This is a genomic window from Paenibacillus sp. JJ-223 (assembly GCF_927798175.1).
Classification (GTDB): domain Bacteria; phylum Bacillota; class Bacilli; order Paenibacillales; family Paenibacillaceae; genus Paenibacillus; species Paenibacillus hubeiensis.
This window is the reverse complement of the sequence record NZ_CAKMMP010000005.1, coordinates 115344-171913: the sequence shown is the minus strand read 5'-3', so window position 1 is coordinate 171913 and position 56570 is coordinate 115344. Positions and strand designations below refer to the sequence as shown.

The 56570-nt window shown below is 52.9% G+C and carries 57 protein-coding genes, 1 tRNA gene, 1 pseudogene and 2 riboswitches (2 of these 61 cut by a window edge); of the genes and pseudogenes, 46 read left to right on the top strand and 13 right to left on the bottom strand.

Features of this window, described 5'->3' with window-relative positions:
* Together L6H98_RS11195 and L6H98_RS11190 are read right to left on the bottom strand one after the other, a co-directional pair.
* On the bottom strand, positions 1 to 81 hold the beginning of the coding sequence (locus tag L6H98_RS11195) for an XRE family transcriptional regulator (RefSeq protein WP_236415107.1). 123 nt of this gene lie to the left of the window's left edge; the window shows 81 of its 204 coding nt (coding positions 1–81); it begins with the start codon at positions 79 to 81; the stop codon falls past the left edge of the window.
* A 263-nt stretch (positions 82 to 344) separates the two neighbouring features.
* A complete protein-coding gene (locus tag L6H98_RS11190; RefSeq protein ID WP_236415105.1) occupies positions 345 to 1046 on the bottom strand; it encodes an urease accessory UreF family protein in 702 nt (233 codons plus the stop codon).
* Between the two features lie 389 nt (positions 1047 to 1435).
* Here L6H98_RS11190 and L6H98_RS11185 point away from each other — a divergent pair.
* Positions 1436 to 1518: transfer RNA gene (locus tag L6H98_RS11185), tRNA-Leu, on the top strand.
* Between the two features lie 200 nt (positions 1519 to 1718).
* Here L6H98_RS11185 and L6H98_RS11180 read toward each other — a convergent pair.
* Complete coding sequence (locus L6H98_RS11180; protein ID WP_236415104.1) at positions 1719 to 2198, bottom strand: glutathione peroxidase; 480 nt, start codon at positions 2196 to 2198, stop codon at positions 1719 to 1721.
* 313 nt (positions 2199 to 2511) lie between these two features.
* A riboswitch (cyclic di-AMP (ydaO/yuaA leader) is annotated at positions 2512 to 2672 on the top strand.
* Positions 2673 to 2792: 120 nt separating this feature from the next.
* Between L6H98_RS11180 and L6H98_RS11175 the strand changes: the two genes are divergently transcribed.
* Together L6H98_RS11175 and L6H98_RS11170 are read left to right on the top strand one after the other, a co-directional pair.
* The gene (locus L6H98_RS11175; protein WP_236415101.1) at positions 2793 to 3188 is read left to right on the top strand and encodes a hypothetical protein; all 396 of its coding nucleotides are present in this window, start codon (positions 2793 to 2795) and stop codon (positions 3186 to 3188) included.
* Positions 3189 to 3410: 222 nt separating this feature from the next.
* Complete coding sequence (locus tag L6H98_RS11170; protein ID WP_236415099.1) at positions 3411 to 4094, top strand: HAD family hydrolase; 684 nt, start codon at positions 3411 to 3413, stop codon at positions 4092 to 4094.
* A gap of 106 nt (positions 4095 to 4200) precedes the next feature.
* Here L6H98_RS11170 and L6H98_RS11165 read toward each other — a convergent pair whose 3' ends face one another.
* A complete protein-coding gene (locus tag L6H98_RS11165) occupies positions 4201 to 5493 on the bottom strand; it encodes an Nramp family divalent metal transporter (RefSeq protein WP_236415392.1) in 1293 nt (430 codons plus the stop codon).
* Between the two features lie 427 nt (positions 5494 to 5920).
* On the opposite strand from L6H98_RS11165, the gene L6H98_RS11160 reads away from it, so the two are divergent.
* From L6H98_RS11160 to L6H98_RS11140, 5 genes are all read left to right on the top strand, one after another.
* Positions 5921 to 6340, top strand: a complete 420-nt coding sequence (locus L6H98_RS11160; protein ID WP_236415097.1) for an organic hydroperoxide resistance protein — start codon at positions 5921 to 5923, stop codon at positions 6338 to 6340.
* Between the two features lie 177 nt (positions 6341 to 6517).
* Positions 6518 to 6763, top strand: coding sequence for a zinc ribbon domain-containing protein (locus tag L6H98_RS11155; protein ID WP_236415095.1), 246 nt, complete (start codon positions 6518 to 6520; stop codon positions 6761 to 6763).
* A 162-nt stretch (positions 6764 to 6925) separates the two neighbouring features.
* A complete protein-coding gene (locus tag L6H98_RS11150; protein ID WP_236415093.1) occupies positions 6926 to 7204 on the top strand; it encodes a hypothetical protein in 279 nt (92 codons plus the stop codon).
* A gap of 126 nt (positions 7205 to 7330) precedes the next feature.
* Positions 7331 to 7753, top strand: a complete 423-nt coding sequence (locus L6H98_RS11145; protein WP_236415091.1) for a thiol-disulfide oxidoreductase DCC family protein — start codon at positions 7331 to 7333, stop codon at positions 7751 to 7753.
* A gap of 68 nt (positions 7754 to 7821) precedes the next feature.
* Entirely contained in the window at positions 7822 to 8688 is an 867-nt protein-coding gene (locus L6H98_RS11140) for a DUF6612 family protein (protein WP_236415089.1), read from the top strand.
* A 352-nt stretch (positions 8689 to 9040) separates the two neighbouring features.
* On the opposite strand, the pseudogene L6H98_RS11135 reads toward L6H98_RS11140, so the two are convergent.
* Positions 9041 to 9160 (bottom strand): annotated as a pseudogene (locus tag L6H98_RS11135) (excalibur calcium-binding domain-containing protein); the annotation flags it as partial.
* 351 nt (positions 9161 to 9511) lie between these two features.
* On the opposite strand from L6H98_RS11135, the gene L6H98_RS11130 reads away from it, so the two are divergent.
* The 11 genes from L6H98_RS11130 to L6H98_RS11080 all read left to right on the top strand — a co-directional run bounded on the left by L6H98_RS11130 (position 9512) and on the right by L6H98_RS11080 (position 20787).
* Positions 9512 to 9895, top strand: a complete 384-nt coding sequence (locus L6H98_RS11130) for a VOC family protein (protein ID WP_236415087.1) — start codon at positions 9512 to 9514, stop codon at positions 9893 to 9895.
* A 170-nt stretch (positions 9896 to 10065) separates the two neighbouring features.
* Complete coding sequence (locus L6H98_RS11125) at positions 10066 to 11304, top strand: ParA family protein (protein ID WP_236415085.1); 1239 nt, start codon at positions 10066 to 10068, stop codon at positions 11302 to 11304.
* 1 nt (position 11305) lies between these two features.
* On the top strand, positions 11306 to 12571 hold the full coding sequence (locus tag L6H98_RS11120) for an ATPase, T2SS/T4P/T4SS family (RefSeq protein WP_236415390.1): 1266 nt from the start codon (positions 11306 to 11308) through the stop codon (positions 12569 to 12571).
* A gap of 48 nt (positions 12572 to 12619) precedes the next feature.
* Positions 12620 to 13381, top strand: coding sequence for a type II secretion system F family protein (locus L6H98_RS11115; protein ID WP_236415083.1), 762 nt, complete (start codon positions 12620 to 12622; stop codon positions 13379 to 13381).
* Between the two features lie 13 nt (positions 13382 to 13394).
* On the top strand, positions 13395 to 14264 hold the full coding sequence (locus tag L6H98_RS11110) for a type II secretion system F family protein (RefSeq protein ID WP_236415081.1): 870 nt from the start codon (positions 13395 to 13397) through the stop codon (positions 14262 to 14264).
* 11 nt (positions 14265 to 14275) lie between these two features.
* Positions 14276 to 14464, top strand: coding sequence for a Flp1 family type IVb pilin (locus L6H98_RS11105; RefSeq protein ID WP_236415079.1), 189 nt, complete (start codon positions 14276 to 14278; stop codon positions 14462 to 14464).
* The gene (locus L6H98_RS11100) at positions 14448 to 15122 is read left to right on the top strand and encodes a TadE family protein (protein WP_236415077.1); all 675 of its coding nucleotides are present in this window, start codon (positions 14448 to 14450) and stop codon (positions 15120 to 15122) included. Before L6H98_RS11105 ends, L6H98_RS11100 begins: the two co-directional genes overlap by 17 nt.
* A 96-nt stretch (positions 15123 to 15218) precedes the next feature.
* Positions 15219 to 17330 carry a hypothetical protein gene (locus L6H98_RS11095; RefSeq protein ID WP_236415075.1) on the top strand — a complete coding sequence of 704 codons (2112 nt, stop codon included), beginning with the start codon at positions 15219 to 15221 and terminating at the stop codon, positions 17328 to 17330.
* Positions 17331 to 17357: 27 nt separating this feature from the next.
* Entirely contained in the window at positions 17358 to 18431 is a 1074-nt protein-coding gene (locus L6H98_RS11090; protein WP_236415073.1) for a TadE family protein, read from the top strand.
* A gap of 18 nt (positions 18432 to 18449) precedes the next feature.
* Positions 18450 to 18953: an A24 family peptidase gene (locus L6H98_RS11085; protein ID WP_236415072.1), complete on the top strand. Its 504-nt coding sequence runs from the start codon at positions 18450 to 18452 to the stop codon at positions 18951 to 18953.
* A 31-nt stretch (positions 18954 to 18984) separates the two neighbouring features.
* On the top strand, positions 18985 to 20787 hold the full coding sequence (locus tag L6H98_RS11080) for a DUF6382 domain-containing protein (protein WP_236415069.1): 1803 nt from the start codon (positions 18985 to 18987) through the stop codon (positions 20785 to 20787).
* Here the strand turns inward: L6H98_RS11080 and L6H98_RS11075 are convergent.
* A complete protein-coding gene (locus tag L6H98_RS11075) occupies positions 20779 to 21678 on the bottom strand; it encodes a TIGR01777 family oxidoreductase (protein WP_236415067.1) in 900 nt (299 codons plus the stop codon). The two genes, L6H98_RS11080 and L6H98_RS11075, sit on opposite strands and share 9 nt — an antisense overlap.
* A gap of 174 nt (positions 21679 to 21852) precedes the next feature.
* A complete protein-coding gene (locus L6H98_RS11070) occupies positions 21853 to 22320 on the bottom strand; it encodes a DUF2621 domain-containing protein (RefSeq protein WP_236415388.1) in 468 nt (155 codons plus the stop codon).
* Positions 22321 to 22490: 170 nt separating this feature from the next.
* Here L6H98_RS11070 and L6H98_RS11065 point away from each other — a divergent pair, with 170 nt between their 5' ends.
* The 7 genes from L6H98_RS11065 to L6H98_RS11035 all read left to right on the top strand — a co-directional run bounded on the left by L6H98_RS11065 (position 22491) and on the right by L6H98_RS11035 (position 30363).
* Positions 22491 to 23618, top strand: coding sequence for a deoxyribonuclease IV (locus L6H98_RS11065; protein WP_236415386.1), 1128 nt, complete (start codon positions 22491 to 22493; stop codon positions 23616 to 23618).
* A gap of 21 nt (positions 23619 to 23639) precedes the next feature.
* On the top strand, positions 23640 to 24533 hold the full coding sequence (gene purU / locus L6H98_RS11060) for a formyltetrahydrofolate deformylase (protein WP_236415065.1): 894 nt from the start codon (positions 23640 to 23642) through the stop codon (positions 24531 to 24533).
* Positions 24534 to 25009: 476 nt separating this feature from the next.
* Positions 25010 to 27052, top strand: coding sequence for a transketolase (gene tkt / locus L6H98_RS11055; RefSeq protein WP_236415063.1), 2043 nt, complete (start codon positions 25010 to 25012; stop codon positions 27050 to 27052).
* 53 nt (positions 27053 to 27105) lie between these two features.
* Positions 27106 to 27423 carry a pyrimidine/purine nucleoside phosphorylase gene (locus L6H98_RS11050; RefSeq protein WP_236415061.1) on the top strand — a complete coding sequence of 106 codons (318 nt, stop codon included), beginning with the start codon at positions 27106 to 27108 and terminating at the stop codon, positions 27421 to 27423.
* Between the two features lie 176 nt (positions 27424 to 27599).
* Positions 27600 to 28955, top strand: a complete 1356-nt coding sequence (locus tag L6H98_RS11045) for a glucose-6-phosphate isomerase (RefSeq protein WP_236415059.1) — start codon at positions 27600 to 27602, stop codon at positions 28953 to 28955.
* 167 nt (positions 28956 to 29122) lie between these two features.
* Entirely contained in the window at positions 29123 to 29755 is a 633-nt protein-coding gene (locus L6H98_RS11040; RefSeq protein ID WP_236415057.1) for a YigZ family protein, read from the top strand.
* 5 nt (positions 29756 to 29760) lie between these two features.
* Complete coding sequence (locus L6H98_RS11035; RefSeq protein ID WP_236415056.1) at positions 29761 to 30363, top strand: TetR/AcrR family transcriptional regulator; 603 nt, start codon at positions 29761 to 29763, stop codon at positions 30361 to 30363.
* A gap of 150 nt (positions 30364 to 30513) precedes the next feature.
* On the opposite strand, the gene L6H98_RS11030 is transcribed toward L6H98_RS11035, so the two are convergent.
* Positions 30514 to 30915, bottom strand: a complete 402-nt coding sequence (locus L6H98_RS11030; RefSeq protein WP_236415055.1) for a secondary thiamine-phosphate synthase enzyme YjbQ — start codon at positions 30913 to 30915, stop codon at positions 30514 to 30516.
* A gap of 311 nt (positions 30916 to 31226) precedes the next feature.
* Between L6H98_RS11030 and cysT the strand changes: the two genes are divergently transcribed.
* From cysT to clpP, 8 genes are all read left to right on the top strand, one after another.
* Positions 31227 to 32042: a sulfate ABC transporter permease subunit CysT gene (cysT, locus tag L6H98_RS11025; RefSeq protein WP_236415054.1), complete on the top strand. Its 816-nt coding sequence runs from the start codon at positions 31227 to 31229 to the stop codon at positions 32040 to 32042.
* The gene (locus L6H98_RS11020) at positions 32039 to 32836 is read left to right on the top strand and encodes a sulfate ABC transporter permease subunit (protein ID WP_236415053.1); all 798 of its coding nucleotides are present in this window, start codon (positions 32039 to 32041) and stop codon (positions 32834 to 32836) included. Before cysT ends, L6H98_RS11020 begins: the two co-directional genes overlap by 4 nt.
* A 1-nt stretch (position 32837) precedes the next feature.
* A complete protein-coding gene (cysA, locus tag L6H98_RS11015; protein ID WP_236415052.1) occupies positions 32838 to 33902 on the top strand; it encodes a sulfate ABC transporter ATP-binding protein in 1065 nt (354 codons plus the stop codon).
* 93 nt (positions 33903 to 33995) lie between these two features.
* Complete coding sequence (locus tag L6H98_RS11010) at positions 33996 to 35063, top strand: sulfate ABC transporter substrate-binding protein (RefSeq protein WP_236415051.1); 1068 nt, start codon at positions 33996 to 33998, stop codon at positions 35061 to 35063.
* A gap of 164 nt (positions 35064 to 35227) precedes the next feature.
* The gene (locus L6H98_RS11005) at positions 35228 to 35674 is read left to right on the top strand and encodes a hypothetical protein (protein WP_236415050.1); all 447 of its coding nucleotides are present in this window, start codon (positions 35228 to 35230) and stop codon (positions 35672 to 35674) included.
* Between the two features lie 176 nt (positions 35675 to 35850).
* A complete protein-coding gene (locus L6H98_RS11000; protein ID WP_236415384.1) occupies positions 35851 to 36645 on the top strand; it encodes an MBL fold metallo-hydrolase in 795 nt (264 codons plus the stop codon).
* 91 nt (positions 36646 to 36736) lie between these two features.
* Positions 36737 to 37666 (top strand): RNA polymerase sigma factor, encoded by a 930-nt coding sequence (locus tag L6H98_RS10995; RefSeq protein WP_236415049.1) that lies wholly within the window; start codon positions 36737 to 36739, stop codon positions 37664 to 37666.
* An 18-nt stretch (positions 37667 to 37684) separates the two neighbouring features.
* Positions 37685 to 38266 (top strand): ATP-dependent Clp endopeptidase proteolytic subunit ClpP, encoded by a 582-nt coding sequence (gene clpP, locus L6H98_RS10990; protein ID WP_236415048.1) that lies wholly within the window; start codon positions 37685 to 37687, stop codon positions 38264 to 38266.
* A 100-nt stretch (positions 38267 to 38366) separates the two neighbouring features.
* Here clpP and L6H98_RS10985 read toward each other — a convergent pair whose 3' ends face one another.
* Positions 38367 to 39788 (bottom strand): PLP-dependent aminotransferase family protein, encoded by a 1422-nt coding sequence (locus tag L6H98_RS10985; protein ID WP_236415046.1) that lies wholly within the window; start codon positions 39786 to 39788, stop codon positions 38367 to 38369.
* Between the two features lie 121 nt (positions 39789 to 39909).
* On the opposite strand from L6H98_RS10985, the gene L6H98_RS10980 reads away from it, so the two are divergent.
* Positions 39910 to 40842 carry an EamA family transporter gene (locus L6H98_RS10980; RefSeq protein ID WP_236415044.1) on the top strand — a complete coding sequence of 311 codons (933 nt, stop codon included), beginning with the start codon at positions 39910 to 39912 and terminating at the stop codon, positions 40840 to 40842.
* A gap of 99 nt (positions 40843 to 40941) precedes the next feature.
* Here L6H98_RS10980 and L6H98_RS10975 read toward each other — a convergent pair whose 3' ends face one another.
* From L6H98_RS10975 to L6H98_RS10965, 3 genes are all read right to left on the bottom strand, one after another.
* Positions 40942 to 41277, bottom strand: coding sequence for a DUF3139 domain-containing protein (locus L6H98_RS10975; protein ID WP_236415042.1), 336 nt, complete (start codon positions 41275 to 41277; stop codon positions 40942 to 40944).
* 295 nt (positions 41278 to 41572) lie between these two features.
* A complete protein-coding gene (locus L6H98_RS10970; protein WP_236415040.1) occupies positions 41573 to 42376 on the bottom strand; it encodes a Cof-type HAD-IIB family hydrolase in 804 nt (267 codons plus the stop codon).
* A gap of 87 nt (positions 42377 to 42463) precedes the next feature.
* On the bottom strand, positions 42464 to 43465 hold the full coding sequence (locus tag L6H98_RS10965; RefSeq protein WP_236415038.1) for a lipoate--protein ligase: 1002 nt from the start codon (positions 43463 to 43465) through the stop codon (positions 42464 to 42466).
* Positions 43466 to 43805: 340 nt separating this feature from the next.
* Here L6H98_RS10965 and cobD point away from each other — a divergent pair, with 340 nt between their 5' ends.
* The 11 genes from cobD (at position 43806) to L6H98_RS10910 (ending at position 55059) form a co-directional block, all read left to right on the top strand.
* On the top strand, positions 43806 to 45002 hold the full coding sequence (gene cobD, locus L6H98_RS10960) for a threonine-phosphate decarboxylase CobD (RefSeq protein ID WP_236415036.1): 1197 nt from the start codon (positions 43806 to 43808) through the stop codon (positions 45000 to 45002).
* Positions 44999 to 45799 carry an adenosylcobinamide amidohydrolase gene (locus L6H98_RS10955; protein ID WP_236415034.1) on the top strand — a complete coding sequence of 267 codons (801 nt, stop codon included), beginning with the start codon at positions 44999 to 45001 and terminating at the stop codon, positions 45797 to 45799. Before cobD ends, L6H98_RS10955 begins: the two co-directional genes overlap by 4 nt.
* A 41-nt stretch (positions 45800 to 45840) precedes the next feature.
* A complete protein-coding gene (gene cbiB, locus L6H98_RS10950; protein ID WP_236415382.1) occupies positions 45841 to 46821 on the top strand; it encodes an adenosylcobinamide-phosphate synthase CbiB in 981 nt (326 codons plus the stop codon).
* A complete protein-coding gene (locus L6H98_RS10945; RefSeq protein ID WP_236415032.1) occupies positions 46812 to 47504 on the top strand; it encodes a histidine phosphatase family protein in 693 nt (230 codons plus the stop codon). The genes cbiB and L6H98_RS10945 overlap by 10 nt, the downstream gene beginning before the upstream one ends.
* Before the next feature lie 136 nt (positions 47505 to 47640).
* Positions 47641 to 47797, top strand: a riboswitch (cobalamin riboswitch).
* 261 nt (positions 47798 to 48058) lie between these two features.
* On the top strand, positions 48059 to 49009 hold the full coding sequence (locus tag L6H98_RS10940; protein ID WP_236415380.1) for an ABC transporter substrate-binding protein: 951 nt from the start codon (positions 48059 to 48061) through the stop codon (positions 49007 to 49009).
* The gene (locus L6H98_RS10935) at positions 49006 to 50052 is read left to right on the top strand and encodes an iron chelate uptake ABC transporter family permease subunit (RefSeq protein ID WP_236415029.1); all 1047 of its coding nucleotides are present in this window, start codon (positions 49006 to 49008) and stop codon (positions 50050 to 50052) included. The genes L6H98_RS10940 and L6H98_RS10935 overlap by 4 nt, the downstream gene beginning before the upstream one ends.
* Positions 50049 to 50846: an ABC transporter ATP-binding protein gene (locus L6H98_RS10930; protein WP_236415027.1), complete on the top strand. Its 798-nt coding sequence runs from the start codon at positions 50049 to 50051 to the stop codon at positions 50844 to 50846. The genes L6H98_RS10935 and L6H98_RS10930 overlap by 4 nt, the downstream gene beginning before the upstream one ends.
* 66 nt (positions 50847 to 50912) lie before the next feature.
* Complete coding sequence (gene cobT, locus L6H98_RS10925; RefSeq protein WP_236415025.1) at positions 50913 to 51998, top strand: nicotinate-nucleotide--dimethylbenzimidazole phosphoribosyltransferase; 1086 nt, start codon at positions 50913 to 50915, stop codon at positions 51996 to 51998.
* On the top strand, positions 51995 to 52555 hold the full coding sequence (gene cobU, locus L6H98_RS10920; RefSeq protein WP_236415024.1) for a bifunctional adenosylcobinamide kinase/adenosylcobinamide-phosphate guanylyltransferase: 561 nt from the start codon (positions 51995 to 51997) through the stop codon (positions 52553 to 52555). Before cobT ends, cobU begins: the two co-directional genes overlap by 4 nt.
* On the top strand, positions 52552 to 53451 hold the full coding sequence (gene cobS / locus L6H98_RS10915) for an adenosylcobinamide-GDP ribazoletransferase (RefSeq protein ID WP_236415023.1): 900 nt from the start codon (positions 52552 to 52554) through the stop codon (positions 53449 to 53451). Before cobU ends, cobS begins: the two co-directional genes overlap by 4 nt.
* Positions 53452 to 53481: 30 nt before the next feature.
* Entirely contained in the window at positions 53482 to 55059 is a 1578-nt protein-coding gene (locus L6H98_RS10910) for a cobyric acid synthase (protein ID WP_236415022.1), read from the top strand.
* Positions 55060 to 55273: 214 nt separating this feature from the next.
* Here L6H98_RS10910 and L6H98_RS10905 read toward each other — a convergent pair whose 3' ends face one another.
* Positions 55274 to 56570, bottom strand: partial view of a methyl-accepting chemotaxis protein gene (locus tag L6H98_RS10905; protein WP_236415021.1) — the 3' portion only. 404 nt of this gene lie beyond the right edge of the window; 1297 of the gene's 1701 nt are visible here — the last part of the coding sequence; the start codon falls outside the window, past its right edge; the stop codon is at positions 55274 to 55276.

Below are 56570 nucleotides of genomic sequence, written 5' to 3'. Positions count from 1 at the left end.
TGTTTTCTGATCCATTTGCAGTTCGGTCAGCCTTCGTTTAATTGCCCAACCAAACGGCGTCACCGGTTTCTTTTTGTTCAAAAGGGTTCACCTTCAGTTCAACATAGTTTTCAGCAGGCTTGTTGTGTTGTAGAATGGATGTAAATGCGAGCTGTATGGATAATTATATACGTATTTGCGTCATGTAACAATTAAAAAAGACGTAAAACAGTTCTATTTTTAGTGTTTTATGACGAACTTGCGTATTTTTTAGTCTTTATGAAAGAAAGGTAAAAGCACGCCGGCTGGGGACGGCGTGCTTTTTTTGGCATGTGGATGAAGTTGGAGGAGAAAAGAAGGCGAGTTTATGCCCTGAAAGCGTGGAGGCCTGCTCCAAGCATGTGGAAGCTGGGGAAAAGCGATTTGATGGACGTCGGGACGGAAGGGGAAAGTCCATCGGTAGAGGAAGCGCTGACCAGTGCCCATTCCTGGTCAAGGTCTGCGGCCAGGCGTGCAGACAGTTGTTGGCTTGCATTGCCGTCCAGGGCAAGAGTTCTGGCGGCTTCGGTTATGCACGCGCTCATGGCTGAGTGGAGATAACCTTGTACAGCGTCCTCGACGGGAATGCCGAGGTGGTGATTGACCCATGCGTGGACTGTCGAGAGGCAGCCGACGGATTCGTATTTGGCTAAAGTGTCTTCAAGCGGAGAAAAATCAATCCATGGATGGAGGGCGTGTGCGAGTTTGATCAGCCTTTTGCCCATGGAGCTCGCTTGCTCTCGTTGGTTGGCAGGGGTGCGCTGTACATGTACGAGTTTGTCGATTAGTGCCAGCCGCCAGGTGTCGTTTTGGTCGGCGGCACTATAGATGCCTTTGATGGCCATCCCTTCAAGACGGGTGATGCTGGGGTGCGTCTGACAACGCATGAACGATTCAAGATCAGCGGCATTGCGAATGTTCCCATCCTGGATGTGCGTATCCATGCCGAAGAAATGGGTGAAGCCTCCGACCTGGATAGAGGAATCAAGCAGTTTGACATAATCGAGCAGCTTATTTCCTCGGTTCACCATTTTCGCCTCCTATGTTCGTTTTGTGTCATATAATATGACTTTGTTGCAGGTTTTAAATCACTTATATCGGTAAAAATCCGAATTATATGATATATATATTTACACAAATGTCTGCGTTTTGTCAATGGTAAGCTGTGTTTTTGATTGGTGAAATAAAATATGTTATTTTGTTATCCTTACCGTGTTAATATTATGTTATGTAATTGTTCGGAATTGCTTCAGAACCGAAAATAAAATGATGGCGAAATGTTCAAATCAGATACCATCTTATGCAATATGGTGTTGGAAAATGACGATACATTCGGCACCAAAATTTAATGTTAAAAATAGCTTTACTTTTCCTTTGAAACCCTGTATAATCATTTTTGTTGCCGCTAATACGACATGCGGTCGTGGTGGAATGGCAGACACGCTATCTTGAGGGGGTAGTGGGCGTACGCCCGTGGAGGTTCGAGTCCTCTCGACCGCATTATAATGAAGTAGAACAAAAGAAGCATTCCGATCATCGGAATGCTTCTTTTTTTGTTTTCTGCAAAAAGGCATAAAAAAGCCGTGCTGCATCACCGATTTTTCGAAAAGCCTTTCCGGGCTGCAACACGGTTCTTCAAGGGGATGACCTTATGAAAAATGAATGCATCGTGACATCAATCCATCTCTGTTGAAATGTTGTTATTGATGCAGCAGCTCCGCAATATCGGCTTCAATCTGATCAGGCGTCGTTTGGGGAGCATAACGTTTGAGCACGCGGCCGTCCCGGTCGACCAGAAATTTAGTGAAATTCCATTTGATGGCCTTCGATCCTAGCAGGCCTGGCGCTTCCTTGGTCAAATGCTGAAAAAGAGGGTGGGCGCTGCTGCCGTTCACGTCGATCTTCTCGAACATCGGGAAGCTGACGCCATAGTTCATCTGGCAAAATTCGGCGATGTCGTCGGAAGAGCCCTTTTCCTGAGCGAACTGGTTGCTTGGAAACCCTAATACTTCGAAATCGCTGTTCTGGAACTTGTCATACAGCTTTTGCAAGCCTTCGTATTGCGGGGTTAGGCCGCATTTGCTCGCAGTGTTGACGATCAGCAGGACCTTGTTGCGGTATTGGGACATTTCGACTTCCTGGCCACGAAGCGTGTTCACTTTGTAATCGTAGATGGACATAATGTTCGCCTCCAAATGAGTAGTATCGATGCGGTGACCTTTTTATATCTCTATTATATTTGATGCAATTAATTAATGCAAAATTATAATTGGAATCATTTGGGATGCCAGTGTCTTGTTTCTTCCTTTCCGTTATCATGTGGAATTTCTACCAGAGCGAGAATTAGATAGTTTAAACGAGAAAGGTGGAGATTAGTATATATGTAAGCGATCTCATTAAAGCAAAGTGCCATAAATCCGCCTTTTCGGAGAGCTGCACCGACTTTACACCGACTTGTCAGGGGTGTATGATTCATATCGATAACATGAACGATGTTTTTAATCGCTGAGTTTCCGTTCCGGTCGGAATGGAAAACGGGGGAACCAATCGGATGCGATGCATCTATGGGGTGAATTTTCCGGCTATGCCGGAAATAGGGCGACTCTCGCGCCCGAATCCGTCAGCTAACCTCGTAAGCGTTAAAGGGAGAGGCAACAAGCCGTACGTTATTCGTGGCGAATGTTATTTGTCATGGATTGAAGAAGCGTTCGGGCGGCCTTGGTCCCCCACGCTTCTTTTTTGTTGTCTTTTCACGTCAGAGGGAGGAACGAATAATGGATAACGAGATGGTTTTGGTCACGGCCCCGAATGAAGCAGGGCGCAAATTTGTGAAGCTGTTGATGTACAAAAAGGTACCTTTTGCCGTGCTGACGAACAGTGCGGGCGAAGAACGCAAATTGCGGCGGATCGGCGTAGAGAACGTCATTCGCATGAATACGGCATCGGCGCAAAAGTGGTTTCTGCCGCAGGGAAATGTGGGCAATGTTTTTATTTTTGAGAACAGCCTTAATCTCACCTGCCGCTATCTGCAAATCTGCAGATCGTGGACATCCAAGACGTTGTGCGTCATTACGGAACAGAGCCATCCCAAAGGCATTTATCGCGGTATGGGTGCCGATCGGATCGTGTATTCGATGAATGGAGAGGTCGGATTTCTGCTCAACGGATAAGGGCGGGCTGTTGGTGATTGATCCGATGTTAGGCGGCTGTTATAATTAGCTTAATTATATGTGTGAAAAACCAAGAAGACTCTTTCTGGATACGGGTCTTCTTTTTTTAATGTTGGAAGACGGGCCTGAAAACAGCGACCTTTTGAATGGTAAAAGATTCGCCGGATGAGGCTCGCGTTGATGATTGGGAGGATGCGTTCAAGGTGAGCAAGGAGGAGTAACGTGCCGGATATTGGTGGTATCAAATGGTTGTTTTTTGATGTTGGGGATACGTTGGTGGATGAGTGGGAGCCGGTGGACGACATCATTGGCCAGTTTGTGCGGGAAGCCCGAATGCTCGGGTATCATGTGAACATCGAAAAGGTGCGCGAGATCTTTGTCGAATGTTACAGCAAGTACGAGCAGTGGCCGATGCGGGTAGCTATTCGTACCTTGATCGATCATGAGGAGCACCGGGCACGGATTCAGGAAAAACTGAAGTTCCGGAAGGAGCTTGAGCATCCTTTTGCTGCTGCGGAGCGTGTGCTGCATGCGTTATCCGGCCGTTATCGGATCGGCATCATTGCCAATCAAAGCCTGGGCACGGAAGAGCGGCTTGAAAGGTATGGCTTGCGCAAATACGTGGACGTCCTGGCATGCTCGGCAGAAGAGGGCGTATCCAAACCGGATCCCGGATTATACGCGGTAGCGTTGAAGCAGGCGGAATGCGAGCCTGATGAGGCTGTTATGATTGGGGACCGAATCGATAACGACATCGTTCCGGCAAGCAAACTGGGCATGCGCACTGTACGCATATTGCAAGGTTACGGAAGGTTTCAGCCTGAACGCTCGGCGGACGAGCAGCCGGACTGGACGGTTGAATCGCTGGAGCAGCTGCTGCCGCTGTTTTTGCCTGGCGAGGATTAGGTTTCATTAATAGTTACATTATAATGCTGTGTTCATCCTCCGTTTCATCGAAGAAAAGGCTGATCGTGCAGGCACTCCGGTGCTTGCGACGATCAGCCTTATTTTTTTAGAGGAGTGCGAAAGTCTGGATAATGAGGTACACGTTCAGGACGACGATGATACCAGCAATAAACCAGGATGCTATTTTCAGCCATGATTTGTTGGCAAACTCGCCCATGCTTTTTTTATCGCTCGTAAACATGACCAGCGGGATGACGGCAAACGGCAGCTGCAAAGACAAAATGACCTGGCTCAGAATGAGCAGTTCCTCGGTACCGTGTTCGCCGGCAATGGCGGTAACGATGACGGCCGGGATGATGGCAATAAGCCGTGTAACCAGCCTGCGCAGCCAGGCGGGAATCCGGATGTTCAGGAAACCTTCCATGACGATCTGTCCGGACAGGGTTCCTGTCAGCGTGGAATTCTGGCCGGAAGCAAGCAGGGCAACGCCGAACAGAACGCTTGCGATCGTTGTGCCCAGCAGCGGCGTCAGCAGGTGATAGGCATCGGCGATTTCAGCGACCTGCGTCATGCCTGCACTGTGGAAAACGGCCGCCGACACGATCAAAATGGCGGCATTGATGAACAGGGCCAGCGTCAAAGCGATCGTGGAATCCATGGTGGAGTAACGGATTGCTTCTCTTTTGCCATGGGATGTCTGCTCGATCTGGCGGGTCTGTACGATGGACGAATGCAGATACAGGTTATGGGGCATAACGGTAGCCCCGATGATGCCGATCGCGATGTATAACATGGCTGGGTTTTGCAAAATTTCCGCGCTGGGTACAAAGCCATGCAGCACTCCGCCCATGTCCGGTTTGGCGAGAAACAGATCGATGCCGAAACAGAGGGCAATGGTGGCCATCAGCACGATGACGAGCGTTTCAAGGGCACGAAAACCTTTGTTTTGCAAAAGCAGGACCAGCAGCACGTCCACTGCGGTAATGATGACGCCATACAGCATCGGAATGTTAAACAACAGTTTCAGGGCGATGGCCGACCCGATCACTTCGGCGAGATCGGTTGCAGCGATCGCGAGTTCGCATAACAACCACAGGATGATGACTACAGGCATGCTGAACCGTTCGCGGCAAGCCTGGGCAAGGTCGCGTCCGGTAACGATGCCGAGTTTGCCCGCGAGTGCTTGCAGCACAACCGCCATCAGATTCGAAATGAGGATTACCGACAGGAGCGTATACCCGAATTGCGAGCCTCCCGATATGTCGGTCGCCCAGTTGCCGGGGTCCATATATCCGACGGCAACCATGTAACCCGGGCCGACGAAGGCGAGGAATTTTTTCCACCAGGCCGCGTTTTTGGGCACTCTCATGGAACTATGGGCTTCCCCGAGGGAAGGCATCGCGCCTGCTGCTGCAAGCTGTTCGGCTGAGGAGGTGTGGAATGGATTTCTTTTGCTCATGGAATCATCACCTGACTTTTAATGGATTTAATAACGATTATCTATAGTTTCGATGAAATGAAGGTTTGGAATGACGAGAAGCTTATGTCCGAAAAGATATGTCGTTGTTTACATTGTACACCCTCAAATATTTTTGTCTAGTGCAACTTTTATGTAAAAGGACAATTTTTCTGAAGTGGCGCCAAACAAAAAAGAATGGATAGGAATAGTTGGCGGCTTGCAAAGAAGGGGGTGGTGTTTCAGACGATAGGTTAACCCATTCGATGCTGTCAGAACCGGAATAGCGGTGAATAACGTTTCAAAACGACTCAGCGGTTTAATTGGAACATAAGCGATAATACTAACCATATTAAAGGAGAGATCATCGATGCAGGCTTTATATACGGCAACGGCAACAGTTAAAGGCGGACGCACGGGTTCGGTAGCTTCTTCGGACGGAGTGCTCAAACATGAGCTCGCCATGCCTAAGGAACTGGGCGGATCAGGCGGTGAAGGTACGAATCCGGAGCAGTTGTTTGCAGCGGGTTACGGAGCTTGTTACGAGAGTGCGCTGGCCAATGTGGCCCGTAAGGCAGGAGTGAAGCTTGGGGACGTCGTCGTCACCAGCAACGTTTCGATCGGCAAAGACCCGGAAGACGACGGTTTCAAGCTGGCGGTCCGCCTCGACGTCAATATGGAAGGAATCGAACGCAGCCAAGCGGAGGAGCTGGCTCGCAAAGCGCATGAATTTTGTCCGTATTCCAAGGCGACCCGGGGCAATATCGACGTTGTGTTGAACGTGGTATAACGCTGGGCGAACTTTGACATCGGATCCGAATCGGGGGCTCTGCCGCAATCCGGCAGGGTCCTGTTTTTCAACAATAAGCATTTCATAGCAGGAAATGGCATGATGCATATCGTACTCTTTTACATAAACCCAAACCTGTCTGATCCGACGTCCAGAAAAGAAGAGGGGGAACGCTTGATGAGTATTGAAGAAATGATTGAGCGCCGGTTCGTATGTTCGAAATGTCGGGGGACGGATTGCGACATCAAGGAAGTGTCCATGTCGGGAGCAGGACTCAGCAAAGTGTTCGATATCCAACACAACCATTATTTGTTCGTCTCTTGTTCTTCCTGCGGTTATGTCGAGGTGTTTGACCCAAGCGTGTTGAAAGGCAAAAAGCAAGGCCAGGTCGGGACGATTCTGGATATTTTGTTCGGGGGTTAATGAGGCTTCCCGTGAGAAGATCCGGTGCGCCCGCGTTTCTGATATGGAGATCCCGGCAATGCGGCATGGCAGGCGAGTTGACATTAAGCTAAAATTTCTTTAATATGTTTGAGTACTGAGAAAGCTAATGCAGGAACAAATTTGAATTGACAGGTGATCTCCATGTCTTATAGACCGAGCATTGCAACATTGCAAATCGCGAGCAAAAACGAAAAAGACGGATTGTACGAGTTTACGATGAAATTGGTGGACGGCACCCATTGCCGCGTGTTCTATTCCCGTACTCCGGAATGGAAATTGACCAACATCAGCCGTCTGCAGAAAACGCCTTGTCCAGTATGCCGCAAAGATTTCATTTGCAAATGCATGGACCAGTATGCAGCAGACCTCCATCAACAAATGATGGATGACCAGTGGGTAGAAAAGGCAATTGCCGAGTAATTGCCGGGCAGATACGAGCGTGGGCGCAAGCCTGCGCTCTTTTTCTATATGAACGGAAGAACATGTACCTTTAAATGCATCGCGAGCGGTGCACAGCTTCTATAATAGCTGGAGGAGGTTGAGGAAATGTCCGAACATGAATCGAAAAAACGACAGGAGCATCCCATCGTGCTTGTGGACGGCGTATGCCACTTTTGTCAGGGAGTCACCAAATGGATCATCAAGCGCGACCCGAAAGGAAAGTACCATTTCGCCTCGCTTCAATCGGATGTGGCCAAAAGATTGCTTGAACAAGGAAGGCTTCCGGTCGATCGCATGGATACATTCGTGCTGATTGAAGACGGGAAGTATTACACGCGGTCTACTGCCGCGCTGAAGCTTGCCAAAGGCCTGAAGTTTCCTTACCCGCTGCTGTATGGATTCGTGATCATACCAAGGCCGCTGCGTGATGCGGTATATGGCGTCATTGCCCGCAATCGGTACCGCTGGTTCGGCAAGGATGAGACGTGCATGCTTCCTTCACCGGACATCAAGGATCGTTTTCTGTGAAATGGGTTTGAAATGAGGAAAGACAGGGTAATGATTGGGGAAATCATACATTTTGGAGGTATAATCATTTGAAGAAATGGGCGACAGTACTTATCGGGGCATGGATGGCACTAAGCTTGGCTGCATGCGGAGGTCAGGCGGGAAGCAATGATGCATCAAAAACAGCGGCAAACAACGATCCAACGAGCAATAATGCCGCAGTAAATGAACAGGAAGCGGCGGTTCCTACGTTGGACGAATTGATTGCAAAATCGAGCGAAGCTTCGAAGACACTAAAGAGTTTTTCCTCCGAAGCAAGCATTCAGCAGAACATTAGCGTCGAAGCCGGCGAACAGAGCCAGGAGCAGCAGTTAACGACAAGCATCAAGATGGACGTCATCAAAGATCCATTGACGGCTTACCAGGAAATGAAAGTGGAAATGCCCGGTCAGGAAGCGCAGACCATCAAGCAGTATTTTACTAACGATAGCATCTATTCGCAGGTGGGCGAACAGTGGGTGACCATTCCGGAAGAGCAAACCCAGCCGCTGATCGAGCAAATGAAAGCAAGCGTCAATCCGGAACAGGAGCTGGAGCAGTTCAAATCGATCACGGAAGACACGAAAATTACGGCCGAGGGCGACAACTATATCATCAACGCTACGGTGTCCGGGGACAACGTGAAGGAGCTGGCCAAATCGGTTCTGCAGCAAAACGGGACAGACCCGCAAATGCAAACGATGATCGATCAAATGGACATCACCAGCATGACCATGAAATACATGGTCAACCAAGAAACATATTTGCCAACGGGAACAGACCTCAACATGGTCATGAACATGGAGCAAGAGGGTCAGAAGATGAAGATGGACATGAAAATGACCAGCACATTCAGCAACCATAACACCGTGGAGAACATCGAGGTTCCTCAGGAAGTGCTGGACAGCGCGAAGTAACGAGTTGAATCAATCCGGAAGGTTTAGAGATGCATCCCTTTAAGGAGAAAGCGCAAGGAAATGTACGTTTTGCGCTGCTCTGCGAGGGGTGTTTTTCGTATTTTCTATGCTTTCTGCCTGCAACGTTCCGGATGGTTTGCGGACATAAAAAGCACCCCGATCCGGAGTGCTATATATGGTATATGCTTCTCGTTCGATGTTCCGTCTAGAGAAGTATACAAGTTGTTCGAGGTTTTTCTATCCTTGCTTGAGACCAGCTATGTATTCAGGTGCAACCTTAAGCCAGCTTTGTTCTTTGTGTTTTTCAACTTTAGGCTGAAAAACGTGGACGGATACGTACAACCTTGTTTACTTATTTCTTTTCACAAGCTACGCCGTCTCCGTCTCGATCCAGGGCTTTACGGTATCCTGGCTCTCCTTTATAAAGCGGTGCTTTCCCGGCTTTCCTCACGGCAGCACAGTTTTTGTAGTACACTTTTTTCGCTTCAACTTTAGGCATAGCTTGGACTGAAACATTGGCAACCAGAATAGCGGCTAACACGGTAAAGACCAATTTCTTTTTCATCCTTCATATACTCCCTTCATCGTTTAAGTGAATTACAAAGCTATTTTACCAAAAAGAAGGCTATCGAACTACAGGTTATAACAAAGAAAAAGGAAACTTATTCAATCAGCAGGGGGTGTTTTGTGTTGTTTGAGCAAACCTAGGTTCTGGCGAAGAATCATTATGTTATGCTATGGTATATTCTATCGGCTTGAACATCATGTTTGCATAACCCGAGGGAGATCCGGCAAGGGCAAGAAAGAGGAGGGGGAAACGGGAATGATTCATTTTTCGCATATTCACCACGTCAGTTTGGCTGTGCGCGACCTGGAGGTTGCAAAGCGGTTTTACTCGGAGGTGCTTGGACTGCAGGAGATCGAGCGTCCACCTTTCCGTTCAACGGGCACTTGGTATGCCATCGGCAGCCAGCAGCTTCATCTATTGCAGCATCCGCAGGGGCATACGCTGCGGGAGGGCGGCATCGATACGACGGATGGCCATTTCGCGATTTGGGTGAAGAGCCACAAGGAAACGTTGGAGTGGCTTGAGAAACAGGGGGTCGAATACGAGGCCAGGCCGGACAGCGTTGCCGGATTTGCGCAAATTTTCATATTGGACCCGGATCGAAACATTATCGAGTTCGGCGCTCCTTACGGCTCGTAAAAGGGAAGCGTAATTTCCGGTTTTTCACAAATCACTTGATCATCCAGAAATTGTATGATATATTATCGATAAATTCATAGCACGTGACGGAAGCACCGTCCTTACATTGCATGCGGTTTGTGCAATTGTATGGGCGGTGTTTTTTGTGCTTTTCGGGGAGGGAAGGCATATTGGGTGTTCTGAAGGCGGTTCTTGCTTCCGGGGACAAAGAGTATATTGACGCCTGGCTGGATTATGTGCGGGAAAGCGCATATGCCGCGGATATCCGTTTTACGGCGTTTTCGAATGAGGAAGCTTTCAGGGAGTACATGTACGAACAGGTAGACAGGGAGATGCCTGATCTGGTCATTGCGGAGCCTGCATTTCTGCAGCCCTGGCTGGAACGGGCGAAACATGATCGAGAAATCCCATGGTTGATGCTTGGGGAAGGAAAGGAAGGGGTACAGGAAGAGAAGCTTCTGGCAAAGTATCAACCTTTGCCTGCACTGCTGGATACGGCCTTGAATGCCTGCCGCCAACCACGGCGGAAGAAACAGCTGAAGGCGGGTCGCGGCACCCTTTTGGCAGGAGTGGTATCGGCTTCCGGAGGCTGCGGCAAAACAACGCTAGCGATGCATTTGGTCAAACAATTGGGTGTTGCGGGATATGCGGTGCTGTATCTCAATCTGGAGACGCTGGACAGCACCATGCCGTTTCTGGAGAAAGGGTTGTTGCGGAGCCATCCTCGGTATGCCGAAGCGGAATCGGGTTTGTCGCGGCTGCTATACGACCTGAAGGCTGGCAAGAAGCATTCCGGGGCTAGAGGGGAGAAGCAGAATGCTTCAGCCAAACAGGGAGGGGCTCTGGACGATTATGTGTTTCGCCATGACGCATTGAAGGCAGACATGTTTTGGCCGCCGAACAACCGCAAAGAACTGCTGCAAATGTCCTGCGAGGACGCCAAAGCGCTGATGCAGCATGCCGTGGATTGCGGTCGGTATGACGTGATCGTCACGGATGGCGACTCGGGTTGGGATGGGCGCAGCGAGGCTGTATTTGAAGCGGCGGACACGCTTGTATGGCTCGTTGAGGACGAACTTGCCTCCATGTACCGCTGGGGAGAATGGATGAGACATATGGAACGAATTCATCCGGAACGTTACGAGAGCGTGATGGAACGTGCCAGGTTTGTAGCCAACAAGGTCCAGGGCCGCATGATAAATGCCCTTCCCCGTGCTGATCTGCGACTGGACGCGATTCTTCCGTGGATTCCTTCCTGGAAACAGCTCAGTCAAGAGGAAGTGCTGCTCAGCTCTCCGATCTTCCAGCGTGAAATCAGGCAGGTATGCGCCATGCTGCTGCCTGACGAGGATGACCATTCGCGGATCAAAGGACTCGCTCCTTCAATGGCGGAGGTACGCCATGGTTAAAATGATCGTCCCGGAACGTGAAGACCTGTTTCAGGCCATGCGCAATGAAGTCAGGGCAGGTTTGAACCTGACTTCCGCTGCCGGAGACGAGGAGCTGTGGCAATCCATTGAACGCAGGGTGCTGTCCGACGCTCAATTGGAAGAACTGACTTCAGGGGAAAAACATGCCTTGGTCAAGCGGCTGTATGATTCGTTTCGCGGACTGGACATTTTGCAGCCGCTGGTCGACTCTCCGGAGATCACGGAAATCATGATTAACAGCCATAGGGAGATCTTCGTGGAAAAGGCCGGGGAGGTAGAGCGCGTGCCATTGGAATTCGAATCCACGGAGCGGCTTGAGGATATCATCCAGATGATCGTTGCTGGCGTCAACCGGATCGTGAATGAATCGTCTCCCATCGTCGATGCCAGATTGAAGGACGGATCAAGGGTCAATATCGTTTTGCCCCCAATCGCACTTAAAGGGCCAACCATGACGATCCGGAAATTTCCGAGCGAGCCGATGAGCATGTCGGACCTGATCGATAAAGGAGCATTGCACGAAGAAGCAGCAGAACTGCTGCAGCAATTGGTCCGCAGCAAATATAACATTTTCATCGGCGGCGGAACGGGCTCGGGAAAAACGACGTTTCTTAATGCGCTGTCCCAGTTCATTCCTGCCGATGAGCGCATTATTACGATCGAAGATTCTGCCGAGCTGCGGATCGTGACCGTGCCCAACCTGGTATCGCTTGAAACGCGCAATGCCAATACGGAAGGCAAAGGGGAAATTTCGATTCGCGACTTGATCAAGTCGTCGCTGCGCATGCGTCCCAACCGGATCGTGATCGGGGAGGTTCGGGGAGCGGAAGCGTTGGATATGCTGCAGGCTATGAACACCGGGCATGACGGATCTTTAAGTACCGCCCATGCGAATAATGTGGCTGACATGATCAGCAGACTGGAGACGATGGTGCTTAGCGGCGCCGATCTGCCTATTTCCGTTGTGCGGCAGCAAATCAGCTCGGCCATCGATATTTTTGTTCATTTGTCCCGGCTTCGCGACCGTTCCCGCCGCGTAACGGAAATCAGTGAAGTTGCAGGCATGCATGAGGGGGAAGTGATGCTTCATCCGTTGTTCCGTTTCCAGGAGCAAGGAGAGCAGGATGGAAAGATTGTCGGTGGTCTTGTTCAAGTGGGGAAGTTAAAGCAAGTACATAAAGTGCAGATGGCGGGTTATGGAGAATGGTTGGAGGAGTACGCACAGCGAAGCCCGATCCCTGGCTGAATAGATCATATAACAACGTAAATAAACTACTAATCAGAGGTGGTTTCGGTGGATGAAGCCAAACAAACACTTACGGATTATACGACATTGGTGTTATCTCGAAGGCAGCGCTGGAGCTGTATTGGGATCAGCGGACTGTTGTTCTTTGGGGTAGGTCTGTTGTTCTATCATCACTGGATTGCCGGGATTGTGCTGGCAGTCGGGGCTCTCGGGGTGCCCCGTTATTGGACCAAAGTGCTGCTGGACCGCAGAAGAACGACGCTCGGCCTGCACTTTAAACAAGCGCTGTATGCGTTGTCGTCCGCGCTTGCGGCGGGAAAATCGGTAGAGAACGGCTTCCGGGAATCCGTCGAAGATTTGCGCATGCTCAATCCGGAAACGGATACGGATTTGATTCGGGAATTCACGATATTGCGCACCCGGATGGAGTACGGCCAAGCGATCGAAGAAGCGCTGCAGGACTTTGCCGATCGTGCCCGGATCGAGGATATCACCAATTTTGCGGACGTGTTCATTACTTGCAAGCGGACAGGCGGCGATCTGGTCGAGGTGGTGAGACGCACGTCAGCCGTGATCGGGGAGAAGCTGGATATCCAGCAGGATATCATGGTTGCGGTGGCCCAGAAACGATTTGAATCCAAGGCAATGTTCGCCGCACCGTTCATTTTCCTCCTTTTTTTGAATTTCACCGCCAAGGACTTTATGGCACCGCTCTACAGCGGCATGGGGTATCTGATCTCTACCGGAGCTTTGGTGATGCTTGCCGGCTGTTATTTGTGGATCACGCGCATTATGGATATCAAGGTATAGGGGTGAGATCGAAATGTTGATACCCGTATTTGCAGGCGGAGCGCTGTGTTTGGGATGGATCGTGCTCGATCGTGCCCGGGGAAGGGCGTATCGACATTTGCGCAAGCTGGACATGCCCGGAATCAGGCTGAAGCAGCTGCATGGTCCGTTTCTTTTTTTGCTGGAACGATTCGATGCGGTACGAAGATTGCCTGTGTTGATGTTTCGCATGCAGCATGCCATTCAGAAAATATACGGCGTCCAGCACAGCGGCGAGAAAACAATGCTTTATTGTGCCGAAATGCTGGCGTATGCATGGCTGATGCTCATATTGGGGTGCCTGTTGTCATTGATTGAAGGCATCGGAATCGGGGGAATGGCATGTGGACTGATTATGGCAATGCTGCTGCCCTTTGCGCTTTACAGAGACCTGAATGCGAAAGTGCAGCGCAGGGACCAAGACATGCTGATGGAGCTGCCGGAACTGTTGAACCGGATCGTGTTATTGGTCGGCGCGGGAGAAACGGTTCAGCGATCCATCGTACATTGCGCAGCCAGTCAGGGCAATCGGGATCATCCTTTATATAACGAACTGCGCAGAACCGTTGCGGATTGGAATAACGGATATTCGTTTCACCAGGCTTTCGAGCAGTTCAGCCGACGCTGCGGGGTTCAGGAGGTCACGATTTTTACGACGACCGTACTGCTGAATTTCCGGCGTGGAGGAGGTGACTTTGTGTTGGCGCTGCGTGATCTTTCACACGTACTGTGGGAGAAGCGTAAGGCAGTCAGTCGGGCAAGGGGAGAGCAGGCCTCTTCCAAACTGGTGTTTCCGATGGTGGTGATCTTTTTCGCGATCGTGGTCATGATCGGGGCACCTGCTTTTATGATGATGAATATGTAGGAGGAATCGGCATGCTGGAATGGACGAGAGGAAAAATCGAAGGATTTTGGAATGAAGAAGATGGTTTGGGGACGTTGGAACTGATCCTGATTATTGGCGTCATTATTATCATTGCTCTGATTTTCAAGGATCAGATCAAAGCTTTGGTAACGAGGCTGCTTGGTCAAGTCAGCGATAAAAGCAATGAATTTTTCGAATAGACGATTCAGGAACGATGAGGGGAGCTTCACCATCGAAGCCTCCCTGGTCTTTCCTGTGCTGCTCTTTGTGTTGGCATTGATATTGTTTTTTGGTATGTACATGTACCAAAGAACGTTTCTGAATCAGCATGCCTATGCCGCTTCGGAGCGTGCGGCCTACAGTTGGGACAACAGCCACAAAAAAGCCTTGACCGGCGAGTATGCTGTTTCAGATGTTGACGGTTTGTATTGGCGGTTGAAAGATGATCAGTTATTGGGCGCTTTATTCGGCTGGGCGGGAGCCGACAACGTGACGAAGGTTTCCATACCGGCTAGCGAGGGAGAAGGGCTTGCCGAGCAAAAATTGGCTCAAGCCGTACAGGGCATGCCCTCCGGCATGACCGGCACGATCGAATACGCGAATTCGCTGCTGCAGCGGAAAGTCACGGTCCATCTTAACCAGGTTATTTCATTGCCATTGCCTTCTTTTCTCTTTGATTCGGGTGATGAGGTACAGACCGAAGGTGTTTCCGCCGTGGTTGAGCCTGTCGAGTTCATTCGAACGGTGGATTTGGCCCGCTATTACGCTGCTAAGTTTAAAAGCAGGGGCGGAGCGGCGGCAAAAGCAGCAACAGAAGCGGGGCAAGTCATTCAGCATTTCGGGAACGGCAAAAAGTAGCAAAGGAGGAGGGCTCTGCTGTTCAGAAAAAGAGATGGCGAATCAGGGGCAGTCACCCTGTTTTTAATATTGATTCTGGCGGGGGTGTATATGTTCATGGCGGTATTTATCGATTATGCGCGCATTGCGGCTTTCAAGGTACAGGTTGAACGGATGACGCATGCTGCGATGAGGTCTGTAATGTCGGCATATGACCCTGCGCTTCGGGAATACGGGCTATTCGGATACGGAGATAGCAGCGGGGAAAATATGATGGCCAAAGTGCTGAACGATAGCGTGAAACCTTCGGCGGTGAAGGACGCCTTTCCCATTCTTGATATTCAGTGGGACACCACTTCTCTTGGCATGGAACGAGAATTGGGCAAGTATGCCATCTTCAATCGACAAATCCAGGAAGACATGAAGTACCGGGCTCCCGTCGACTTTACCCTCGAAGTGATCAACCGTTTCAAACCGATGTCGGGAGAGATGAAGGAAGCGGCTCATACGGTGGATTTGCTCAAAAAACTGCAGAAGCTGTACGACAAGCGAGAGGCACTGCTGGACGAGGCCATCGAAATACAGGAACAATCCGCGGCGAAGCTGAAGGGCCTGCCGGAACTTGTCATGAATCCGCCAAACGGGGCCATTTACGACGAAATGCTTGAGGAAGCGCCTGTTACTGCCGCCGAGGCAGCAGCACGTTATACCGACTTCTGGAGCAAAAAAACAGCAGATGAAGGGCTGCCGCTTCTGGAACAGCAATATATATCGGAGTTGGGGCGATATCGTTCGGGCGTGAACAATGTAGTGATGGGGATTAGTGCTAGCTTGCAGTCCTCGACCCAAGCGCATCAGACGAACTTGCCGGAGGCGATCACCAAAATCGAAGAGGCCCGCAGCATCAATGAAGAAATGAAACGGGTCATTGCCGAAGGGCAGAATCGTCTGCAGAATGCCGAATATGACAAAGTGGGCAGTTCCGATTTGCCGGGCCAGAGTCCCGGCTCCACCGGAAACGGGAACGAGGCGCGAGATACACGTTCCCTTGCTTCCGAACTGGTAAGGGAGGAAGGTCTGTTTGACCGATTGGGTGAGCGTGTCAGCGCGCAGACATCTGACTTTACTCAAGTAAGACAGGCTGGCGTAGAACTTAACAACCAGCTTCGCAACGTGACTTCCCAGCACGGTGTTCCGATTAAACAGGCAGTCAGACAAGCCAGCCAAGCGACGGAGCGTTATATGGACAGCTTTGTGCGCAATGGCGCTTCCAATGTCATTCTCCAGAGCAAACGCGAGCTGGAGAGCGGTCGCGGGTCCGATGCGCAGCGCAAAGCCAATGACAAGGAGTCCAAAGGCAAATTGAAGGAGGTCCGGCGCGTGTTGGCGCGGATCGAAAACGGCGGTTCGGCTTCGTCGGAGGCTTTCAAATCGTTGGAGAAGTTTTACAATGCCAACATTGCATTTAATCAGGCGAGCGCCAGTACCTCGGAAAAGGCGGAAATCGCAGGTGATCCGTACGAGTCCGGCGGCAATGCGATGAGCGGCATGGACAGCTTGTTCGGGGGCATGTCAGGCTTGCTCGACAATCTGGGAGATGAGCTGTTCCAGAATGAATATGCTTTGGCTTACTTTAATTCGACGGATTTCGGGCAATTGCTGGGATGGACCGAAGGGGGTGGAGGAGCGGGTGACGTATTTGACTTGAAAAATCAGGAGTTGGAATATATCATCTACGGCTTTCACAACTCTTCAGGCAACATCGCTGCGGCATACGCGGAAATATTCGGTATAAGGCTTGCCATTCGTACGGCAGAGGGATTGATCGAAAACAGCAAGCTTGGGAATCCGCTGCTTGTATTGTCTGCCGCCATACTGCATGGCATTACTCATGCCATCAAAGACATGCTCACATTGGCCAAGGAAGGCAGCGTAGAGTTGTCCAAAATGATCAAGATCAAACTTACATACCGGGATCATCTTCGCCTGTTTTTGTTGATGCATAGCAACAATGAACGCAAAATGTCCAGAATGCTCGCTTTGATCCGATGGAATACCGGGGTGAATCCGGAGGAAAAGCAAACCTATGCAGCGGGATCGACGCGCAGCAGTATCAGATTATGGTTTTTGCCTGGCGTCGTGCGAAGCATAGGGGCCGTAATGGGCAGTGAGGAACAGGTGGAAGACGGACGATTGTTCGTGGAACGCCGAGCGGATTATTCCTATTAAATTTAATGATGATTCCATGGAGGGAACATGGACAAGCAACTCCATCGAAAGCAGCAATTTCAGCAGTCGGGCAAGGCATGGCGAATGAGAGGGAAGCTGCACCTGCGCTGGACTCTTACGATTTGGCGGAAGAAGGATCAAAGGAAATCATTACGGGCAAACATGCCAATGGCTCCGTTGCCCCAAGAGCAGGGGAGCATCGTTTTGGAGGCTTCGTTGGTGCTGCCGGTATTTCTCTTCTTCGTCATGTTCCTTATATATATCGTGCAGATGACGCTTATTTCCACTTCATTGCAAAGTACGGCGGGCGAGGCGGTGAAGCAATTGGCTGCCCAGATCTATCCGGTCTCGCTCGCGTTCTCGCCCGGCGATTCGGCCGGAGGCGGGGAGGGAGGGGGAGGATGGAAACTGCCAGGGCTGTCTCTGGAGGAGTGGGCGGAAAAATACGCTTCTTCACTTCCCGAGCCTCTCAACGACTGGGTTCGAGCGGCAGCCGCCCGCGGCGAACAGCCTTTACAGGAAATCAAAACTTCCGTTTTGGAATCGGTGCTTGATCCAACGGTAAAACCGATGCTTAAACCTTTCATTAATGAACGTGTCCTTGATTATGAACGAATTCACGTGAACGGTATTTCCGTTCCCGATCTTCGCAATAAGCAGAATCCTTATTTTATGGTGGAATTGAGTTATGAGCTTCCCGTTAAGGTTCCTTTTTTGGGCAAATCGTTACGTATCCAGGCTGGCGCGGCCGAACGTGCATGGATTGGAGATACGGGAGAAGGCTCTGGCGGCTCCGGTGAGGGGGCTAATTCGGCAAGTTCAGCAGCGGTTGTATTGTCCAAACCGGAGCCGGCGTACGTTGGCAACAAAGCCACGGTGAAAGTCAAGGTGGACCCCGGGATGAGCGCGAACCTTACGATTTTTTACAAATCCGGCCAGAGCACGGCCAAACACATCGGTTGGGCCACGGCGGACGAGAATGGTGTCATCGAATGGAACTGGTTCGTCGGCACCCGGACGACGGAAGGCACATGGACGTTTGTGGTCGAGACGGCCGATGGCGCAGTGACCGAAACCAGTTTTGACGTGGCATCCAAATGATTGAAGGGAGGGCGGAGCATGGAATGGTTTTATCTGGTTTGCGGCCTGGTCGTAATGGCAGCCTTCGTCACCGATATTCGGTCGATGAAGATTCCGAATCGTCTCACCTTGCCTGCGATGTTGGTGGGGACGGCGGCACATGCCGCTTGGGGCGGCTGGGATGGCTTGCTCTTCTCGGCCGCGGGATTTGCCGTATGTTTTGCAGTTCTGTTTGCGATGTATGCCATCGGTGCCGTGGGCGCGGGGGATGTGAAGCTATTCGGAGCAATCGGGTCCTGGACCGGGCTGTTGTTCGGCATTCATGTCGTCGTTTATTCCGTGTTGTATGCGGGCGCGATCGGGCTTGTCATTGTGTTGTTCCGAAAAGATGCGGCAAGGCGGTTTCGCAGCATCGTTGGCGGCCTGGCCGGCTTCTTCCTATTGGGTTCGATCAGGCTGGTCGGCAAGGGGAAAACGCTGAAATTTCCGTTTATGCTGGCGGTATTGCCCGGATTTGTCAGCACTTATTTATATTTGATGTAGATCGGCTGAGGAAGGAGGAAGGAATAGAACGATGTTTGGATTGACGAGGGATTTTGTTCGCAACGGCGGTGTGTTCATGGTGCTGGAGAGGCCCGATGGGTTGCGGATGGACGAGTTAAGCAGCGTGCAGGTCGGAATGCTTGCCTCCAATCGCATTGCAAGAGTGTTGCCGGTCCATATCCGCGAAGTGGATCTTAAGGTGACTCTTCAATATGATATCGCGGGATTCAAGATGCTCTCCCATGCGTTGAAGACGGAAAAGATCAAACTTCACGTGCTGTACGGATTGTTGTTCCAGATCGCAGACACGCTATTGGAGAGCAGGCAATATATGCTGGAGTCATGCAAGTTTATTCTGCAGGAGGATTATTTGTTCGTTAACGGGTCGCTCGATCAAGGGGGAATCGGCATGATTTACGTTCCGATCCAGGGTGCAGCCCAGACAGATATACCTCAGCAATTTCGGGAGCTTGTTATCCGTTTGATGGCCCATGTGCAGCAATTGCAGGGTGAAGGGATTCAGCGCGTGCTCCAGTTATGCCATGAAGAGAGCTGGGATATCAGGCACCTTCGGGAGCTGTTGCTGGAATTGTATGCGAACGGGCAAAAAAGCGAGGATGATCCAGAGAAGACAACCGCGTCCTCCGTTCATCCGGCTGCCGCGTCCGGAATGGAGGCGAAGCTTCATGTTGTGTCCCATGGCACGCATCAAGGTTTGGAATCGGAGCCGGAGTCTTTCCTGTTCAAACGCAAAGGCATAATGTCTTCAGCTTTGGAAACGGGACAGCCGCAGCCCTTTTTGTCGCGATCCGGCGAGCGTTCTGCCGTAGAATCGGAGAAGCCATCCAACCATGACTCGAAGAAGAGGATGTTCAAGCGAAGCTCTGTGGATTCAGGTGAGGACCAGAACCTTGAGACGGACGTGGATGACGAAGGTAAAGATGCGGGGTCTGCCAAAGTGACATACATCGCTTTGGGCTGCATGGTAGGCATGGCTTTGATATGGAGATTCATTTACATGGAACAGCCCGGACAGATGGAAATGATGGTATCTTCCGCTCTGAGCATCATCCTGCTTGGGGCAGCAGTATGGGCGTGGAAAGGGCGAGGGAGGTTTTCGTTTCCTGCCCTGGGTAAACGCCAACGGGAAAGCGGCGGCGAAGAAGAGATGTTTCAGGAAAGCTGGCGTTGGAACAATCAAGCAGGCCATGCAGGTCCGTTTGCAGCCCGCCGAAGCGATGACCCCAGCAAGTTGCAAGATCCATTGCCGGGGTCAGACGCCGCCCCGGAAGGTCCGCATCTGAACACGAATGTTCATCGCATGGATATGCCGTATAACCGTCGGCAGGGAAGCATGGTACAGGATTTGCCGCACCCGCATTTTTCGGACAAAGAACAGTTACAGGATTCGGCAGCATCCACAGAGAACAGCATGCGTTTTGACGTGTCCAGAGAAGCTACCGTCAATTTGCAATCCATGAAAGAAGCCGGCGGCTTCAAAGGCGCAGACACGGGACTGCCCCTGTATTATTTGGAGCGTAGATCCCCTGCAGGGGAGCCGGGCGAGCGGATGGACATAAGGGGAGCCTCGTTTGTTATTGGAAGGTCGGCAGACATGGTACAGTGGGTTGATGCAGCGGTCGGAGTATCCCGTGCGCATGTTGAACTGAGCAGGAACAAAACCGGTTATGCCATTAAAGATCTCGGTTCCGTGAACGGAACGGTCCTTCAGGGGCAGCTGCTTGCCCCTTACAAGGAATATCCGCTCCATGACGGAGATTCCTTCATTTTGGCAGAGTCCGTCTACACCTACCGAGCGGTCCAATCAGTGTAATTTAAGGTCTTCCAACGCTTCTTGCAGCGTCGGATAAGTGAACAGGAAACCCTGATCCAGCGCCTTTTGGGGAATGACACGCTGCCCTTGCAGCACAAGCATAGACATTTCCCCTACCAGTGCCTGGATCAGGAAGCCCGGTACCGGAAACCAATGAGGCCTGCGAAAGACCTTTCCGATGGTTTTTCCAAATTCGTCATTCGTTACCGGATGCGGTGCAGCCGCGTTTACCGGACCGGAAATGGCTTTGTTTTGCACCGTGAAATCAATAAGCCTCACCATATCGTGAATATGAATCCAGCTCGTCCACTGCTTGCCGCTGCCCAGTTTGCCGCCAAATCCAACCAAGTAGGGCAGCTTCATGAGTGGAAAAGCCCCTTTGTGACCCAACACCAGACTGATCCGGATGAAGGCAAGCCTTGTACCTTTAATTTCCTTGGAGGCGGCTTCCCAGCGTTCCGAAACGCGTGCCGGAAAATCCGCTGCATGAAGGGGACTGTCCTCGTCAAAGGTTTCCGTTGCCGATGTTCCATAGATCGCCATGGCAGAAGCCTGCACGACCACCTCCGGTTTGCGTTCAAGTGAAGACACGAGGCGTGCCACCTTTGCTGCGGTCGTTACGCGCGACTCCAGAATCCGCATCTTGGCGCTGCCCGTCCAGCGTTGATTCAACGTTTCTCCCGCAAGATTAACCAACGCATCGAACCCCTCCATACGTTCCGGCTGAACTTCAAGTTGTTCCCAGGATACATATTCCAGATTCGGATATGCCGCTCGTTTATTTTCCGGCAGCTTTCGAGTGATGATCATGATATGGTGATTGGACTTCAGCCAGTAATCCGTCAATGCGCTTCCAATAAATCCGGTTCCGCCGCAGATGGCAATTTTCATAGTGGGCACTCCCTTTTGCGTATCTATCGCAGGTATTCAACAACAACGATCATTGGAAAAAAGCCCCGATCGGTAAGAATGAACTGAAACTTGACCTGCCGGAGCCTGTGTGGGATTCTATTCGTTTATCATGAGGAGTCACCAAAAGCGACGTTCTTAAAACCTTATCCTTTTTTATTTGTTCATCAAATGTTCGTAACGCGAATAATCAATTTCGTTTTTTTGCAAAAAACGGACAAGAAACTTATTGTCCCGCTTGGGCGTGGCGATAATATATCCCTTGATGCAATGGTCGCGGGTGACTTCGGAAGCTTTGCTTTCGATGGCGATTCTGCCGATTTCAGCCGCAATGGAATGCTTCGCGATGTCCCTGAACGGTCCGGGCACCGGCTCCACCAGCTGATCCAAAAAGGCTTTGGCGTCGTCCGTCCATAAATGCCGGCTGGTTTCGACCCAGTGATTTTGCCAATCCAGCTTGGACTTGCCGTCCGCTTTGGGCAATACCTTCAGAAATTTGCGCATCATAAAAAAACCGCCGATACACATGCTGCCTAACAGGATGACTGTCCAAAATGCGATCGTGTTCATAAACCAGTTGCTGGGCGAGCTGCTAGCCAGCGTCAAAACAAGTGGATCGAACATCACTGTAAAAGGTCACCTCGGTTCATTGAATTTTGCGAAAGAAACCCTCCGCTACCCATGTTCCGGAATGCTGTTAAAAATAGCCTGTATTCCGAATTATATCGCATTTCTAGATTTATTTCGATAATCGCGTTAGAATAGGGGATAACTCAAACAAAGGGGGATGAATGATGCTTAAAATAGGCTCTCACGTGTCCTTTTCGGACAAGGGATTATTGAGTGCAACGAATGAGGCGTCCTCGTACGGCTCAAGTTCGTTTATGATATATACGGGTGCTCCGCAGAATACGCGCCGCAAGCCCATTGAATCCATGTTCATCGAAGAAGGCAAACAGGCCATGCAGGCTGCGGGCATGGATGAAATCGTAGTGCATGCGCCGTACATCATTAACCTGGGCTCTTACAAAGAAAATACGTACGAGCTGGCCGTCAGCTTCCTGCAGGAAGAAATTCGGCGGACGCATGCCATCGGCGTAAAAAATATCGTGCTGCATCCCGGTGCTTTCACCGACAAGGATGCGCATTACGGCATTGAGCGCATTGCTCAAGGCCTGAACGAGGTGTTGGACGGCGTGAAGGAGACGGATGTCAATATCGCTCTGGAAACGATGGCCGGCAAAGGCACGGAGATGGGACGCAGCTTCGAAGAGATCGCACAGATTATCGAAAAGGTCAAGCATAACGAACGATTGACGATCTGCATGGATACATGCCATATTCACGATGCAGGCTACGATATCGTGGGAGATTTGGACGGCGTGCTCGAACAATTCGACAGCATCGTCGGACTGGATCGCATTGCCGTCATGCATATCAATGACAGCAAAAATCCGGTGGGCGCACGCAAGGACCGCCACACCCCGATCGGCTCGGGATGGATCGGGTTCGAAGCGATTAACCGGGTTGTGCATCACGAGAAGCTTCAGGGGCGTCCGTTCATTCTGGAAACCCCGTGGATCGGCAAAGATGCCAAGACGCAGCGCCCGATGTATGAGGTGGAAATCGCTTTGCTGCGCGGGGATGTTGCCGGCCGTTTCGGCCAGTCATTTTTGGCTGAAGTCGAGCAGCTGCATCACTTCTTCGAAGGCAAGGAAATCAATCCGCGCTCTTATATTCTCGATGTATGGAACTTGCTCAAAAATGATGCCAAAGCCAAGAAGGCCGATCCGCGCGAGCCGCTGGAGCGCCTGTACGACATGGTGACGGAATCTGCCCTGTTCCCGGATTTGAGCGAGGAACAACTGAATCATCGTTTGATCGCCTGGCTGGCCGGCAAAGAGCTGCTCGTCACGGCTTAATTTAAGGAGGAAAAGTACCCGATGGAGATTCATGCCAAACAATTACGTCCTGATCAACAAAACCGCGCCGACCGGGCGCGGATGCTCATTTCCTGTCCGGATGGACCCGGAATCGTAGCAGCCGTTTCGCATTTCCTGCACCAGCACGGTGCAAACATCGTTCAGTCCGACCAATATACGATGGACCCGGCCGGAGGCATGTTTTTCATGCGCGTCGAGTTCGATCTGCCGCAATTGTCTGACAATTTGAACAAGCTCGAGACAGACTTCGCCGAAGTGGCAGGCAAGTTCCGGATGGAATGGACGTTGACGGCGGTGAGCCGCAAAAAGAAACTCGCCATTTTTGTATCCAAGGAAGACCACTGCCTGGTGGAACTGTTATGGCAATGGCAGGCCGGGGACCTGGATGCGGATATCGCCCTGGTCGTAAGCAACCATTTGGATATGAAAGATTACGTGGAATCTTTCGGTATCCCGTACCATCACATTCCGGTTACCGCAGAGACCAAGCCCGAGGCGGAAAAACGCCAGCTGGAAGTCATCGGCGACGATATCGACGTGATCATTCTTGCGCGTTATATGCAAATCATCTCGCCAACGTTCATTGAACATTATCGCAACCGGATCATTAACATTCATCATTCGTTCCTTCCGGCGTTCGTCGGCGGCAAACCGTATGCTCAGGCATACAAGCGCGGCGTAAAAATCATCGGAGCGACGGCGCATTATGTTACCGAAGAATTGGATGGCGGACCGATTATCGAGCAGGATGTGCAGCGTGTAAGCCATGGTGACGACGTGAACGAATTGAAACGCATCGGACGCACCATTGAACGCGTCGTGCTGGCACGGGCAGTGAAGTGGCATGTGGAGGACCGGGTGCTGGTTCACGAAAATAAAACGGTCGTTTTTTAACCTTATAGTTTAGTGCTGTGCAGGATTAATTTGCAATTGTAATGCCATGCATAATGGCTGTTGAAGGCGGCTCCCGTTCATTGAGAGGGGAGTTCGTCTTTTTTTATGGCATTGTTCCACAAAGAGTATGGTTTTCCGGTTTCGGGTTATACTTCATCCGATGGAAGCATGGGGCGATCCGAGTTGTGGAGGAATGTAAGAGGATCGGTATGGCCTGGGCAAATTTGGTATATGGCGGGCAATTTGCGCCCCAAAGCTGAGCGGAAGCCACTTTCACGATCTCCAACGACCGAATTTCCCTGTTCGCCGAAAAGAGGTTATGGAAAAGCGCCTCGCCAAGTGATACAATACAAAAGTGAATAAGTCAAAATGAAACACTCAAGCGGATTTACTTATTGTTATATACGGTTTGCTTGTATGATGAGAGGGATTCGCTTGCGCACCCGACTTATCTAAAGACATGAGGAGGACAAACCATGACTGACAAGAACGAAGCGATTCAAAAGGACGTAAACAGCACAATCGACAACCTGTCGATCACGACGGTTCGTACACTGGCGATTGACGCCATCGAAAAGGCAAAATCCGGACACCCGGGCATGCCGATGGGTTCCGCTCCGATGGGGTACCAGCTTTTTGCTAAAACGATGACACATAACCCGGCTCACCCGACATGGGTAAATCGGGACCGTTTTGTGCTGTCCGCAGGACATGGTTCCATGCTGCTGTACAGCTTGCTGCACCTGAGCGGTTACGACCTGCCTATGGAAGAACTGAAACAATTCCGCCAATGGGGAAGCAAAACGCCTGGTCACCCGGAATTCGGGCACACTGCGGGTGTTGATGCTACGACAGGACCACTCGGCCAAGGGATTGCAATGGCTGTAGGTATGGCTATGGCTGAAGCACAACTCGGCGCAACCTACAACAAAGACAATTTTGATGTAGTTAACCATTATACGTATGCGATCTGCGGCGACGGCGACCTGATGGAAGGCGTATCCCATGAAGCGGCTTCGCTTGCCGGACGCCTGCACCTCGGCAAACTGATCGTATTGTTCGACTCCAACGACATCACGCTGGACGGCGAATTGAACCTGTCTTCTTCCGAAAGCATCGCGAAGCGTTTCGAAGCATACGGCTGGCAAGTGCTGCGCGTTGAAGACGGCAACGACCTGCCTGCAATTGAAAAAGCAATCCAGGAAGGACAAGCGGAAAGCATTCGTCCTACACTGATCGAAGTGAAAACCGTGATCGGTTACGGCAGCCCGAACAAACAAGGTAAAGGCGGCCACGGCGGTACGCACGGATCCCCACTGGGTGCGGAAGAAGCCAAACTGACCAAAGAATTCTATAAATGGGTATACGAAGAGGACTTCTACGTGCCTGCTGAAGTTCGCGACCATTTCGCGCAAGTGAAAGAGCGCGGCATCGCGGCAAACAAAGCTTGGGACGAGAAATTCGCCGAGTACAAAAAAGCATACCCTGAGCTGGCAGCTCAGTTCGAATCGGCAATCAGCGGCGAACTTCCTGAAGGCTGGGATCGCGATCTGCCTAAATACGCGGCCACAGACAAAGCGGTATCCACACGCGTGGCATCCGGTAACGCCCTGAACGGTCTGGCACCTAACCTGCCTTATCTGACAGGCGGTTCTGCCGACCTGGAAAGCTCCACAATGACACACCTGAACAACATCGCCAACTTCACGCCAGAAGATTACTCCGGCCGCAACATCTACTTCGGTATCCGCGAGTTCGGCATGGCTGCTGCGATGAACGGTATGGCATTGCACAGCGGCGTAAAAGTATTCGGAGGTACGTTCTTCGTATTTACCGACTACCTGCGTCCGGCTGTACGCCTTGCAGCTCTGATGGGTCTGCCTGTAACGTACGTTCTGACTCACGACAGTATCGCTGTTGGTGAAGACGGACCGACTCACGAACCAATCGAGCAATTGGCTTCCTTGCGCATCATTCCTAACCTGACGGTCATCCGTCCGGCTGACGGCAATGAAACTTCCGCAGCATGGGCTTATGCGCTCGAAAACAAAAACAACCCGGTTGCGCTGGTGCTGACTCGTCAAAACCTGCCGATCCTCGAAGGAACGGTAGAAGGCGCGCGCGAGAACGTAAAACGCGGTGCTTATGTTGTGTCTGATGCGAAAGACGGCAAAGCCGTTGCTCAAATCATCGCTACAGGTTCCGAAGTGCAGCTGGCTGTCAAAGCTCAAGCCGCGCTGGCTGAAGAAGGCATTCAAGTTCGTGTCATCAGCATGCCGAGCTGGGATTTGTTCGACAAACAAGACAAAGCATACAAAGAATCCGTCCTGCTGCCTGATGTCAAAGCACGTCTGGCGATTGAAATGGCTCACCCGATGGGTTGGGAAAAATACGTTGGCGACCAAGGCGACATTCTCGGAATCAGCACATTTGGTGCATCCGCGCCTGGAGACCGCGTCATCGCAGAATACGGCTTCACTGTGGAAAACGTGGTTAGCCGCGTAAAAGCATTGCTGTAATAACCACAGCGCTTAAGATAACGTCTATTTAACTTCAGGGGGAGCGGGTACGAATGTCACAGTTTGATCAAGTCAGCGTTGTTAAAAAGGCCAACATTTATTATGAAGGCCAAGTAACCAGCAGAACGGTAATTTTGGGAGATGGCAGCAAAGTCACTCTGGGCATCATGCTTCCAGGCAGCTACGAGTTCGGTACGGATTCCCGCGAAATCATGGAGATTCTGTCCGGCGACCTGAGAGTGTTGCTCCCGGGCGAGGAAAACTGGCTGGAGATTCAAGGCGAAGCCACATTCCATGTGCCTGCCAATTCCAAATTCAAACTGGAGATACGCAGCGTTACCGATTATTGCTGCTCGTACCCGGCGGAATAACACAATAAGGGTAAGCAGGGCCTTGCGAGCAAGGTCCGGTTTACCCTTTTTACTTCGTTTGCCGGATGACAAAGTTGGTTTCGCAAGCTTGTCAGCCCCGTGGATTTGCAGTATCCTAATGCTAAGTTGATTCATTGAAACGGACCAAACACATATAATCAGGAGGGTTTAATATCATGGCTAAAAAAGTGACCTTTGACTACAGCACTGCCCTGCAATTTGTAGGCCAACATGAAGTGGATTATTTTGCTGAACCGATCCGCCTGGCACATGAGCAGCTTCATAACGGTACAGGAACGGGTTCCGACTATCTGGGATGGATCGACCTGCCAACCGCTTACGACAAAGAAGAGTTCTCCCGCATCCAGAAGGCAGCCGCCAAAATCCAAAGCGACTCCGATGTACTGATCGTAATCGGTATCGGTGGTTCTTACCTTGGTGCACGCGCAGCGATCGAAATGCTGACACACTCCTTCTACAACAATTTGCCAAAAGAAAAACGCAAAACGCCAGAAGTTTATTTTGCAGGCAACAACATCAGCTCCACTTATGTGAGCCATCTGCTGGACCTGATCGAAGGCAAAGACTTCTCCGTGAACGTCATTTCCAAATCCGGTACAACAACGGAGCCAGCAATTGCTTTCCGGATCTTCCGCGCTGAACTGGAGAAAAAATACGGCAAAGAAGAAGCTCGCAAACGCATTTATGCAACAACGGACAAAGAGCGCGGCGCTCTCAAAAAATTGGCTAATGAAGAAGGTTATGAGTCCTTCATCATTCCGGATGACGTGGGCGGACGCTATTCCGTGCTGACGGCTGTCGGATTGCTGCCAATCGCGACTGCAGGCATCAACATCGAAGAAATGATGCAGGGCGCGGCTGACGCTTCCAAAGAATACAGCAACCCGAACGTAGCCGAAAATCAAGCCTACCAATATGCAGCCGTTCGTAATGCGTTGTATCGCAAAGGCAAAGGCACGGAAATTCTCGTAAACTATGAGCCATCCTTGCATTTCGTGTCCGAGTGGTGGAAACAGCTGTACGGCGAGAGCGAAGGTAAAGACTTCAAAGGCATCTATCCTGCCTCCGTCGACTTCTCGACAGACCTGCACTCCATGGGACAATTTATCCAGGAAGGCAGCCGCAATATCTTCGAAACCGTAATCCAGGTTGCTGAAGTGGCGGAACACATCTCTATCGCAGCCGATCCGGACGATCTGGACGGACTGAATTTCCTGGAAGGAAAAACGATGGATTTCGTCAACAAAAAAGCATTCCAAGGAACGTTGCTGGCGCATACGGACGGCCAAGTGCCAAACCTGATCGTCAACATTCCGGATATGACTCCATATTCGTTCGGTTATCTGGTATACTTCTTTGAAAAAGCATGCGGCATTAGCGGATATCTGCTGGGTGTCAATCCTTTTGACCAACCGGGCGTTGAAGCTTACAAGAAAAACATGTTTGCATTGCTGGGCAAACCAGGCTATGAAGAAGAGAAAGCAGCGCTGGAAGCGAGACTTTCCGAATAATTCATCGTTTTGCTCATATAGATTGGTTATAAAGGATGGAACAGCATTCCGGATTTAGGCAGCTTCGGCTGCCGAGGTCCGATGTTGTGAACACAGGGCAGTTCGTCCGCGTTTACGCGGGGAACTGCTTTGTTGTAAAATGGATCAAATCAGAAAGTTGGAACGACATGCTTGAACGTTATCGTACGGTCCGCGGACCGGGAAACAAGGAAATCGTCATAAAGAAGTCGCGTTTCATCGGGCATATCATGCCGGTGGAGACTGAAGAGCAGGCCATTGCTTTTATCGATGAAATCAAGAAAAAACATTGGAATGCTACGCATAACTGTTCAGCCTACATGATTGGCGAGCGGGATGAGATTCAGAAGCAGTCCGATGACGGCGAACCGAGCGGTACGGCGGGCAAGCCGATTCTTGAAGTCATCCGGAACCAGCAATTGAAAAATGTGGCCATCGTTGTCACGCGTTATTTCGGGGGAATCATGCTCGGCGCCGGTGGGCTCATCCGTGCATACACGGATGGTGCGGTTGCAGCCATCGAAGCAGGAGAAGGAATTACGCGGGTTCTGCATCGCGAAGTATTCGTGGAGCTGGATTACACGTGGCTGGGCAAAGTGGAGAATGAATTAAGGAGCCGGGAAGTCCGTACAGGTGAAACGAGTTTTACCGATAAGGTTACGTTGACTTGTCTTCCGCCGGATAGTGAGACCGAGGCATTCATCGCCTGGATCACGGATTTGACGCAAGGGCAATCCCGGGTCACGGAGGGACAGCGGCTTTATTTTATTGAAGGGGAATAAAATATATGGCTAGAAGAGCAGTCGAACAGGAGTTGTCGAGGGAGCGGATACTGGAGGCGGCGAGGCATCTTTTTATAACCAAAGGATACCGCGCCATTTCGATGCGGAGCATCGGCCAGCATCTGGGCTATAGTCATGGGTCGCTGTATTACCATTTCAAGGAAAAGGCAGAACTGTTTTATGCCATCGTGGTTGAAGATTTCAACCACTTGGGACATCTGCTGCTGCAAGCCATGGTCAGGCCTAGAACGAGCGAGTTGACCAAAGTGGAGCAGATCATGATGGAGTTCATTCGTTTTGCGCTGGAAAATCCGTATCAGTATGAGATCATGTTTATGATTCGGGATGAGGAATTATTGTCTTATTGCAGGACGGAGCAGGGACGCTGCTTCGAATTGTTTGCCTCCATTGTGCGCCAATACATGAAAGAGGAAGGATGCCCGGAGGAAGACATTCAATGTGTGCCAAGGACATTGTTTCTGTCGATGCATGGATTTATCTCTTACTATATACAAGACCGATTGACGTTTGCCGAGATCGAAGCAGCAGCTCTGACACATGTAAAAGTGTTATGCCGCAATCTTCAACACCAGCCTGGCGTCCAATAATGACGCTTTCGTCACACTTCATACTTCAGGGCGGTGAATTGTCATAACATTAATTCTTTATTACGTTATCTTACGAAAGTTAATATGCAGAAAAGAAAAGAGCAGGCGGTTTATGGCCCGAATGAGGGCGGACCGCCTGTTCGTGTTTGTTCAGCCCTCCATGATTTTGATGAAATATTCCCTGGAACGAGGTCCGTCGAATTCGCAAAAGTAAATGCCTTGCCAGCGACCCAGCAGCAACCGCCCTTCATGAATGATGATCGTTTGTGAAGGTCCGGTCGTTATGGATTTAAGATGGGAAGCGGTGTTTCCTTCAGCATGCAGGTATTGCGGATGCTCCCAAGGGTAGACTTCATCCAGGCGCAGCAGCACGTCGTGTTTTACGTCAGGATCCGCATTTTCGTTGATGGCAATGCCTGCCGTCGTGTGCGGGCAGTAGACGAGCACGGTGCCGTTCTGCACGCCGCTTCTGCGGACAACCTGCTCAACCTCGTGCGTAATATCCTTCATTTCGTCCCGTCTTGTTGTGGACAGATTCATCGTTTGCAGCATGGTGGTGACACTCCTTTTCATTTACATATCCACGATTTGAAATGGTTTTGCTTATAAGACAGATCATCTTTATTACATACTCAAATTGTACCTTAATCCAGAGCGTTGAAACAAACCGCTGAACCCCAGCAATTCTTCTCGAAAAAGCATTGACGACCTGTACTGTAAACTGGTAAAGTATCAGATAAGTCAAAACCAAGTAGACTAATGGGAATAATATTAAAGGAATAAAAACCAACTAAGGGAAATCGTTGTATTCAGCGGAAAGAGCGCCGACCGGAGTAAGCCGGAGGCTGGGAGGGAATGCAGTAATGAATACCGTTCTTCGTCATAAAGGATGGACTTGGGGATTCCGCAGTACCGTATTGTTGTATTTCATAGTGTTGATCGTGCTTCCGATCATTGGCGTCTACGTGAACTCATTCTCTGAGGGATGGGCCAATTTTGCGGAAAGCGTGATGGACCCGATTGCCTGGAAAGCCGTGCTGTTGACTATACGGCTGGCGGTGATTGCTACGCTGATCAACGTGGTTATCGGCACGATGGTTGCCTGGGTGCTCACGCGTTACCGTTTCTGGGGCAGATCGCTGCTTAACAGTCTGGTGGACCTGCCTTTTGCACTCCCGACGGCGGTGGGCGGATTAATGATCATGCTGCTGCTCGGTCCGGTAAGCGCCATCGGCAAGTTGGCCGAATCGCTCGGGTTCCAAATCGTATTTCATCAGCCGGCCATCGTCATCGCGATGACGTTTGTGACCTTTCCTTTTGTCATCCGTGCGGTCCAGCCTTTGCTGGAGGAAATCGATCCTTCTGAAGAAGAAGCGTCCTATACGATGGGAGCATCCAAGGCCCGTACCTTTATGCAGGTGATTCTGCCATCGATGCTGCCGGGCATGATTAGCGGAGGCATGCTCGCTTTCTCCAGAGCCCTTGCCGAATTCGGGGCCGTCGTACTCGTGGCGGGAAACATCCCGGGCAGAACGCTGACCGCCTCCGTATTTATTTACGGGGAAATCGAGAGCGATAATCCGACCGGAGCGGCAGCTGTCTCGGTGCTGCTATTAACACTGTCTTTTCTGATCCTCTGGCTGATCAATCTGGTGCAGATGCGGGGGAGAAGAAGATGAGAAGACTGTTGATCGGACTTACCTTTCTGGTATTCATTATTTTGCTGATTATTCCGCTTGGACGGATTATCATCGGTGCATTCGAAGATGGTTTCGGAGGATTGCTGGATGGGCTGCTGCGGCCTGAAGCGCTGCATGCGCTAATGATGACAGGGCTGGTCGTGCTCGTTGTCACGCTGCTGAACACGTTGTTCGGCATCATGATGGCGATCTATCTGGTTCGTGCAGGATGGCTCAGCGATCGGATCAAAGGTTTGCTGAACAGCATCGTGGACCTGCCATATGCCGTATCGCCTGTCATCGGCGGATTGATGATTGTATTGCTGCTCGGACCGAACAGCATCATGGGCGGTTTTTTTGAGGGGATCGGTTTCAACGTGGTCTACGCTTTCCCCGGAATGGTCATTGCGACGCTGTTCGTCACGTTTCCGCTCATGATCCGCGAGGTGATGCCTGTGCTGCAGGAATTGGGTTCTCAACAGGAAGAGGCTGCATCTACCCTGGGGGCATACAGCTGGCGAACCTTTTGGAGCGTGACCTGGCCTTCGATCCGCTGGGCCGTCATTTATGGGCTGGTGTTGACCGTGGCCCGTTCTCTCGGCGAGTTCGGGGCCGTGCTTGTCGTATCCGGCAATATCATGAACAAAACGCAAACCGCAACAACGCTTGTCTATCAGGACGTCGAAAACTTCAACGTTTCGGCCGCCAACGGGGTGGCATTGGTTCTCGTAACGTTTTCCGCATTACTACTGCTCATCATGGAATGGGCCAAGAAGCGAAAGGAAGTGCATTGAGATGCATGTTGAGGTTCGGAATCTGAACAAACATTTCGGTCAGTTTCATGCGGTCAAGGATGTCTCGTTCGATATTGCCAAAGGTCACTTGATCGGCCTGCTCGGTCCGAGCGGCGGAGGCAAAACGTCGATTTTGCGCATGCTGGCCGGCCTCGAAAGCCCGGACTCCGGAGAGATCCGTTTTCACGGAAACGTGGTGAATCATTTGCCTCCACAGGAGCGCGGCATCGGATTCGTATTCCAGAATTACGCGTTATTCAAGCATATGACCGTATTCGATAACATCGCTTTCGGGCTCAAGGTCAAAAAGACGCCCAAAGCGCAAATTCGCGATCGGGTCATGGAACTGGTCGAGCTGACCGGACTCAAAGGGTTCGAGCAGCGTTATCCGCACCAGCTGTCCGGCGGACAACGCCAGCGCGTGGCGTTTGCGAGAGCGTTGGCGCCGGAGCCGCAGCTGCTTCTGCTGGATGAGCCGTTCGCCGCCATCGATGCCAAGATCCGCCAGGAGCTGCGCTCTTGGCTGAGAGAGCTGATCGAGCGCGTAGGCATTACGTCCATCTTTGTTACCCATGACCAGGATGAGGCCATTGAGGTGGCGGACGAGATCATGATCATCAGTCAGGGACGGGTCGAGCAGAAGGGCACGCCGTGGGACATTTACAAAAACCCGCAGACCCCTTTTGTGGCTACGTTTATCGGCGAATCGACCGTGGTGGAGAATGCTGCCGAGCTTAAAGGTTTTGAACGAGCGGCGCAAGGAGAAGCTACCCGGGCACTGATTCGTCCGGAATATATCGAGATCGGTCTCGAGAACGAATTCACGATGCTGTCGGCAACGGAAAAAGGTACCGTAAAGCATCTTCATTTCCGTGGCAGCGAATGGATGGTTGAAGTGGAAGTGCGAGGCCACAAGCTCATTACGTACCGCTCGTTGGAGAAAACAACGCTGGAGATCGGGCAGGAGATCCGGGTGCTGGTGCATCGGGCCTATCTGTTCAACGATTCGGACAGCTGGGTTGTGGAAAATGCGCTCAAGGAAGATCCGATGCCGGTCATGATTTAGGGATGAATGATTGCTCGGTTCAAGTAACCGATCGACAATCATATGTGATTGCGAGCAGTCAACTAAGCTGAATTTTGAAAAGAGGGACTGTACATGCAGACCAGGAAAAAAAGCATCGCTCTGGTATATGCCGCATTGTTATTGTTGTTGGTCTGCGCGCTGGCAGGTTGCAGCAACCGGCAGGAAACAGGCGAAGCAGCGGATGGCTCCTCCGCAGAAGCGAAATCGGATACGCTGGTCATTGGGGCATACAGCGTCGTCAAAGATGCCATGGCGGAATTGCTGCCGAAGTTTCAGGAGGAATGGAAGGCCAAGACGGGCAAAACCGTTCATTTCCAGGAATCCTACGAGGCTTCGGGCACACAGGCGAGAGCCATCGTGGGCGGATTCGAGGCGGATGTTGCGCTTTTGGCCATGGAAGGCGATGTTGACAAGCTGGTCAAAGCGGATCTGGTGCAGCCTGAATGGAAGCAGTCACCTTACAACGGCATGATCACGCGTTCCATCGTGGTGTTGGGCACGCGCGAAGGAAATCCGCTCGGCATTCAGGACTTTGAAGATTTGACGAAACCCGGCGTCAAGGTGCTGTATCCTAACCCCAAAACGTCAGGCGGAGCCCAGTGGGACATCAATGCCATTTACGGCGCTGGATTGAAACAGTCGGAGGAGCAGGAAGGCAAGAAAGACCCGGCGGCCGCGAAGGCGTTTCTGGAGAAGGTACATCGAAATGTGGAATCGCTGGACAAGAGCGGCCGGTCGTCGATGGCAGCCTTCGAATACGGCGTGGGTGACGTCATCGTAACATACGAGAATGAGCTGCTCGCCCGGATTGCCAAAGGAGTAAAGTATGATATCGTGGTGCCGAAAGATACGATCCTGATCGAAAATCCGGCGGTCGTCGTGGACAAATACGCGGACAAAAACGGAAAACGCGAGTTGGCGGAAGCTTTTGTGGCCTATCTGCGTACACCAGAAGCGCAGCGCATTTTCGCCAAGCACGGTTTTCGTGCGGTCGACCCTGACGTTTTTGCGGAGACGGCATCCGAATTTCCGATTCCCGAAGGTTTGTTCGACATCGACTACCTTGGCGGATGGGATGAGGTTCGGAATACGCTGTATTCCAAACGCGGCGTATGGTACCAGGTGCTGGCAGGCCTATAGAAGCGGCAGTCGGATCATACCGGATCATCATGGAGCCTCCAGCCCCTCGCTGGAGGTTTTGTCGTTTGGCTGCGGTCGGGGCATTTTTTGTACCTGACGGAACGAACAGGCTATAATGAATCGGGACGATGAACATAGCGTTATTACAGGAAGGTGTGAATGGAATGAATACTGAAGTCAAATTATCACAAAGCACGGCGATCCGCGTGGAGCATGCACGCATCAACGGCATGTCGGATGCGGCCATACTGGAGGCGATTCGGACGCAGAACGCGTCCGGCTTTGATACAGTGGCTGACGATTATTACGTGTACGACGAGTTTCTGTCCTATGCTGCAGAGCATGGCGAGCGTCTGGAAGAAGCCGTGAAGGACGGGTACCGAATGACCTTTAATACTCGTGGTGGACTCGGCATTTGGCTGGAGAAAGCCTTTGGTTTGAAGGCCGATCAAGACTTCACCGTAGGAGAAGGCATCGTGACCGGTTTGCGCCTGAAGCCGGAACAAGCCGAAATACTGGCACGGCGATTGGCAAGCAATTGGATCGTCGCGGAATCCGTGGACGTGCCCGCAGGAAAGGAGCTTACGCTGAAACTGCGCGCCTTGGCATAGTCTCAGGTAACGGCAAGCAGCAATACATAGCAAGGTTATTCGCGAAGAGTCAGAGGATCATCCCGATGCGGAAGCGGTACCGCATCAGGGTGGTCTTTTTTTGCAAAAAAGCGAGGATGACATATAATCAACAGTAGTTAAGATGGACGTGACGAGGGGGAATACGAATGAGTTGGATGAATCGGCTGACATTTGTAGGCACAGGTGATGCGATGGGCGTTCCGCGCGTATATTGTGAGTGCGAGATTTGCATGGAAGCCCGGAGCACAGGCGTCAACCGGCGCAGGCGATCTTCCGTGCTGCTTCACGGTACAGATGATGAAAGAAGGATCCTGATCGATTGCGGACCGGACTGGCGGTCCCAGATGGAAGGGCTGGGTCTCCGAATGGTGCATACGCTGCTGATCACCCATGCGCATTTTGATCATATCGGAGGTTTGCCGGAATGGGCCGATGCATGCCGCTGGCTTGGGGTTAAAGGACGGTTGTATGCACCGCGCGAGGTTATTGCGGTCATTCAAGGTCAATTTCCGTGGCTGTCCAGGCATATGGACTTTCTGGAAACGGATGAGGGCATTGAGCTGGGTGGATGGAAGATTTCCTCCTGGAAAGTGTGCCACGGCAAAAACGGATATTCTTATGCATATCGATTGGAACGGGAAGGATACCGCTGGGCCTATTGCTCCGATGCCATCGATTTGAAGCCGAACGAAAAGGAACTGCTGCACGATCTGGACGTGCTGGTGCTTGGAACGAGCTTTGTGCATGAGCAGGCGGAATTCTCCACACGCTCGGTGTACGACATGCGCGAAGCGCAAGAGCTGCTTGACGAGGTGAAGCCTAGGCATGCATATTTCACCCACATGTCCCATGATGTGGATCTAAGGAAAGATTACGGCTTGCCTGGCGGTATTACGCTGGCTCGCGCAGGAATGACCATAACGTTGGATAAGGAAACGGAACCTTTTTGAAAAAAATCGCTAATCTGCGTATCCTTTGCGGACCGCTGTTCGTTTACAAGATGTAAGACCAATCAGGAACCAACAAAGGGGGGCCCCTTACATGGCCTTTGTGAAGTCCGTCGATTGCAGAATCAACAGACCACTTGATGAACAAAAGCGAAATGCCAACCGAATTATGAACTATGGCACCAAACCGATCACAATGTCTGCATTTTCTGGCGATCCGGGAATTTCGACCAGGAATGCGCAGCAGGAGACAGGCATAAACCAAGCGCCAGCGGCAAGTCTGACCGAAACGCTTGGTTCACTGTATGCCTATTGCATGACGCTGACGGGGTCCGTCTGGGAGACGGAAGATCTGGTGCAGGAAACGTGTCTTAAAGCATGGTCCTCCACATATGCCGGGCAGCAGAGTACGAACCCGGAAATGAACTGGGAGGCCTATCTGGTCCGCACGGCGCGTAATACGTGGATTGACCAGCTTCGCAAGCGTGCACGCTTGTCACGGAAGCTGGACAGCCTGAAACCGCTGCTTGCGGACACGGAGCACGAAGAACGATTTGAAGACCTGGAGCTGGCGGTCCGTCTGCTGGTCAACGGGCTGCCGCCATGGCAAAGGGTCATTTATATGTTAAGGGATCTGTTGGGATATACGGCGGCAGAGACAGCGGATTTGCTGGATACGACGGAGGGGGCGGTCAAAGCCGCCCTGAGCCGGGCTCGAGCCGCGCTTGCAAAGATCAGGCAGAGGCTGCATGATTCGGGTTCCGACGATCCGTCGACCGGCCCGGATTATGGATTGCGGGAAGATGAGCAAGGCGCAGAGCAGCTGCGCAGCTATTTGAGGGCGTTCCGCACCGGCGATGCCGTGGCGCTAATCGATCTGTGCCTGAACCGGAGCGATGACCCGATGGCCGTCGCCGGCACGATTTTGCAGGCTCTGCCGTCTCAAACGATGCAGCCCGTGCTGCATGGCCAGGATGTTCCGCGCATGTTTGGGGCAGGCTTGGCCGTCTGCATGGTTGCATAAACCGAGGAGGCGACAAGCATGAACGTAGTACCATACGTAGTGGAGCAGACAGCCCGCGGAGAGCGGAGCTATGATATTTACTCCCGATTGTTGAAAGATCGCATTATTATGGTGTCCGGGGAAATCGAGGACCAGATGGCGAATGCCATCGTGGCACAGCTGTTGTTTCTGACCGCAGAGGATCCCGACAAAGATATCCAAATGTACATCAACAGTCCGGGAGGCTCGGTTACAGCCGGGTTCTCGATTTATGATACGATGCAGTTTGTGAAACCCGATATTTCCACGATCTGCACAGGCATGGCGGCCAGCTTTGGCACGATATTGCTCGTCGGAGGCACCAAAGGCAAACGGATGGCTTTGCCGAACAGCGAGATCATGATCCACCAGCCGCATGGCGGCACGCGGGGCCAGGCGTCGGATATGCTGATTCATGCGAACCGGATCATCCAGCACCGCCAGCGTTTGAACCAACTGCTGGCAGATCGCACGGGCCAGCCGCTGGATCGCATCGAGAAGGATTCGGACCGGGACTACTTCCTGACTTCGGCGGAAGCGGTGGAGTATGGATTGATTGACAAGGTGATTTCCGGAACCTGATCAAGGAACGGAGACGCTTCAACCATAACAATAACCCGAGGGGTCGCGATAACCGGACCATTCGGGTTATTCGTTTATCGTGCAGCGCAAGCAGGACGTTTCATGCTTTCCGGGCAAGCTCGATGAGCCGACCCATGCCTTCGCGTATTTGCTGTTCGTGCGCGTAGGAGAAGGAGAGCCGCAGCTTGCGGCTTGCGCTTGCGTCAGAAGGGTCGAACACCGTGCCTGGCACGAATGCCACCGAATGCTCCATGCATCGGTGCAGCAAACGGCCCGTATCGATGCCTTCCGGCAGCTCTGCCCAAATATTAAGCCCGCCTTCCGGTTTGGTCCAGACCCAATCCGTTTCCAGCAGGCATTGCTCCATCACTTCCATGCGCATCTGGATCGCGGTCCGCAGCTTGGAGAGATGCTGGTGCATGCGCGGCGATTGGAAATAGCGGAGAAACAGCTTCTGGTTGAGCAGCGGGGAGCCGTTATCCGCCAGCGTTTTGATGGCCAGCAGCCCGGGCATGAAGCGCGGCCGGCACATGATGGCCGCGATGCGCAGGCCCGGTACGACATATTTGCTGTAGCTGCGAATGTACAGCGTATGTCCGGTCGTATCGTAGGTGAAAATGGGCGGCGGCGGTTTTTCGCCGAAATAGATGTCGTAGGTGCTGTCGTCCTCCAACAGGAAACAGCCGTACTGTTCTGCCAATTCCGGCAGCTGTTTGCGCTGCTCGGCTCCGATGTTCAATCCCGTCGGATTCTGGAACGTCGGCGTCAGGTAGAGCAGCCGGGGTTTCTCTTGGCGCATCAGCCGTTCGATCTGTTCCAGGTCATAACCCTCGTCATGCATGTCCGCAAAAACCAGTCGCGCCCCTTGCTTGCGAAAAATTTCCATGGCGGGGCCGTAGGTCGGCCGTTCCACCATGACGCGGTCGCCGGGCCGGATGAGGCTGCGCGCAATCAGGTCGATGGCTTGCTGCGCGCCTGTCGCAATCAGCACTTCATCCGCCGAGACATAGAATCGTTCCTTTGCCGTCAAATGGGTGGCCAGCGCGCTTCGCAGCTCCAGATCGCCCTGAATGGTCGAGTAGGTTCCGAGCAGCCGCGGGTATTGGTCCAGCAGCTCCCGCATCAGCTCTCCCCAGTAAAGATTGGGGAGAAGGGCCGGATCGATCAGCGATTTGGAAAACTGGAAGTCTGCTTCAAGCGACTGTACCCGCGCGAGCGAATCCCAATGCAGCCACGCCGAAACGGCAGGGTCATCCGCCTGGTCGGTCACCGGAGCGGGATCGGCCGGGCTGACGAAATAACCCGCTTTGTCTTTGACATATACATGTCCGCGCTCCTTTAGCTCCTGATAGGCTTTGAACACGGTCAGCCGGTGAACGCCGAGCTGTTCGGACAAGCTGCGTACGGAAGGCATCTTTTCATGTTCGGCCCATTCACCCGCTTCGATGCGAACAACAAGATAATGCACGACTTGCTCATACAGTTTCAGACTGTTATCAGACATCAAAATGGCTTTGCTCAACCCGCCCACGCTCCTTTTGCAGTCCATTGTAACACCAAACGGCAGATCACTGTTCTGTTTTCTTCATTCTGTTCTGTTGACGGTGAGGTATGATGGTGAACAAGTTGAAGGAGGAGTTGGCATGGTAGCGGCAGCATTTGCGATAATGTGTTTGATTTTCGGTACGACGTTTTTGGCGATCAAAATCGGCGTGGAGGCAGGGCTTCCGCCTTTTCTGTCCGCAGGACTGCGGTTCGTGGCCGCCGGGGCGCTGATGTTTGCATGGATGTGGATGAAAGGACGCGTGAAGCTCTCCCTGTTGTGGCGGAAAGAAATGCTGTTAACAGGCATGGGATTGACCTTCGGCACATTTGCGACGCTGTATTGGGCTGAACAATATGTCAGTTCCGGCGTAGGGGCCATTTTGTCGGCGACGGGGCCGCTCATGATCATGATTATGCAAACCGCGCTGTTACGGCAAAAAACATCGCTTCGCATCGTTGCGGGGTATGTGGTCGGCTTTGGCGGAGTGGTGCTGGTCGTCCTGCCGGGCATATCGTTTGACGGAAGCGCGTTATGGCTCTTGGGCTGTATGGCCGTTCTGGTAGGGGAGTTATGTTATTCGGCAGGGGCGTTATACTCGAAAAAGGTCATCAACCAATTCAGCGACAGCGATCCGGTGGCCATCAATGCCGTGCAAATGATGTACGGGGGCGTGCTGCTTTTGGGACTCTCGGCTGTAACCGAGCCTTGGAAGATGGGCATAAGCACCTTGGATTGGCAGCCTGCAATCCTGTCCCTGTTATATTTAACGGTGATCGGTTCAATGGTGGGGCATAGTCTGTTCTACTGGATCATGTCGCGCACCAATCCGCTGTTCCCGGCGACCTGGCTGTATATCTCCCCGCCGATCGCCGTTGTTCTGGGGGCTGTGCTCTATAACGAGCATGTCAGCTGGATGACGTGGACGGGCGTCGTGCTGATCGTTTCCGGCCTGCTTGCCATGAACGACAAGGTGATGTCCGCATTTCGAGCAGGGATTCGAAAAGTACAATTCAAAGCACGGGTTGGATGATAGTTAAACCCTTATAAGCTTTTGTCCGCGTAGAAAAGCCCTCTCCTATTTGTTCACAAAGATAGGAGAGGGCTTCTGCGTTTCCGGTGGAGCGCTTGACTAAGGTTGAACAGGTTCAAGGTGTTTATATGAATAATCGGGATTTACCCCATTTACGGGTGCGCTATTATATTGAAATATAGCACCATTCTCTTTTTTATAGAAATATCTTGCGTTTGGTTCATCTTTGAATATGACCTCAGTGTTAACGAGCGGCGCTTTGCCGAAATGGGTGTCAATGGCTAGAATGTCTGCCTTGCTGTATCCCTTGACGTCAACGAGATAGGCTTGTACTTCTGCTTCCCTACTTCTTTGAACATTCCACAAAAATGCAAATATTCCAAGAATCAAAGCAAGAAACAGGAAGATAACTAATTTTCCTTTGCTGATTTTCATGACTCTATCACCTCTATGGATAAATCATACATGTTCAATCGGCACAGGAAAAGAACTTCTATGGGGCGGTACAAGCGTAGATCCCCTTGCCTATATCCGGCCTTCCGAAATTTTGAATTCCAGTCAGGTCATTACGAGCGCTGTGTTTTATCGATAAGACCCGAAAAGATCTGTTCAAAGGGGAAACAGCCTGATGCGCGCTGCGCATTTCAGGCTGTTTTTGTTGGATAAAGTAAATGGCCCCGATTGCTGTAAACAATCGGGGCCATGAAAGGGAAGATGTTCTGCCAGGCAATTATTCCGCGTTCAGCACAAACTTCTCGATAACGTGTTTTACGCCGTCTTCGTTGTTGCTCAGCGTGATGTAATCGGCCAGTTCTTTCAGTGCAGGAATCGCATTGCCCATGGCCACGCCAAGTCCGGCAACTTCAAGCATCTCGTGGTCGTTCCACGAGTCGCCGATGGCGATGCACTCGCTGAGCTCGTGGCCGAAATGCTCGGCCAGGAAGGTCAAGGCATGTCCCTTGGTTCCTTCGCGATGCATGATTTCCAGGAAGTACGGTTTGGATTTGGTGATGTGCACCTCAGGTCCGAGCAGTTCGCGCAGATCTCCGGCCACCTTATCCAAATAATCCGGCTCGTCGATGATCAACAGCTTCGGCGTTTTCTGCTCGATCACTTTGATGAAGTCCGGTTCAATGTGGTACTGCGTGCCATTCAGTTTGGCATAATCGCGCAGCTTGTCGTTTTCTTCGCGGGCATACAGCTTGTCGTCGATGTACGTTTGCAGGTGCAGATTATGCTCCAGGCAGTAGTCGAACAGCTTGCGGGAAGCGTCTTGCGGAACATAGCGCTCATAGAGCACATGCTCATCCAGCAGGTTTTTGACCAGTGCGCCTTGATACGTGATGATCGGCACGTTCAGCTTCGTTTGGCGTGCCAACGCTTGAGCGGAGGCGTAAGCGCGGCCGGTGGCCAGCGTAACCACCACGCCGTGAGCAACGGCTTGCTCCAATGCGGTTTGCGTGGCAGGGGTCACTTCTTTGTCGTCGTTGATCAGGGTGTCATCGATGTCGATGGCGATCAGTTTGTAAGTCATCCGGTTTCTCTCCTTTTTATCTGTGCATGATGAGGTGAATCGAATCTGTTAATTCCGCTTTATTTTGCAGGGTAATGTTGCTCCGTGCTACTCTTCCAGGAAAATCAGGCCGATGAAATCTTCCAGCTCCAGGTTGCCGAAGTAATGCTTGACGTCAAGGTCCTTGAGAGCTTCCCGCACGTCGCTTTCCTCGTAACGCTTGCCGCGCAGCATGTCCTCAATGTCCGCCACGTCGCCTACGCCGAAGAAATCGCCGAAGATTTTAATGTCTTCGATGCGTCCGTCCTTGATGTTCATGCGCAGATCGATGATGCCGACAGGGAATTTGCGGGAATGCTTCACATTGCTTTCCGGCGATTGGCCGTAGTTCCAGTCCCAGTTTTTGTAGCGCTCGGCAGAGATTTCGTTGATTTTCTCCCAGTCCTTCTCGGTCAAATGGTATTGCGGAACTTCGTTAGGCTCCATGCCGAAAATGTGGCGCAGCAATTCGCCGCGGAACGCTTCGATCGTCATGTCGCTGCTCATCAACTCGCGAATGTTGGCGACGCGGCTGCGGACCGACTTGGTGCTTTTGGATTTGAACTTCTCGGGATTGACGTTCAGGGAAGCCTGTACGTGGTCCAGGTTCAAGTCGAACATCAGCGTGCCGTGACTGAACATGCGGCCGCGGGTGGAGAACTGGGCATTGCCCGAAATTTTGCGTTCGCCCACCTGCAGGTCGTTCCGTCCGGTCAATTCGGCGTTGACGCCAAGTTCATGGAGCGCTTCGACGACAGGCTGGGTGAATTTGCGGAAATTGTGGAAGGACTGGCCGTCATCCTTCGTGATGAAGCTGAAGTTGAGATTGCCGAGATCGTGGTAAACGGCGCCGCCGCCCGACAGACGTCTCACGACTTGAACGTTGTTATCCTGAACGTACTCGATGTTGATTTCCTCAATCGTGTTCTGGTGTTTTCCGATGATGATGGAAGGGCGGTTGATGTAGAACAGCAAATAACTGTCGTCCATCGGCAGATGCTTCAGGATGTATTCCTCGATGGCGAGGTTTACCGAAGGATCCGTGATGCCCTGGTTGTCGACAAACAGCATGGTCATTCCTCCATTAATGTATGTGAGGGAGAAGTCTCCCTTATGTAGTGATTCTCGCGGAACGAAGTTCCTCTACTATCATATCAGAAAGTATCGTAAACCGCGCATGGCTTTCAGAAATTACCGGAAAACTTCTCTTGAACAGCCGTTGCGATAAGAATCGCCATACGCTTAACGTCTCCATCGGTTCGATGCGAAAAAGAAAACGACCGGCGATATCATATTTTGTTATTTTACACCGAATCATGTAAAAACACGCAAAGAAGCAGGCTCAGATCGGACAATTCGGCGTTGACCACACCTTGCCCGGACGCCATAATAAACAGGATACATAGAAAGGATGACGGACAGAATGACCGATATCATTGAAGTTTTCGGACATGGCGGGGACGTGGAGACGGCCGCATCCCGTTTCGGGGGAGATCCCGCCGATTTTCTCGATTTTAGCGCAAACATCAATCCCCTGGGTCCGCCGCCGGAAGTGCTGCGTGCATTGGAACAGGGTTTGAATGCGGTGCTGCGCTATCCCGATCCGGGACATCGCGCGTTGAAATCCGCTTTGGGCAGCAGGCTGGGAGTCGCTCCGGATTGTATATCCGTAGGCAACGGCGCGGCGGAGAACATGGCCTTATTGCTGCTTGGACTGGCTCCCCGCAGGGTGGGAACCGTGGAACCGGGCTTTTCGGAGTATGCCGCTCTATCCCGGCAATTCGGAGCAGAAGTGATCAGCGTTCGTGGACGGCAAGAGCTGGATTGGCGGGCCGAGACGGAGGACATCGAACGATTGCTGGAACAAGTGGACATGCTCTTCCTGGGCCAGCCGAACAACCCGAACGGTGTGCAGTATCCGGTGGCCGTACTTGAACGTTTGGCTCTCAAGGCTGGGCATACGGGTGCGGTGCTCGTCGTGGACGAAGCCTTCATGGACTTTATTCCGGCGGAGAAGCGCCACTCGCTTGCGGCAAGGCTGCATGATTTTCCGCAGGTCATCATCATCCGCTCCATGACCAAGTTTTATGCCATACCCGGACTGCGTTTAGGTTATGCCTTGGGACGGCCTGAACTGATCGAGGCAATGACAGCCAAGCAGGTGACGTGGAGCGTCAACGGCCTTGCGCTGATTGCCGGGGAAGCCTGCCTGCGCAGTGGAGAGTCGTTCGAACGGGAAACGTTGCAGCAGATTGCGCTGGAACGCAGGCGGCTGAGTGATGCTTTGTTAGGATACGGCTGTGAGGTAACGCCTGGAGAGGCCAACTTCCTGCTCGTCCGTTTGCCCGATCCGTGGACTGCTGCCACCATGCAGGCGGAGCTTGGCGGGCAGGGCATCCTCATCCGCAGTTGTGCGATGTATCCGGGTCTGACGGAGCGTCATGTCCGCATTGCGGTTAAAGACGAGCCGTCCAACAAACGGTTGATCGAAGCGCTGGGCTGCATAATAACCGCCCAAACTTCGAAAACGGAGGAACCAGTCGGGACGGATGAGCAGATCGAAGCTGTACCCGACCCGGTTCAAAAATCGGGGGGTGGCGTCCAATGACATTGCCGTTTCGCGACGTGGAGGGTAACCTTGCCGCGGCGGGGACCGCTTATACTTCTGTGACTTGGCCGGGCCTCCGCGTTACGATTCATGAGCGTCATGTCAAAGCGTCCGTGCCTTCTCCCGTGCCGGCCCTGTCCAGCGCGATCGTTGGCGGAGGCATGACGGAGCTGGACCGCGTGTTCAACATTTACGTCGACAAGCACTACCGCTGTGATGATCCTCTGAGGGACATCGAACGGCTGCTGGCCGAATGGCAGGAGCCGCGTGATCTGTGTTCCGGTTTGCTGACAGCGGTCAAGCTGCAGCATACGTCCATTCAGGAATGGGACGGATCGGATTTCGGACTGCTGTGCTGCACAACCGCAGGTGTGTCCAATGCTGCCCGTGCCGGTTCGGACCGGCTCGTCTTTGATGCGTGCGGTAACGAAGCGGAGGAGAATTCGATCCGGGACGCCGTTTATGTGCCGGGCACCATCAACATCATGTTGTGGGTGTTCGGGCGCATGACGCCGGGAGCAATGGTCAATGCCGTACAGACTGCTGTGGAAGCAAAAGCCGCGGCGCTGGCCGATTGCGGCGTGCGGGACGCCGACAACGGACTGTCGGCGACGGGGACAACGACCGATGCCATCGTGCTCGCCGTCCGGCAGGACCAAGAAGACAAACCTTTGATCCAATACGCGGGTACGGCGACGGTCATGGGCGCAGCCATCGGCAGACTGGTGTATGACACTGTGAAAGAGAGCCTTGAGGCAGGGCAATGGGTACGGCGGCAGGAGGGGGAACCGCGATGACAAACATATTCGCGTTCGCTTCTTGGCCGATATGGACCGCCATGACGGGTGCCTGGGTGCTGCTGGCGGCATACATCGTCGATCGCTGCATCGGTGATCCTCGCTGGATTCCCCATCCGGTCATCGGCATGGGCAAAGGCATTACGGCTTTAGAACGATGGATCCGTGCCAAGGTTCATTCGGATCAAGGGCTCAAAAAGGCCGGATTATGGTTCCCGATCGTGATTGCCGGCGGTGCTTTTATGCTGACGTGGCTGGTACTCATTGTGCTGGGGCTGATCCATCCAGTGCTCGCTGTTTTGGCCGAAATCCTGTTAATTGCGACCACCATTGCGTCCAAAGGACTGAAGGATGCAGGCATGGAGGTTTATCGCCATTTGGCGCAAGGCGACCTTCCGGGAGCCAGACGTTCGCTCGGCATGATCGTGGGCAGGGATACCGAGCATCTGGAGGAACCGGAGATCGTGCGCGGGACAGTGGAAACGGTGGCCGAAAACATCGTCGATGCCATCGTCTCCCCGCTGTTCTACGCGCTGATCGGAGGAGCTCCGCTGGCCATGGCCTATCGTGCCGTTAACACCTTGGATTCCATGGTCGGTTACAAAAACGAAAAGTACCTGCATCTCGGCTGGGCCTCGGCACGTCTTGACGACTGGGCCAACTGGATTCCGGCGCGGATCACGGCCTTATTGCTCATCGCGGGCGCCTGGGTCATGAAGCTGGACGCAAGGCAGTCAGCACGCATGGTCTCCAGGGATGCACGATTGCATCCAAGTCCGAACAGCGGTTTTCCTGAGTCGGCTGTTGCCGGAGCGCTGGGCATTCGGCTTGGCGGGCACAATGTTTACCATGGCGTAGCTTCGTTTCGTGCATATATGGGTGAGCCCACTCGTCCAATGGAGGCCGAAGACATCGTGCGCACGTCGCGCCTGATGTTCTGGTCGGCCGGATCGTTCGTACTGCTCTGCATTTTGGTCAACCTGCTGATCTGGTTCTGCGGAGGCTCGTTGTTATGGACATGATGACAAGACGGGGAGAACAACAAGATCAGCAAGGGACACACGATCGATGGGAAAAAGAATTATGGCTTGTTCGTCACGGCACGACGGCGTGGAACGCGGAAAAGAGGTACCTCGGCCATACCGATATCGGTTTGCTGCCTGAAGCGGAGCAGGAATTGGCCTCACTGCGCGTGCAGTTGGGCGGCATCGAGTGGAGATCGGTCCATAGCAGCGATCTGCTTCGCTGCCGCCAGACGCTGGAATGGGTCGCCCCCTTGCACGCAGGGCAAGCCCACATGGACTCCCGGCTGAGAGAAATCCATTTTGGCGAATGGGAAGGGCGGACCTATGAGGAACTGAAGCATTTGGCCCGTTACCGGGAATGGATCGATTCACCGCAAACGGTAACTCCGCCCGGCGGGGAACCGTGGTCATCGTTTGCTGCCCGGATCGATGATTTTATGAATGAAGTAATATGGGCGGAACCCCGGCATGAGAGAACTGGTGATTTGGCAACAGCGCAGACGAAAGATCTGGTCGTTACGCATGGCGGGGTCATTCGTTATATGCTGACTCGGCTGCTGCCAGGTCAGGCGTTCTGGGGCGTTTCGGTCATTCCGGGGCAAGCGATCCGGCTTCAATTGGAACGTTCGCCGGACGGACGGAAGGCAATCCGTCTTCCTTTTCCCGAAATCGGGTTGTAAGCACGGTCGATATCACCTATAATCACAACAGAAGTGTGGCTTCGGTACAAGCATCGTTTCAAGAGCTGGCGAAGGCGTTCGGCAGCAGATGCACACCCACTTGAATGGGGATGCAATATTAACGACCATGGGACCCGTTAGTCCCGAAAATCACGGCGTCCGTGCGGACGATCCGGAGAGGGCAAACGGGTAAAACAGGGGAAGCCGGTGCAAATCCGGCACGGTCCCGCCACTGTAATCCAGCCGATTCGGCGTGGAAAGTCAGGTTGCCTGCCCAGGGCGTTTAACCATCGGTGTTCCTTCGAGGAAAGGACAGCGTTTCGGGCAATGCTCCATGCATGCGGCCTTGTGCTGTCGTGCGCGGGTCGCCATATGCGAGACGTTATCCCTGATCCTGATCGCAAGGATCGGGGATTTTTTTTCAAGAAACGGCCATTCAAGGGACAGACACGGGCGGAAGCACAGTCTTCGATCTACCAAACACAGAAAAAGGGGAGAATCCAATCATGAGATTCACGACATGGAAAGGCATGGCGTCCCTGCTGAGCGCAGCGATGCTGACATTCGCTCTCGCAGGATGCGGAGCGGCAACAACGAACAACGAAGGAGGCGCAGGCACGCAGCAGCCGGCACAGGGGCAATCCCAGGAACAGGCGCAGACGGACCTTAAAACGCAGTATCCGCTCACGGTGACCGATGCAACGGGCGAGTCGTTTACGTTTGAAAAGGCGCCGACAAAGATCGTCTCCGTATCGCCAGCCGAAACGGAATCGCTGTTCGCGCTCGGATTGGACGAGCAGATCGTGGGCGTATCCGATTTCGACGATTATCCGGAAGCAGCGACGACAAAACCGAAGATGGGCGGCGTGTCCAAGCCGAACGAAGAGTCGATCATTGCAGCGGATGCCGATCTCGTGGTAACGGGGATTTCGATGAGCGAGGAAGCCGTGAAAAAGCTGCGCGACTTGGGTATCACCATTTTCAAAACAGACCCGAAATCGGTCGATGACGTAATCAACAACATCGAAACGTTCGGCAAAATTACGGACCGTCAGGCAGAAGCCCGGAAATTGGCCGCACAGATGAAACAAGATGTGGCTGACGTGACGGAAGCGGTCAAATCGGTGAAACCGGAAGACAAGAAAAAAGTGTACGTGGAGTTCTCCCCAGGCTGGACTGTGGGCAAGGGCGAGTTCATGGATGAAATCATCACGCTTTCCGGTGCTACGAACGTCGCTTCCGACATGACAGGCTGGAATGAAATCAACGAAGAAAACATCATCGCCGCCAATCCGGATGTGATTTTGTACGCGGACGACGTGGTGGAAGACTCCAAAACACTGGATCAAATCATCAAGGCCCGCAGCGGTTGGGATCAAATTACAGCCGTCAAAAACGATCAGGTCATCGGTTTGGATGCCAATCTGCTGACTCGTCCAGGTCCTCGCGTGACCCAAGGCTTGAAGGAAGTGGCCAAGGCGGTCTATCCTGACTTGTTCCAATGAGCCGCAAACTTGCAGTGTTCGGCACAGCAGGCATGGTGCTGCTTGTCCTGACCGTGCTGATCTGCACCGGCATCGGCTCGGTCTCGCTGCCGATCCGGCATATTGCAGGTATTATTCTGCATCACATTCCATGGCTGGGTGACCGGATCGTTCCGGATTGGACGACTGCAGCGGAACAGATCATATGGAAGGTACGCCTTCCGAGGGTACTGCTCGCTGTTCTCGTCGGCGCAGCATTGGCCGTGGCCGGCGCTGGATTTCAGGGCGTACTGCGCAACCCGCTGGCCGACCCGTTCACCCTTGGCGTATCGTCCGGAGCGTCGGTGGGGGCAGCCGTGTTGATCTTTTTCGGCCTGCAATATGCGCTGATCGGCGTCTGGACGCTGCCGTTGGTTGCTTTCGTGACCGGAGTGCTGACCTTGTGGTTTGTGCTGGCTTTGGCGCGCGAAGGCCGCAAAATCCCGACGCACAGCCTCATTCTTGCCGGCGTGGTGATGCAAAGTTTCCTGGGAGCGGTCGTATCCTTCCTGTCCACCATGTCCAAACAAACGATTAACGAAATTATATATTGGACGATGGGAAGTCTGGCACTGCGTGGATGGTCGTATACGGCCATCCTTTTCCCATATTTCCTGCTTGGTTTGCTCGTGCTGTGGAGCCAAGCGCGTTCATTGAACATTTTGGCGCTGGGCGAAAGACAGGCTGCCCACATCGGCGTTCGCGTCGACCGTTTGAAGCTGACGGTGCTCGGCGTGGGTACGCTGCTGACGGCTGGGGCCGTCTCGGTGTCGGGCGTGATCGGTTTTGTCGGTTTGGTCATTCCGCATATGCTGCGGCTGATCGTCGGCCCGGATTACCGTCTGCTGGTGCCGCTCTCCGCCATAGGCGGTGCGATCTTCATGGTATGGGCCGACACGATTGCCCGTTCCTTGCTGGCACCGACCGAGATTCCCCTCGGCGTCGTCACGGCATTTGTGGGAGCACCGTTCTTCGCCTACCTGCTGCACCGCAACAAAAAGCTGCAAAAGGGGATGATGCCGTGAGCGGGAACCAACCTCTGATCGAAGTGAAGGGCGCAAGCAAAAGCTATGGCTCTCATCATGCCCTGCATGACGTGAACTGGAGCGTCCAGGAAGGGGAATGGTGGGGAGTGGTCGGTCCGAACGGCAGCGGCAAATCCACCCTGCTGCAGCTGGTGGCTGGAACCGAGCAAGCGAATACGGGCAGCATCCTGTTGGAAGGGAGGAACATTGCCTCTTACGGTCGCAAAGAGCTGTCGCGCATGATTGCGGTATTGCAGCAGGACGGGCTGCCCTCGATCTCGTATCCTGTAAGGGACGTGGTGGAGATGGGACGGTACCCCTACCAGAACTGGATGGGACGCGATTCGGCGGATGGGGATGCCATCGTGGAACGCGTGCTTGCTGAGCTGGAGCTGACGGAACTGGCGGATCGTCCGCTGAACGCACTCAGCGGGGGCCAGCGGCAGAGGGTAGCGCTGGCCAAAGTGATGGCACAGGAACCGCGGCTGCTGCTGCTGGACGAACCGACGACATTTCTGGATATCCAGTACCAGCTGCAATTCATGGAATTGCTGTCTGCATGGCGTAAACGGAATCGCATTACCATCGTGGCCGTGCTGCACGATTTGAATCTGGCGGCACAGTTTTGCGATCATATGCTGGCATTGCGTGATGGAGCATGTGCCGGAGCAGGAACGCCTGAAGCGCTGATGACGGAAGATCACATCCGGAAGCTGTTTAGGGTCGATCCGGCGATGGTCCGGCATCCTGACAGCGGTCTGCCTCAATTGCTGCTGCGTCGTAAGCCAGAGTAGCATCATTGCAATTATAGTCGGGCTGTCATGGTCCTAATTCTAGTATAGAAGGAAGTGCTGGATGGAATGGAAAACGAACAGCTGCTGATGCAGCTCATCAATAACATCAAAGGGATCGATGCTCAAGCGGCCGCAAAAGCATCAGCTCATGTGGATATGCTGACAAAGCCGCCGGGAAGCTTGGGCAAGCTGGAGGAGCTGGTCATTCGGCTCGCTGGCATGACAGGTGAGGTGCGCCCTTCGTTTGAACGCAGATCCGTCATCGTTATGGCTGCCGATCATGGCGTTGTCGAGGAAGGCATCAGTGCGTTTCCGGCAGAGGTGACGCCGCAGATGGTGATGAATTTTTTGGCGGGCGGAGCGGCGGTGAATGTGCTCTCGCGCCATGCCGGGGCGGAAGTCGTGTGTGTTGACATTGGCGTGAATGCAGACCTGAAACATCCGGGTCTCGTTTCGCGGAACATTCGCAAAGGCACGGCCAATATGGCCAAAGGGGCAGCGATGACCCGCGAACAGGCCATTCAGGCCATCATTACGGGCGTGGACGTGGTCCATGCGGAGGTTGAAAAAGGCTCGCGTCTTTTCGTTACCGGCGAGATGGGCATCGGGAACACAACGGCCAGCGCGGCCGTTGTATGTGCCTTGACCGGCATTGCTCCTGCTGCGGCGGTAGGGCGCGGAACGGGCATGGATGATGCGGGCGTACTGCACAAGGCGGCCGTGGTCGGGCAAGCGCTGAGTTTGAATGCGCCGAACGGCGACGATCCGCTCGACGTGCTCTCCAAAGTAGGCGGTTTGGAAATCGCCGGACTTGTCGGCGTGATTCTTGCGGCAGCCGCCCATGGCTGTCCGGTCGTCGTGGATGGCTTCATTTCTACGGCAGCCGCGCTGATCGCAAGCCGGTTGGCTCCGCTGAGCAAGGAGTACATGATCGCCTCCCATACATCCCACGAGAACGGACATGCGGCCCTGCTGCGCGAACTGGACCTGAAGCCGATGCTGGACCTGGACATGCGGCTCGGCGAAGGCACCGGCGGGGTGCTCAGCCTGCATCTGATCGATGCGGCGTGCCGTATCCTTAACGAGATGGCTACCTTTGCAAGCGCAGGCGTCTCGGACGGATCTTCAGCTCAAGGAGAGGGAACACGATGAGCGTTCTTGTGACAGGCGGCGCGAGAAGTGGCAAAAGCTCGTTTGCGGAGCGTCTCGTCATGCACCGCTCTTCGGAAGCTTGGTATGTCGCCACGGCCCAAGCCTATGATGACGAGATGCGGGAACGCATCCGCATGCATCAGAAGCAACGCGAGGCTGCCGGGTATTTATGGCATACGGTGGAGGCGCCTCTGGATTTGCCCGAATGGATCTCTCAGATGGGCCAATCCCGTGCGGGTACTTCCGCGCCAACCGTGTTGGTGGATTGCCTGACGTTGTGGCTTTCTAATGAATTGCTCGCGCATGAGCATGATCCTGAATCAGTACTGCAAGCACGAATGGATGCCCTGGTAGAGGCGATTCGCGCGTATCCCGGCTTGCTTGTGCTGGTAACCAACGAAGTCGGCGACGGTATCGTGCCGGAATATCCCTTGGGACGAAGATACCGGGATCTGGCGGGCATATTGAATCAGCGGGTTGCCGCAATTTGCCGCGAGGTGTTTCTGGTTACCGTAGGTATTGCCGTCGAGTTGAAAAGCAAGGAGTACCGCTTATGAGCGAAGGCAGCAGCGCCAATTCATATGGCAAAAAACAGGCGGCCGCCGCTGCTTTTCAGTTTCTGTCCCGTTTTCCCGTCCGGATGCAGCTTGATTTTGCTCCTCCTTTGTTAAGGGAAAGCGTGGTGTATTACCCGCTCGTCGGGGCGGCGATCGGCCTTGCCGTCTGGCTTGGCGGTGCCTTGTTCGGCACAGTGCTGCCGGCTCTGCCCGCCGCTGTGCTGACCTTGACGCTGTGGGTGTGGCTCACTGGCGGATTGCATCTGGACGGCTGGATGGATACGGCGGACGGGCTGCTCAGTTATCGCAGCCGCGAACGCATGCTGGAGATCATGAAGGACAGCCGCGTCGGTGCCATGGGTGTCATTGCCTGCGTGCTGCTGTTGATGATGAAAGCGGCGCTGCTGGCCGATTTCATTGCCCAAGGCCGCTGGGCATACGTGCCGCTATTGATTTTGCCCATGATTTGGAGCCGTTGGTTCATGGTATGTGCGATATCGGGCTGGCCGAATGCCAGAGCTGATGACGGTTTGGCCGTATTGTTTGCCGGCTTGGGCGAACGGAGAGAACTTCGGCGGGCAACGGCGCGTGCTGCTTGGCTAACCGTTGTGGCAGGTTTAATTGCGCTTGTCGCCGCGTGGTATACTCAGCCTCATCATAGCCTGATCGGTGGCGGCATGTCGGGACATTCATGGTGGCTTTATCCGGTGCTTGCCGCCATGCTGTTGCCGCTGGTTTGCCACCTGCTCGGCAGATGGGTTGCGGGGCGGATCAGCAACCGATTGGGCGGTTTGACCGGGGATACGTACGGAGCGATGAACGAATTGCTGGAGACGGCGCTTTTGATTGTATTAAGCCTGCTGCAGGGCTTGTTCTGGACTTTGTTTGCAAACTGATTGATCAAGATGAAAGCCGGGGTGGGAAAGATGGTAGAAAAAGAGGTACATACAGCGCCGGTCATCATGCTGCAGGGAACGGCCTCGGATGTGGGCAAAAGCGTCATTACGACGGCATTGTGCCGCATTTTCAAGCAGGACGGTTTCCGTCCGGCACCGTTCAAGTCGCAGAATATGGCGCTGAACTCTTACGTCACGCACGACGGCAAAGAGATCGGGCGGGCGCAGGGCGCGCAGGCCGAGGCTTGCGGAATCGAAGCTACAACCGACATGAATCCGATTCTGATCAAGCCGGTTCGGGACATGCATTCCCAGATCGTGGTTCATGGCGTGCCTTTTGCGCAGATGAGCGCTTCGGATTATCGGCAGCACTTTTTGCCGGAAGCCAAGCGGACGGTGCTGGAGGCGCTTGATCGTTTACGTTCGGCTTACGACATTGTCGTGATGGAAGGCGCAGGCAGCCCGGCGGAAATCAACCTGAAGGACCGGGATATCGTCAACATGAATCTGGCAGGTTGGGCGGATGCCCCGGTCATTCTGATCTCGGATATCGACCGCGGCGGCGTGTTTGCTTCGATCGTGGGCACGCTGGAATTGCTCGAACCTCACGAAGTTCAGCGCATCAAAGGTTTTATCATCAACAAGTTCCGCGGCGATTTGTCCCTGCTGCAGCCGGGACTGGACTGGCTGGAAGAGCGGACAGGCATTCCGGTGCTCGGCGTGCTGCCTTACGTCAGGGACATTCAGATCGAGGCCGAGGATTCGGTGGTGCTCGATTCGCTGCGCCACGGCAAATCGGAGCACAAGGAACTGGATCTTGCAGTGATCCGTTATCCGCGCATTTCCAACTTTACCGATTTTGATGCCTTGTCGAAAGAGCCGGACGTCAATGTCAGGTTCGTGACTTCTCCGGAGGAACTTGGACAGCCTGACGCGATCTTGTTGCCAGGCACCAAAGACACGATTGGCGATCTGGAGTTTTTGCGCGAATCGGGTTTGGAGCAAGCCATTGCCCGTCACGTAACGCGCGAGCCTGGACAGCTTGTAGGCATATGCGGCGGGTACCAGATGCTGGGTGAGCATCTCAAGGACCCGTTCGCCGTTGAAGCGGGGCAGGTACAGGAAGCAAAGGGACTCGGATGGTTGCCGTTGTCGACCACGTTCCTCCAGCGGAAACAGACGGTAAGGGCAGCGGGACAGGTGCTGGAACAGCATCCCATTCGGCTTGCGAGCCATGAAAGTACGGATACCGCATTGCCGGTTGAGGGGTATGAGATCCATATGGGTGTCACTGAATGCAACCGGCCTGATCAGGTCACCGCATTGTTTGAAATCCAACATGCCGACGGTCAACCATTCATGGAGGGCTGGGGTACGAAGGACGGCAGAGTGTGGGGAACGTATCTTCACGGCCTGTTCGAGAGCGACCGCTTCCGGCGAGCCTGGCTGAACGGGCTGCGCGAAGCCAAAGGGCTCGAATCGCTGGAGAAGACCTATAGCGCCAGGGAGCAGAAGGAAAAGGAATTTGATCGGGTCGCAGACTCGGTGCGTTCGGCTTTGGACATGAAGCGGGTTTATGAAATCATGGGCATGGGAGAGAAGGTCTGACTGGTTGAAGATCGGGCATGATCATTTTCTCGCAATCATAACGGTATTTAATGTGAAATGCACGGAAGTATATAAATCTTAATGAAAAAAACACCCCCATAGGTGGCGCTGCCTTGCAGGCAAGCGCCTCCCATGGGGGTGTTTATAGTTGCATATCCGACTATACTGGTTCATATGATTCAGCAATGAACCGACAGGGTGAGTTTATAGAGAGTTAGTCGATTTTGAATTTCTTCATGGCAGCCTGCAGTTCGACAGCCTGTTCATGCAGATGACGAACCGTATTGGCATGGGAATCCATCTCGCTGAGCTGGGTTTCCGCCGTGGCAGCGATCTGCTGCATGCTCTGACGGGCCCTCGACGTAATCTGTGCCGTTTCTTCCACAGAGGCGCTGACTTCTTCTGCTCCAGCAGATACCTGTTGGGTAGAGGAAGAGACGTTCTGGATGGTCAGATTGACGTTTTGGATCAATTCGTTCAGTTGTTTGAATGCGGCCCCTGCCTGCTGCACGACTTGCGTTCCCGATCCGACTTCTTCCGTCACGCGATTCATGGCACTCACCGAACGCTCGGCATCTTCCCGAATGGTAGCCAGGTAATCCGAAATTTCCTCCGTGGCTTGTTTCGATTGCTCGGCAAGCTTGCGGACCTCGCCGGCAACGACGGCGAATCCGCGCCCGTGCTCGCCTGCGCGCGCCGCTTCGATGGAAGCGTTGAGAGCCAGCATCTGAATCTGTTTCGTAATGACCGAGATCGAGGTAACGATCGTACCGATTGCGATGGAACGCTCATTCACGGTTTCGACGTAACGAAGCGATTCGGTAGCGGTCTGGCCTACGCGCTCCATTTGCTCGACCGCATCCTGAGCCAGCCGGTTTCCGTTGACGGCTTCGCCGGCCGCATCGCCGATCTGTTCGGAAACCTCGGCAGACGATGATGCGATATACATGATGCCTTGCGTGATTTCTTCCATGGCCCGTGCATTTTCGGAGGCGCTGGAAGCGATGCTCTCACTGCCTTTCTCGGCTTCCACCGCAGAGCGGCTGGAGTTTTTGACCATGCCTGACATGGACTCGACCCGCTGCAGCAGGTCGTTGGAGCCGTCGACGACTTCGGAGGAAGTCGCAAGCGCATGGCTGATCATTTCTTTCAGATTATGGGTCATCACCTGGAAGCTTGCAGCCAATTGGGCAATTTCATCTCTGCCTTTGATGTTGAGATCTGTCGTAAGATCGCCTTGCGCTACCTGTTTGCTGTGCTGAACGAGCTTGATGATCGGCGTCGTGATTCTTTTGATCAGGCTGCTGGAAATGAGCCATCCCAGAACGATGACGAGTGCGGTAATGCCGAGGCACAGCCAGAAAATTTGGGAGATCTTGCTCTGGATAAACTCGGCATCCATGCTCACGGCCATGACCATATTACCGCCCGAGATCGGAATGAATGCCGCTTTATGTACGCCAAAGGCATCGTTATATACGGAGCTGATGGCAACGTCCTTGTTCTGCACC

What these genes read in the sequence shown, in the direction of transcription:
- L6H98_RS11095 (WP_236415075.1), top strand. Translation starts at nt 15,219, where the DNA reads ATGGCGGTATTTATCGATTATGCGCGCATTGCGGCTTTCAAGGTACAG.
- L6H98_RS11035 (WP_236415056.1), top strand. Translation starts at nt 29,761, where the DNA reads ATGGCTAGAAGAGCAGTCGAACAGGAGTTGTCGAGGGAGCGGATACTG.
- L6H98_RS11010 (WP_236415051.1), top strand. Translation starts at nt 33,996, where the DNA reads ATGCAGACCAGGAAAAAAAGCATCGCTCTGGTATATGCCGCATTGTTA.
- L6H98_RS10995 (WP_236415049.1), top strand. Translation starts at nt 36,737, where the DNA reads ATGGCCTTTGTGAAGTCCGTCGATTGCAGAATCAACAGACCACTTGAT.
- L6H98_RS11085 (WP_236415072.1), top strand. Translation starts at nt 18,450, where the DNA reads ATGGAATGGTTTTATCTGGTTTGCGGCCTGGTCGTAATGGCAGCCTTC.
- cobS (WP_236415023.1), top strand. Translation starts at nt 52,552, where the DNA reads ATGAGCGAAGGCAGCAGCGCCAATTCATATGGCAAAAAACAGGCGGCC.
- L6H98_RS11160 (WP_236415097.1), top strand. Translation starts at nt 5,921, where the DNA reads ATGCAGGCTTTATATACGGCAACGGCAACAGTTAAAGGCGGACGCACG.
- cbiB (WP_236415382.1), top strand. Translation starts at nt 45,841, where the DNA reads ATGACGGGTGCCTGGGTGCTGCTGGCGGCATACATCGTCGATCGCTGC.
- L6H98_RS11045 (WP_236415059.1), top strand. Translation starts at nt 27,600, where the DNA reads ATGGCTAAAAAAGTGACCTTTGACTACAGCACTGCCCTGCAATTTGTA.
- L6H98_RS11100 (WP_236415077.1), top strand. Translation starts at nt 14,448, where the DNA reads ATGAATTTTTCGAATAGACGATTCAGGAACGATGAGGGGAGCTTCACC.
- L6H98_RS10975 (WP_236415042.1), bottom strand. Translation starts at nt 41,277, where the DNA reads ATGAAAATCAGCAAAGGAAAATTAGTTATCTTCCTGTTTCTTGCTTTG.
- L6H98_RS11110 (WP_236415081.1), top strand. Translation starts at nt 13,395, where the DNA reads ATGTTGATACCCGTATTTGCAGGCGGAGCGCTGTGTTTGGGATGGATC.
- L6H98_RS11065 (WP_236415386.1), top strand. Translation starts at nt 22,491, where the DNA reads ATGCTTAAAATAGGCTCTCACGTGTCCTTTTCGGACAAGGGATTATTG.
- L6H98_RS11090 (WP_236415073.1), top strand. Translation starts at nt 17,358, where the DNA reads ATGGACAAGCAACTCCATCGAAAGCAGCAATTTCAGCAGTCGGGCAAG.
- clpP (WP_236415048.1), top strand. Translation starts at nt 37,685, where the DNA reads ATGAACGTAGTACCATACGTAGTGGAGCAGACAGCCCGCGGAGAGCGG.
- L6H98_RS11000 (WP_236415384.1), top strand. Translation starts at nt 35,851, where the DNA reads ATGAATCGGCTGACATTTGTAGGCACAGGTGATGCGATGGGCGTTCCG.
- L6H98_RS10970 (WP_236415040.1), bottom strand. Translation starts at nt 42,376, where the DNA reads ATGACTTACAAACTGATCGCCATCGACATCGATGACACCCTGATCAAC.
- L6H98_RS10940 (WP_236415380.1), top strand. Translation starts at nt 48,059, where the DNA reads ATGCTGACATTCGCTCTCGCAGGATGCGGAGCGGCAACAACGAACAAC.
- L6H98_RS11030 (WP_236415055.1), bottom strand. Translation starts at nt 30,915, where the DNA reads ATGCTGCAAACGATGAATCTGTCCACAACAAGACGGGACGAAATGAAG.
- L6H98_RS11020 (WP_236415053.1), top strand. Translation starts at nt 32,039, where the DNA reads ATGAGAAGACTGTTGATCGGACTTACCTTTCTGGTATTCATTATTTTG.
- cobD (WP_236415036.1), top strand. Translation starts at nt 43,806, where the DNA reads ATGACGGACAGAATGACCGATATCATTGAAGTTTTCGGACATGGCGGG.
- cysT (WP_236415054.1), top strand. Translation starts at nt 31,227, where the DNA reads ATGAATACCGTTCTTCGTCATAAAGGATGGACTTGGGGATTCCGCAGT.
- cysA (WP_236415052.1), top strand. Translation starts at nt 32,838, where the DNA reads ATGCATGTTGAGGTTCGGAATCTGAACAAACATTTCGGTCAGTTTCAT.
- L6H98_RS11150 (WP_236415093.1), top strand. Translation starts at nt 6,926, where the DNA reads ATGTCTTATAGACCGAGCATTGCAACATTGCAAATCGCGAGCAAAAAC.
- L6H98_RS11155 (WP_236415095.1), top strand. Translation starts at nt 6,518, where the DNA reads ATGAGTATTGAAGAAATGATTGAGCGCCGGTTCGTATGTTCGAAATGT.
- L6H98_RS11120 (WP_236415390.1), top strand. Translation starts at nt 11,306, where the DNA reads ATGATCGTCCCGGAACGTGAAGACCTGTTTCAGGCCATGCGCAATGAA.
- L6H98_RS10965 (WP_236415038.1), bottom strand. Translation starts at nt 43,465, where the DNA reads ATGCTGTTTGTCGACAACCAGGGCATCACGGATCCTTCGGTAAACCTC.
- cobT (WP_236415025.1), top strand. Translation starts at nt 50,913, where the DNA reads ATGGAAAACGAACAGCTGCTGATGCAGCTCATCAATAACATCAAAGGG.
- L6H98_RS11070 (WP_236415388.1), bottom strand. Translation starts at nt 22,320, where the DNA reads ATGTTCGATCCACTTGTTTTGACGCTGGCTAGCAGCTCGCCCAGCAAC.
- L6H98_RS11080 (WP_236415069.1), top strand. Translation starts at nt 18,985, where the DNA reads ATGTTTGGATTGACGAGGGATTTTGTTCGCAACGGCGGTGTGTTCATG.
- cobU (WP_236415024.1), top strand. Translation starts at nt 51,995, where the DNA reads ATGAGCGTTCTTGTGACAGGCGGCGCGAGAAGTGGCAAAAGCTCGTTT.
- L6H98_RS10910 (WP_236415022.1), top strand. Translation starts at nt 53,482, where the DNA reads ATGGTAGAAAAAGAGGTACATACAGCGCCGGTCATCATGCTGCAGGGA.
- L6H98_RS11075 (WP_236415067.1), bottom strand. Translation starts at nt 21,678, where the DNA reads ATGAAAATTGCCATCTGCGGCGGAACCGGATTTATTGGAAGCGCATTG.
- tkt (WP_236415063.1), top strand. Translation starts at nt 25,010, where the DNA reads ATGACTGACAAGAACGAAGCGATTCAAAAGGACGTAAACAGCACAATC.
- L6H98_RS11050 (WP_236415061.1), top strand. Translation starts at nt 27,106, where the DNA reads ATGTCACAGTTTGATCAAGTCAGCGTTGTTAAAAAGGCCAACATTTAT.
- L6H98_RS10980 (WP_236415044.1), top strand. Translation starts at nt 39,910, where the DNA reads ATGGTAGCGGCAGCATTTGCGATAATGTGTTTGATTTTCGGTACGACG.
- L6H98_RS11180 (WP_236415104.1), bottom strand. Translation starts at nt 2,198, where the DNA reads ATGTCCATCTACGATTACAAAGTGAACACGCTTCGTGGCCAGGAAGTC.
- L6H98_RS11165 (WP_236415392.1), bottom strand. Translation starts at nt 5,493, where the DNA reads ATGCCTTCCCTCGGGGAAGCCCATAGTTCCATGAGAGTGCCCAAAAAC.
- L6H98_RS11005 (WP_236415050.1), top strand. Translation starts at nt 35,228, where the DNA reads ATGAATACTGAAGTCAAATTATCACAAAGCACGGCGATCCGCGTGGAG.
- L6H98_RS10955 (WP_236415034.1), top strand. Translation starts at nt 44,999, where the DNA reads ATGACATTGCCGTTTCGCGACGTGGAGGGTAACCTTGCCGCGGCGGGG.
- L6H98_RS11040 (WP_236415057.1), top strand. Translation starts at nt 29,123, where the DNA reads ATGCTTGAACGTTATCGTACGGTCCGCGGACCGGGAAACAAGGAAATC.
- L6H98_RS11130 (WP_236415087.1), top strand. Translation starts at nt 9,512, where the DNA reads ATGATTCATTTTTCGCATATTCACCACGTCAGTTTGGCTGTGCGCGAC.
- L6H98_RS11175 (WP_236415101.1), top strand. Translation starts at nt 2,793, where the DNA reads ATGGATAACGAGATGGTTTTGGTCACGGCCCCGAATGAAGCAGGGCGC.
- L6H98_RS10945 (WP_236415032.1), top strand. Translation starts at nt 46,812, where the DNA reads ATGGACATGATGACAAGACGGGGAGAACAACAAGATCAGCAAGGGACA.
- L6H98_RS11105 (WP_236415079.1), top strand. Translation starts at nt 14,276, where the DNA reads ATGCTGGAATGGACGAGAGGAAAAATCGAAGGATTTTGGAATGAAGAA.
- L6H98_RS11145 (WP_236415091.1), top strand. Translation starts at nt 7,331, where the DNA reads ATGTCCGAACATGAATCGAAAAAACGACAGGAGCATCCCATCGTGCTT.
- L6H98_RS10935 (WP_236415029.1), top strand. Translation starts at nt 49,006, where the DNA reads ATGAGCCGCAAACTTGCAGTGTTCGGCACAGCAGGCATGGTGCTGCTT.
- purU (WP_236415065.1), top strand. Translation starts at nt 23,640, where the DNA reads ATGGAGATTCATGCCAAACAATTACGTCCTGATCAACAAAACCGCGCC.